This window comes from Klebsiella sp. CN_Kp066 (assembly GCF_040065135.1).
Classification (GTDB): domain Bacteria; phylum Pseudomonadota; class Gammaproteobacteria; order Enterobacterales; family Enterobacteriaceae; genus Klebsiella; species Klebsiella oxytoca.
In genome coordinates, this window is sequence record NZ_JBEAIU010000042.1 from 1 (window position 1) to 53,528 (window position 53,528).

The following is a 53,528-nucleotide window of genomic DNA, read 5'->3' on the forward strand; positions in this document are numbered from 1 at the left end:
AGCTGCTGTGTCTGAAGAACAGCCCGCTGAAGGCGCTGGTGGCGGACCGGCAGGCAGCGTTCCCGGCGTCGGGGGAAATAAACCGCAAGCTGGAGAACGCGGCGGCGGCAATAGCGCGCATCCGTGAGCGCTATGAACCGGATGCCGTCAACGTGGACACCACAGACGGCATCAGTATTGAATATCCGGAGTGGCGTTTTAACCTGCGCAGCTCGAACACCGAGCCGGTAGTGCGTCTCAACGTGGAGTCAAAAGCAGCGCCTGCGCTGATGAAAGAAAAAACAGCAGAGTTGTTACACCTGTTAAGCGGGGAATAAGGTGAGAGAATTGTTCACGACGATTTATCGTTATCGGGGATTTATCTGGAGCAGCGTTAAGCGCGATTTTCAGGCGCGCTACCAAACCAGTATGCTGGGCGCGCTGTGGCTGGTTTTACAGCCGCTCTCAATGATTCTGGTTTACACCCTGGTTTTTTCTGAAGTCATGAAAGCCAGAATGCCGGATAACACCGGTCCGTTTGCCTACAGTATCTATCTCTGTTCGGGCGTACTGACCTGGGGACTTTTTACGGAAATGCTGGATAAAGGGCAGAGCGTTTTTATTAACAACGCGAACCTGATTAAAAAGCTAAGCTTTCCGAAAATCTGCCTGCCGATTATTGTCACTCTGTCGGCGATCCTGAATTTCGCGATTATCTTTAGCTTGTTCCTGATCTTTATTATCGTCACCGGTAATTTCCCTGGCTGGCTGTTTTTCTCGGTAATTCCGGTTCTTCTGTTGCAGGTGCTGTTTGCCGGCGGCCTGGGCATGATTTTGGGCGTCATGAACGTCTTTTTCCGCGATGTTGGCCAACTGGTGGGCGTTGCGCTCCAGTTCTGGTTCTGGTTTACGCCAATCGTCTATGTCCTCAATTCATTGCCGGGCTGGGCGAAAAATCTGCTGCTGTATAACCCAATGACGCGCGTCATGCAGTCTTATCAGTCGATATTCGCCTATCACCAGGCGCCGAACTGGTATTCGCTATGGCCAGTTCTGGCTCTTGCCGTTATTTTCTGCGTCATCGGTTTCAGGATGTTCCGCAAGCATGCGGCGGATATGGTGGATGAATTATAATGAGCTATATCAGAGTAAATAATGTCGGCAAGGCCTATCGTCAGTATCACTCAAAAACTGGCCGACTGATCGAATGGTTATCCCCCTTTAATACTAAGCGCCACAATCTGAAATGGATCCTTAGCGACATCAACTTTGAAGTCGCGCCCGGCGAGGCGGTTGGCATCATCGGCATAAACGGCGCGGGCAAAAGTACCTTGCTGAAGCTGATTACCGGAACCTCAAGGCCGACGACCGGAGGCATAGAAATCTCCGGGCGTGTGGCTGCGTTACTTGAGCTGGGCATGGGATTCCACTCCGATTTTACCGGTCGCCAAAACGTCTATATGTCAGGACAGCTGCTGGGGCTGTCTTCCGACAAAATCACCGAGCTGATGCCTGAGATCGAAGAGTTTGCCGAAATTGGCGACTATATCGACCAGCCGGTACGCGTCTATTCAAGCGGTATGCAGGTGCGTCTGGCCTTTAGCGTGGCCACGGCGATTCGCCCGGATGTGCTGATCATCGATGAGGCGCTCTCCGTTGGCGATGCTTATTTCCAGCATAAAAGTTTCGAGCGTATTCGCAAATTCCGCCAGGAAGGAACAACGCTGCTGTTGGTATCCCATGATAAGCAGGCGATCCAAAGCATCTGCGATCGCGCCATTTTGCTGAATAAGGGCCGCATTGAAATGGAAGGCGAGCCGGAAGCCGTCATGGATTACTACAATGCGCTGCTGGCTGATAAGCAAAATCAGTCTATTAAACAGGTCGAACACAACGGCAAAACGCAAACTGTTTCCGGCACCGGTGAGGTAACCATTGCTGAAGTGAACCTGCTGGATGAACAGCGTAATGTGACCGAGTTTGCTGCAGTAGGGGAGCGCGTTCACTTGCAGGTCAATGTTCAGGTTAAGGAAGATATTCCTGAACTGGTGGTGGGTTACATGATCAAGGATCGCCTGGGACAGCCTGTCTTTGGAACCAATACGCATCACCTGAATCAGGCGCTCACCTCCCTGAAAAAAGGAGAAAAGCGCTCATTCATGTTCTCTTTCGACGCTAACCTGGGCGTAGGTTCTTATTCCGTTGCTGTCGCGTTACATACTTCAAGTACCCATCTGGGCAAAAACTATGAATGGCGCGATCTGGCGGTAGTATTCAACGTCGTGAATACGGATCAAAAAGAGTTTGTCGGTGTGTCCTGGCTGCCGCCTGAACTGGAGATTTCTTAATGGGTTCGTCGTTTTACCGTTCATTTGAAGAACGACACAGGGGTACGGTCGAAGATATTAAAGGCCGCCTGAGTTTTTATTTACCTTTTCTGGCGCGCTTAAAAGCACGTTATCCGGATGGGGTGATTGCCGATATCGGTTGCGGCCGCGGAGAGTGGCTGGAAATCCTGAATGAAAACGGCATCGCTAACATCGGCGTTGACCTTGATGACGGTATGCTGGCCCGCGCCCGGGAAGCTGGGCTGAACGTGCAGAAAATGGACTGCCTGAAGTTTCTCGAGCAGCAGGAAGACGAAAGCCTTATCGCGCTGACCGGATTCCATATTGCTGAACACCTGCCTTTCGAGGTCTTACAGCAGCTCGTCAAGCATACCCTGCGCGTGTTGAAACCGGGCGGTTTGTTGATACTTGAGACGCCGAACCCGGAGAACCTGAGCGTTGGAGCCTGTTCATTCTATATGGACCCCACTCATCATCATCCGCTGCCGCCGCCGTTGCTGGAATTTTTACCCATCCACTATGGATTCACTCGCGCGATCACTGTACGTCTGCAGGAAAAGGATGCCCTGAAAGCCGCTGATGCGGCGATTAAACTGGTTGATGTTCTGAAAGGCGTCAGCCCCGATTACAGTATTATTGCGCAGAAAGACGCGCTGCCAGAAGTTCTCGCCAGCTTCGAGCCTCTTTTCACTCAGCAGTACGGCCTGACGTTGGATGCCTTAAGCGAGCGATACGACGCAATTCTGCAAGAACAGCAGGCGGATTCAGCCGCCCGGCTGGCGGCGCTCGATAAATCCTACGCCCGGAAAATGGGTGAAATGGCACAGAGTATTCAGCTACTGCAGGGCCAGGTTGGCGAATTAAACCAGTTGGTCGCGCATAATCACCAGCTTCAACAGCAGGTAGCCGATCTGCATAATAGCCGCTCATGGCGAGTCACACAGCCGCTGCGCTGGCTCTCTTTCCAGCGCCAGCTGTTGCGTCAGGAAGGGGCTAAAGTTCGCTGCCGGCGTGCGGCAAGAAAAATATTGCGCAAAGGGATGGCGCTCTCGCTGGTCTTTTTCCATCGCTATCCTAAATCAAAGGTGTATCTGTTTAAGATCCTCAGGAAAACCGGCAGTTATCAACTGTTCCAGCGCCTGTTCCAGCGCGTGATGCTGGTGTCGACGGATCCAATGATGATGGCGAGGTCCAGAAGATACGATGTGGGCACTGAAGAGATGACAAGTCGCGCGTTGAGTATTTATAACGAATTAAAAAATAAAAATACGGAGAAATAACGATGCGTATTGTCATTGATTTACAAGGCGCGCAGACGGAAAGCCGCTTTCGTGGCATCGGTCGTTATAGTGTTTCTATTGCCAGGGCGATTATCAGGAATAATAGCCAGCACGAAGTTTTCATCGCTTTATCCGCCATGCTGGGGGAATCCATCGCTGACGTGAAAGCGCAGTTTGCCGATCTGCTGCCGGCAGAAAATATCGTCATCTGGCACGCTGCGGGTCCGGTGCGGGCGATGGACAGAGGCAATGAATGGCGTCGGGAAAGCGCTGAGCTGATGCGTGAAGCCTTCCTTGAGGGGCTACGCCCGGATGTCGTTTTCATCACCAGCCTGTTTGAAGGGCACGTCGATGATGCCGTCACATCTGTGCATAAGTTTAGCCGCAGCTACAAAGTGGCGGTTCTGCACCACGATCTGATTCCGCTGGTGCAGGCGGAAACCTATCTGCTGGACGACGTTTATAAGCCCTATTACCTGCAGAAAGTTGAATGGTTAAAGAATGCCGATCTTCTGCTGACTAACTCCGCTTATACCGCCCAGGAGGCGATTGAACACCTGCATCTGCAGGGCGACCATGTGCGTAATATCGCCGCCGCGGCGGACCCGCAGTTTTGCATGGCAGAAGTTAGCGCAAGCGAAAAAGAGACGGTTCTTGGCCACTATAGCATTCAGCGCGATTTTGTCCTCTATGCGCCGGGTGGGTTCGATTCGCGTAAAAACTTTAAACGTCTGATTGAGGCCTATTCCGGGCTCAGTGATGAATTACGTCGCGCACATCAGTTGGTGATCGTCAGTAAGCTTTCCATTGGCGATCGTCAGTATCTCGAATCCCTGGCCTCTGCGAATGGCCTGCAGCAGGGGGAGTTCGTGCTGACCGGCTATGTGCCGGAAAACGAACTGATTCAGCTTTACCGGCTATGTAAGCTCTTTATCTTTGCCTCGTTACATGAAGGTTTTGGCCTGCCTGTGCTGGAGGCAATGTCGTGCGGCGCGCCAGCTATTGGCTCGAACGTCACCAGCATTCCTGAAGTTATCGGTAATCCTGATGCCCTGTTTGACCCGTATTCCGTCTCCTCTATTCGGGAAAAAATGACCCAATGCCTGACGGATGCGCATTTCCTGGCGCGTCTGAAAGAGATGGCGCAGCAGCAGGCGCGAAATTTCTCATGGGATAAGGCCGCTGTTACGGCGCTGGAAGCGTTTGAAAACATCGCAGTGCAGGGAAAAAGCGCAGCACACGCTTCGCCAGCGGCGCTGGTTCAGCGCATCCTCGCCATTTCTCAAGGGCAGCCTGAAGATCGCGATTTACGTTTATGCGCGACGGCCATGGATTTCAACCTGAAAACGGCTGAGCTCTATCAGCTTGAAGACGATGCCCTAAACTGGCGCGTAGAAGGGCCTTTCGATAGTTCATACAGCCTGGCGCTTGTGAATCGTGAATTTGCCCGCGCGCTGGCGGGGGATGGCGTCGATGTGCTGCTGCACTCAACGGAAGGGCCGGGGGATTTTGCCCCTGATGCGGCATTTATGGCGCAGGCCGAAAATAGCGATCTGCTTAATTTTTACAATAAATGCCGGTCAATTGAGGCGGGCAAAAAGGTTGATATCCTCAGCCGTAATATCTACCCTCCGCGCGTGGCGGATATGAATGCCCGGGTTAAATTGCTTCACTGCTATGCCTGGGAAGAAACCGGCTTCCCGCAGCCCTGGATACATGAATTCAATCGTGAACTGGATGGCGTCCTGTGTACATCTGAACACGTTCGTAAGGTCTTGATCGACAACGGGCTGAGCGTACCGGCGTTTGTCGTGGGTAACGGCTGCGATCATTGGCTGAACACCCCGGCAAAACCCCTGAACCGCGCCGCAGAGGGGATGTTCCGTTTCCTGCATGTCTCTTCCTGCTTTCCGCGCAAGGGCGTTCAGGCGATGCTGCAGGCCTGGGGCAGGGCGTTTACCCGCCGTGACAATGTCTCGTTGACCATTAAAACCTTTAATAATCCGCATAACGAAATAGACGCCTGGCTTGCGCAAGCGCAAAGCGAGTTTGCAGACTATCCGTTGGTCGAGGTGATTAAAGCGGATATGTCGGCCGAGGAGCTGAAAGGCCTCTATGAAAGCTGTGACGTGCTGGTTGCGCCAGGATGCGCGGAGGGGTTTGGTCTGCCTATCGCTGAAGCAATGCTTAGCGGACTCCCGGCGATTGTCACCAACTGGAGTGGTCAGCTTGATTTTGTGAATTCACAAAATTCATGGTTGGTGGATTATCAGTTCACTCGAGTAAAAACCCACTTTGGTCTGTTTGCATCCACCTGGGCCAGCGTGGATATCGATAATTTAACGGAAGCCCTGCAGCAAGCTGCATCGACGGATAAATCCGCACTGCGGGAAATGGCGGATGCCGGGCGTCAGCGCATTCTATCGCAATTTACCTGGGCGGCAGTCGCCGAGCGCTCTCAGCAGGCTGTTAAGACGTTGCGGGCGCACATTGATATCGCTCAACACCGGGCGCGCATCGGCTGGTTGACGACCTGGAACACTAAGTGCGGTATTGCTACCTATTCTCAGCATTTAGTGGAAAGCGCGCCGCATGGCGCGGATGTGATATTTGCTCCGCAGGTCAGCGCGGAAGATTTAGTTAATCCTGATGAAGATTTTGTTCTGCGTAACTGGATAGTCGGTAAAGAGAACAACTATCTGGAAAATCTTCAGCAGCAAATCGATGCGCTACGTCTTGACGTATTAGTGATTCAGTTTAACTACGGTTTCTTCAATCATCGTGAACTGGCGGCGTTCATTCGCCATCAGCATGATGCCGGACGCGTGGTTGTAATGGCGATGCATTCGACGGTGGATCCGCAAAAAGAGCCGGAATGGAACTTCCGCCTTGCCGAAATGGTGGATGCGCTGGCGCTTTGCGATCGATTGCTGGTACATTCCATTGCCGATATGAATCGTCTGAAAGGGCTGGGTCTCACCGACAATGTTGCCTTGTTCCCCCATGGGGTAATTAATTATTCTGCACCGTCGCCGCGCAATAATCCGCAGGCATTACCCTTAATCGCCAGCTACGGTTTTTGTTTGCCGCATAAGGGATTGATGGAACTTGTTGAGTCCGTCCATCGTCTTAAGCAGGCCGGCAAGCCGGTTCGTCTGCGTCTGGTGAATGCGGAATATCCGGTGGGTGAATCGCGCGATCTGGTTGCGGAACTTAAAGCCGCTTCTCAACGTCTGGGCGTAACCGATCTGGTTGAAATGCATAACGATTTTCTGCCGGATGATGAAAGTCTGCGCTTACTTTCCGAAGCCGATCTGCTGATTTTTGCCTATCAGAATACCGGCGAGTCGGCGAGCGGGGCGGTGCGTTACGGTATGGCGACGCAGAAGCCTGTTGCCGTTACGCCGCTGGCAATATTTGATGACCTGGATGATGCAGTCTTTAAATTTGATGGATGCAGCGTGGATGATATTAGCCAGGGCATCGATCGGATTTTACATTCCATTCGTCAGCAGGATTCATGGGCCAGCGCTACTCAGAAACGAGCCGATGCCTGGCGGGAGCAGCATGATTATCAGGCCGTATCCCGTCGCCTGGTTAATATGTGTCAAGGCTTAGCTAAAGCTAAATATTTTAAATAAAATAGTCCCCTGCATTTTTTGCCTTTTAATGCAGGGGATGCCAGCTTAATGATGTGCCATTCATTATGAAAATTATATTTGCAACTGAGCCAATCAAATATCCATTAACGGGTATCGGTCGTTATTCCCTCGAACTGGTAAAACGATTGGCGGTGGCCAGCGAAATTGAAGAGCTAAAATTATTTCACGGCTCTTCATTTATTGACAGCATTCCCCAGATTGAAAATAAAGCGGATGCCCGAGCCAGCAATCACGGTAAACTGACGGCTTTTTTACGCCGTCAGCCGTTATTGATTGAAGCCTATCGCGTGTTGCATCCGCGTCGCCAGGCGTGGGCGCTGCGCGATTATAAAGATTATATCTATCATGGGCCTAACTTTTATCTGCCGCATCGTCTGGAACGTGCCGTAACCACATTTCATGATATCTCCATATTCACCTGTCCGGAATTTCATCCAAAGGACCGGGTGCGTTATATGGAAAAGTCACTGCGCGAAAGTCTGGACACGGCAAAGCTTATTTTGACGGTATCTGACTTTTCCCGCAGCGAAATTATCCGGCTGTTTAACTATCCTGCCGATCGGATCGTGACGACCCATCTTGCCTGCAGCGGCGACTATATTCCGCGCAGCCCGGATGAATGTCTGCCGGTTCTGCAGAAATATCAGCTGGAGTGGCAGCGCTACGCGCTTTACATCGGCACGATGGAGCCGCGGAAAAATATTCGAGGCCTGTTGCAGGCGTACCAGCTTCTGCCGATGGAGACGCGCGTGCGCTACCCGCTGATTCTCAGCGGTTACCGTGGGTGGGAAGACGATGCGCTGTGGCAGATCGTTGAACGCGGGACTCGTGAAGGATGGATCCGTTATCTGGGTTATGTCCCGGATGGCGATCTTCCGTATTTATATGCGGCAGCCAGAACCTTTATTTATCCTTCGTTTTATGAAGGATTCGGATTACCTATTCTTGAAGCAATGTCTTGCGGTATTCCAGTAGTATGCTCCAATGTCACATCATTACCTGAAGTGGCAGGGGATGCGGGGTTGTTATCCGACCCTAACGATGTAGACGCGATAAGCGCTCATATATTGCAAAGTCTGCAGGATGAATACTGGCGGGAGATAGCAGTAGCGCGCGGTTTTATTCAGGCACAACAGTTTTCGTGGGAAACCTGTACGGCCCAGACGATCGATGCCTATAAATTACTCTAAGGGTGCAAGTTGAGAGTTTTACACGTCTATAAGACCTATTATCCGAATACCTACGGTGGTATTGAACAGGTCATTTATCAGTTGTGCCAGGGCTGCGCTCGTCGGGGGATCGCGGCCGACGTCTTCACCTTTTCCCCGGATAAAAATACCGGGCCAGTGGCTTACGAACAGCATCAGGTTATCTATAATAAGCAATTAATTGAAATCGCCTCGACGCCATTCTCACTCGGCGCGTTAAAGCGATTTAATAAAATTAAAGATAACTACGATATTATTAACTATCATTTCCCGTTTCCCTTTATGGATATGCTACATCTGATGGCGCATCCTAAAGCGAAAACCGTTGTCACCTATCATTCCGATATTGTGAAACAAAAGCGGCTAATGAAATTATATCAACCGCTGCAGGAGCAATTTCTTTCCAGCGTTGACTGCATTGTGGCCTCATCGCCAAACTACGTAGCCTCCAGCCAGACGCTGCAAAAATACCTCGATAAAACGGTGGTCATTCCCTTCGGCCTCGAGCAAAAGGATGTGCAGCATAATCCGCAGCGCCTGGCTTACTGGCGAGAGAAAGTCGGCGAGCGCTTTTTCCTTTTTGTCGGCGCATTTCGTTACTATAAGGGATTGCATATTCTGCTGGATGCCGCAGAGCGCAGTCGACTGCCGATCGTTATTGTCGGCGGCGGCCCGCTGGAAGCGGAAGTTCGCCGTGAGGCTGAACAGCGCGGCCTGAATAACGTGATATTCACCGGCATGCTGAATGATGAGGATAAATATATTCTCTTTCATCTGTGCCGCGGGGTGGTCTTTCCCTCGCACCTGCGCTCAGAGGCGTTTGGCATTACCTTACTGGAAGGAGCGCGGTTCGCCCGGCCGCTGATCTCGTGTGAAATTGGCACCGGAACCTCGTTTATCAACCAGGATAAGGTCAATGGTTGCGTGATCCCGCCGGATAACAGCGCAGCGTTGGTCGAAGCGATGAACGAACTGTGGCACAGTGATGAAACGGCAGCGCGCTATGGCGCAAATTCTCGTCGCCGCTTTGAGGAGATGTTTACCGCCGAACATATGATTGATGCCTACGTGAATCTCTACAGCACGCTGCTGGAGCAGAAACCCTGATAGGCCGCAAATCGCCCCCGCCAGCGCGGGGGCGAAAGGCATCAGTGACGGCTCTTAAGATTGTTAATCACGTCCGTTAAATTCAGCCCCTGATCCTGCAGCAGCACCAGCAGGTGATACATCAAATCCGACGCTTCATTCTTCAGCTCGAACTGGTCATGCACCGTGGCGGCCAGGGCGGTCTCAACGCCTTCTTCTCCCACCTTCTGGGCAATGCGCTTGGTGCCGCTAGCGTACAGCTTCGCGGTGTAAGAGCTCTCCGGGTCAGCATGCTTGCGTTCGGCCAACAGTTGCTCCAGCTGGTAGAGAAACAGCCACTGGTGGCCGGTTTCACCGAAGCAGCTCGATGTGCCTTTATGGCAGGTTGGGCCAATCGGATTTACCAGCGCCAGCAGGGTGTCGTTATCGCAATCCGGGGTGATGCTCACCACGTTGAGAAAATTACCCGACGTTTCCCCCTTGGTCCACAGACGCTGTTTGGTCCGTGAATAAAAGGTCACTTTACCGGTCTCTTCGGTTTTCGCCAGCGCATCCTGATTCATATAGCCCAGCATCAGCACCTCCCCGGAAACGGCGTGCTGCACGATGACCGGCATCAGACCGTCGGTTTTTTGCCAATCCAGCTGTTCACTTAACATACCCTAATCTCCACGCCCTGTGCTGCCAGGTACGTTTTCAGTTCACCAATATTGATAATTTGCTTGTGGAACACTGAGGCGGCCAGCGCGCCGTCGACGTTGGCGTCGCGGAAGGCTTCCAGGAAGTGCTCCATAGTCCCGGCACCGCCGGATGCAATCAGCGGCACGTGGCACACGGCGCGTACCTTGCTTAACTGCTGCAGATCGTAGCCGTTACGCACGCCGTCCTGATTCATCATATTGAGGACGATCTCGCCGGCCCCGCGCTTTTGTACTTCCTGCACCCAGTCCAGCGTTTCCCACTGCGTCACCCGCGTACGGCTCTCATCGCCGGTATATTGATTGACGTGATACTTCCCGCTTTCGGCGTCAAACCAGGTATCGATACCCACGACAATACACTGCACCCCGAACCGATCGGCCAGGCGAGTAATCAGCGTCGGGTCCGCCAGGGCAGGGGAGTTGATGGAGATTTTATCCGCGCCAAAGGAGAGGATTTGCGCCGCCTCTTCCAGCGACTTAATGCCGCCGGCGACGCAGAAGGGAATGTCGATCACTTCCGCAACGCGCGATACCCAGCTTTTATCCACCACGCGACCGTCGCTCGAGGCGGTGATATCGTAGAACACCAGCTCATCCGCGCCTTCGTCGGCATAGCGTTTTGCCAGCGGGACAATATCGCCGATGATTTCGTGATTACGGAACTGCACGCCTTTCACTACCTGGCCGTCGCGAACGTCAAGACAGGGGATTATCCGTTTTGCCAGCATTGAATGGCCTCCGTTACGTTAAATTTACCTTCCAGCAGCGCCCGGCCGACAATCACCCCGCGCACCCCGGTTCCGCGCAGCGCGGCGATATCATGCAGATCGCCAATGCCGCCGGAGGACTGAAACGCCACCTGCGGATAGCGGGCGCAGACTTCTTCATACAGCGAGACGTTAGACCCGGCCAGCGTCCCGTCGCGGGAAATATCGGTACATAGCACGTGCTGCAGGCCGACGGACTGATAGCTCTCCACCAGCTCCTCCAGGGTTACGCCGGAATTCTCCTGCCAGCCGCTAACGGCCACCTGCTTGCTGCCTTGCGCATCGATCCGTACGTCCAGCGCCAGCACCAGATGCTGCGGGCCAAAACGCTTAAACCAGCCTTTCACCACTTCCGGCGACTTCACCGCCGTCGAGCCCACCACCACGCGCGCCACGCCCGCGTCAAGCAGGGCGGCCACGTCTTCTTCCGTGCGCACGCCGCCGCCGACCTGCACCGGCACGTTCACGCCGGCAACCAGCGTTTTCAGCAGCGTGATCTGGCGCTTCGCCGGATCTTTCGCCCCGGTCAGATCGACGAGATGCAGCACTTCGGCCCCTTGCGCGGCATAGGATTGCAGGCGCGGCAGCGGATCGTTGCCGTAGTCGCGCTGCTGGCCATAATCGCCCTGATGGAGACGGACGACCGTACCGTCAATTAAATCTAAAGCAGGAATGATCATCACATCTCCAGGAAGTTTTTCAGCAGCTGCGCCCCGGCGCTGCCGGAGCGTTCAGGGTGGAACTGGACGCCAAAAAAGTTATCTTTCTGCACCGCCGCGGTGAAGGCCTCGCCGTAGCTGCACTGAGCGATGGTGTTAACGTTGACCGGCATCGCGTAGCTGTGGACGAAGTAAAAATACGCCCCGTCTTCAATGCCGCGAAACAGACGATCGCCCGCTTTAGCATATACCCGGTTCCAGCCCATATGCGGCAGCGGCAGGCCGTGGTCGGTCATTTTTGGCACGTCCTGGTCGATAATACCCAGCAGGTCGACGCCGTTATTCTCTTCGCTGCGTTTTCCCAGCAGCTGCATACCGAGACAAATGCCCAGCACCGGTTGGGTGCAGGCTTTAATCAGATCGATTAAATCCCGTTCGCGCAGCTGGTCCATTGCCGCCTGAGCCGTCCCTACACCCGGCAGAAACAGCTTATCGGCGCGCAGCACCACGTCCGGGTCACGGCTGACCTGCGGCTCGTAGCCGTGGCGGCTCACCGCAGATTTCACCGAATTGAGGTTGGCGCAGCCGGTATCGAGGATCACCACGTTCATCAGAGTACCCCTTTCGAAGATGGCAGCGTGTCGCCCTGGACGCGGATGGCCTGGCGTAGCGTGCGACCGAAGGCCTTAAACAGGCTCTCAACGCGGTGGTGGTCGTTTTTGCCCTTGGTTTTCAGGTGCAGAGTGACCGCCATGGTATAGGAGAGCGAGCGGAAGAAGTGCTCGACCATCTCGGTGCTCAGATCGCCAACGCGCTGATAGGTAAAATCAGCTTTGTATTCAAGGTGCGGGCGGCCAGAAATATCCAGCGCGCAGCGGGCCAGGCATTCGTCCATCGGCAGCACAAAGCCGAAACGGGCGATGCCGCGCTTGTCGCCGAGCGCCAGCTTCAGCGCTTCGCCCAGCGCAAGGCCGGTGTCTTCCACGGTGTGGTGATCGTCAATATAGAGGTCGCCGCCGACCTTGACCTCCAGACGGAAGCCGCCGTGGGTGGCAATTTGGTCAAGCATATGATCGAAGAAGCCGACGCCGGTGGAGATTTTGCTGCCGCCTTCGCGATCGAGCCACACTTTGACATCCACCTGGGTCTCTTTAGTGATGCGCTCAACGTGGGCGTAGCGGTCGCGACGGGTCAGCTGTTCGCAAATGGTCGGCCAGTCAAGCGTTTCGCGATCGTAGCGCAGTCCGGTAATGCCCATGTTATCCGCCAGCTGAATGTCGGTGGCCCGGTCGCCAATCACGTAGCTATTGGCGGTGTCCATCACCCCTTGCTCCAGCCACGGCAGCACCAGCCTGGTTTTCGGCTTGCGGCAGTCGCAATTATCCGCCGGGAGATGCGGGCAAATCAGCACCTCGTCAAAGTTGACGCCCTGTGAGGAGAAGATCTGCATCATCAGGTTGTGCGGGCCGTCGAACTCGTCCTGCGGCAGGCTGGCGGTTCCCAGTCCGTCCTGATTGGTGATCATCACCAGCTTATACCCTTCCTGCTGCAGCTTGAGCAGGGCCGGGATCACCTGCGGCTCAAACGCCAGCTTATCGAAGCGGTCTACCTGAAAATCAACCGGTGGCTCGGAAATCAGCGTACCGTCACGGTCAATAAAGAGAAACTTCTGGGTCATACATTCTCCGCAGTCAAAGCGTCAATGACGCGCTGGCTCTCTGCACGGGTACCGATAGTGATACGCAAACAGCCGCTTAATGAAGGTTGTTTATTCTGGTCACGTAAGATAATGCCCTGATCCCACAAAGATTTAAACACCGCGCTGGACGCGGTGATCCGCGCCAGTACGTAGTTGGTCTCGGAAGCGAACACCTCTTCCACGCAGGCAATGCTGCGCAGCTGGCTGACCAGATAATCGCGTTCGTTGAGGATCTGCGCCACGCGCTCGCGCATAGCGGCAATCCCTTCCGCACTCAGCGCCTGAGCGGCAATATCGGCGACCGGCGTCGAGAGCGGATAGGGCGCGATAACTTTCAGCAGTACGTTAATGACCTCGACGTTGGCGAGGGTAAAGCCGCAGCGCAGTCCAGCCAGGGCAAACGCCTTGGACAGCGTGCGCAGAACCACCAGATGCGGATACTCGTTCAGCCAGGTTGCCAGCGTCGCCTGCGGGCAGAACTCAATATAGGCTTCATCCGCGACCACGATGGCTTTACCGCGCGCCATCTCCAGCAGGGTGCGGAAATCTTTCGGGTTGATAATCTGTCCGGTCGGGTTATTCGGGCTGCAGACGAAAATCACTTTCACGCCGTCAAGATTGGCTGCGATGCCCGGCAGATCCAGCTGCCAGTCGGCGAGCGTCGGCACCGTACGACAGGTCACGCCGATGGTTTCGGCGCTGACGCTGTACATGCCGTAGGTCGGCGGGCAGTAGAGCACCGCGTCCTGGCCCGGCTCGCAGAAGGTGCGGATCAGTAGTTCAATGCCTTCGTCGGCGCCGCGGCTGACCAGCACCTGCTCCGGCTTAACGCCAGCATACTGCGCATAGCGTTCAATGACGGCTTTCGGCTGCGGTTCCGGATAGCGGTTCAGCGTCTGTTCGGTCAGCTGGAACGCAACCGCGGTGGGGAATTCATTGGCGTTCAGCCAGACGTCGCCCTTACCGCCCAGACGGCGAGCAGACTGATACGGCGTCAGCGCGCGGACGTTGGCGCGGGCTAAATCTTCGATGCTCATGCTTGCTCCTTAAGGGCTGCAACGCGCAGCGTAACGGCGTTTTTGTGGGCGTCCAGGCGCTCGGCGGCGGCCAGTATCTCAATGGTGGAAGCGAGGGCGGCGAACCCGTCGCGGGACAGCTCCTGCACGGTCATGCGTTTCTGAAAGTCCGCCAGGCCGAGGCTGGAGCAGGTCGCGGTGTAGCCGTAGGTCGGCAGCACGTGGTTGGTTCCGGAGGCATAATCCCCGGCGGATTCCGGCGACCAGTCGCCGAGGAACACCGAGCCGGCGCTGGTGATGCCATCGACCAGTTCGCGGGCGTTGCGGGTCTGAATAATCAGGTGTTCAGGGCCGTACTGGTTGGATATTTCCACGCACTGGGCGATATCGCGGGCCACGATGATCCGGCTGGCGGAGAGCGCCTCACGGGCGGTTTCCGCACGCGGCAGCGCGGACAGCTGGCGCTCAACGGCTTCGGCGACGCGGGTGGCCATCGCGCTATCCGGCGTCAGCAGGATCACCTGCGAATCCGGGCCGTGCTCCGCCTGGGAAAGCAGGTCAGAGGCGACGAAATCAGGGGTTGCGCCGCTGTCGGCGATCACCAGCACTTCCGATGGCCCGGCGGGCATATCGATAGCCGCGCCGTCAAGACGCTGGCTCACCTGGCGCTTGGCTTCGGTAACGAAGGCGTTGCCCGGGCCAAAGATTTTATCGACTTTCGTCACCGACTCCGTGCCGAAGGCGAGGGCGGCAATTGCCTGCGCGCCGCCGACGTTAAAGATATTGCGCACGCCGCATAGCTGGGCGGCATAGAGAATTTCATCGGCAATCGGCGGCGGCGAGCACAGCACTACCTGCTGGCAGCCCGCGATGCGCGCCGGCGTGGCGAGCATCAGGACCGTTGAGAACAGCGGCGCCGAGCCGCCGGGAATATATAAGCCAACGGAGGCGATAGGGCGGGTCACCTGCTGGCAGCGCACGCCCGGCAGGGTTTCCACATCTACGGCCTGCAGCCGCTGCGCGTTGTGAAAGGTTTCGATATTTCTAACCGCTACGGCCATCGCCTGCTTGAGCTCGTCGCTCAGGCGCGCACCGGCGGCGGCAATCTCTTCTTCGCTAACTTTCAGCGCTGTGACCTCGGTTTTGTCGAACTTTGCGCCGTATTCACGCAGGGCCGCATCGCCGTTGTCTTTAACATTATTCAGGATCTCCGCCACCGTTTTGCTGATGCTCTCGGAGGCGGAAATGGCCGGACGCATTAAAAGTTGTTGCTGTTGTTCTGCGCCACAGCCGTTCCAGTCGATAATTGTGTTGAAGCTCATGATTGTTTCCCCTGTTTGTCCCGTGACCGACCCGCCGGATTACTCCATCATCTTCTCAATCGGCAGAACCAGAATGGAGCTGGCGCCCAGCGCTTTCAGTTTTTCCATGGTTTCCCAGAACAGGGTTTCGCTGCTGACCATGTGCATGGCGACGCGCTGCTTGTCCCCCGCCAGCGGCAGGATGGTCGGACGCTCGGCGCCGGGCAGCAGGGCGACAACCTCTTCCAGGCGCTCGGTGGGCGCGTGCATCATGATGTATTTCGATTCGCGGGCCTGAATCACCCCCTGAATACGGGTCAGCAGGCGGTCGATCAGCTGCTGTTTGCTATCCGCCATCTCACCGTCGCGCTGGATCAGGCAGGCTTTGGAGCGGAACATGACTTCCACTTCGCGCAGGCCGTTCGCTTCGAGAGTCGCGCCGGTAGAGACCAGGTCGCAAATCGCGTCGGCCAGGCCAGCGCGCGGGGCCACTTCAACCGAGCCGTTCAGCAGGCAGGATTTAAAGGAGATACCTTTCTGGTCAAGGTAGCGCTTCAGCAGGTGCGGGTAAGAGGTCGCGATGCGTTTGCCGTCCAGTGCCGCAGGGCCGTCCCAGGGTTCATCCGCCGGGGTCGCCAGCGACAGGCGGCAGCCGCCGAAGTCGAGGCGGCGCAGGGTAAAGTAGCGCGGATCTTCGCCCTGGGCGCGGCGGCTCAGCAGCTCTTCTTCCAGCACGTTTTCACCGATAATCCCCAAATCGACCACGCCGTCCATGATAAGGCCAGGAATATCGTCATCACGCACGCGCAGAATATCGATCGGCATATTTTCCGCCATCGCGATCAGGCGCTGGGTGTGCAGATTCACTTTGATGCCGCAGCGGCTGAGTAATTCGCGTGAATCTTCGCTTAAACGCCCTGATTTCTGAATAGCTATGCGTAAACGACTATTGTCTAACATTGTTATTTTCCTCTGTAACCCTGTCTGAATCTGTCCGAATGCGGTCCAAAAAAAAGCCCCCGGAAGTGAATCTTCCGGGGGCTTTTTTTGCGTTCATGCACCACTGGAAGATCCAAATGTCTTCCAGCACACATCGCCTGAAAGACTAGTCAGGATGATGGTGATGATGGTGGTTTTTAAATTGAACGCTGTTCATAAAATTCTCTGTGAATGACTATGCATTTGATGCCTTTTAACCTAAACCACTTCACTCGCATAAAGCAAGGGCTTTTTTCTATCATTAATTCATTTCATATTGACCGAAGAAATTGTCAGTTGCCGCCGGCTGGCGTAGCCTTAAGTCAGCACAGCGAAAATTCAGGAGCAAGGGGATGAAGAAGGTCGCAATTGTAGGATTAGGATGGCTGGGTATGCCGCTTGCGCTGTCGTTGATGTCGCGGGGATGGCAGGTCACCGGCAGTAAGACCACCCAGGATGGCGTGGAGGCGGCGCGGATGTGCGGTATCGACAGCTACCCGCTGCGTCTGGAGCCGCAGCTGGTCTGCGACGCTGAGGACCTGGATGCATTAATGAACGTCGACGCGCTGGTGATTACCCTGCCGGCGCGCCGGACCGGGCCGGGAGACGACTTCTATCGTCAGGCGGTACAGGAAATCGTTGATACCGCGCTCGCGCATCACGTGCCGCGCATCCTGTTTACCAGCTCAACTTCCGTCTACGGCAACGCCAGCGGCACGCTGAAAGAGAGCTCGCCCCGTAATCCGCAAACCGCCAGCGGACAAGTGCTGAAAGAGCTGGAGGACTGGCTGCACAATCTTCCTGGCACCTCGGTGGACATTCTGCGCCTTTCCGGGCTGGTGGGGCCGTCTCGTCACCCGGGGCGCTTCTTTGCCGGAAAATCCGCGCCGGACGGCCAGCACGGCGTGAACCTGGTGCATCTCCAGGATGCGATCGCCGCGATCGAGCTGTTATTGCAGTCCCCGAAAGGCGGACGCATCTATAATATATGTGCGCCTAAGCATCCCGCGCGCGGCATCTTTTATCCGCTGATGGCCCGCGAGCTTGGGCTTCCCGTTCCCGTCTTCTCTGATAACCCGGAAAACGGTAGCGGCAAGATCGTGGATGGCAGCCGTATTTGCAACGAACTGGGGTTTGAATACCAATATCCCGACCCGCTGGTGATGCCGATGGAGTGATCCGCCAGCGGTGAATCGCGTACCGTAAGGGGGTAGCGATGAAACCACTGCTGGATGTGCTCGTCATTCTTGATGCCCTCGACAAAGAGGGCAGTTTTGCCGCCGCCTCGGCAAAGCTCTATAAAACACCCTCCGCGCTGAGCTATACCATTCATAAGCTGGAAAGCGACCTCAATATTCAACTACTCGATCGCAGCGGCCACCGGGCGCGCTTTACCCGTACCGGTCAGATGCTGCTGGAAAAAGGGCGCGACGTGCTGCATACCGCCCGCGAGCTGGAAAAGCAGGCTGTCAGGCTGCATCAGGGCTGGGAAGACAGGCTGGTGCTGAACGTTGATAGCGGTTTCCCGTTTCACCTGTTGGCGCCGCTGATAACGGCGTTTTATCGCCAGCATCACGCCACCCGTCTGGAATTTCGCCGCGATACCCTCGCAGCAGACTGGCAGACCCTGGCGGAAGGGCGGGCGGATCTGCTGCTCGGGGTTCAGAGCGACCCGCCGGCGCTAAGCGGCTACGGTTGTCTGCTTCTCGGTGAACTGACGCAGGTATTTGTCGTTTCGCCCCAGCATCCGCTGGCGCAAATTACCGAACCGCTGAGCTGGCGCACGTTGCGCCGTTATCGCGCGATTGCCAACTGCGGCTCGTTGCCGCAGGCAGAAAATCAGGACAGCCTGACGGTATTCGATCTTTCCGGCCAGCTGACGCTGCTTTGCGCCGGGCTGGGGTGGGGCTATTTGCCGCTATTTCAGGTGCAGCCTTTATTAGCGCGCGGCGAGCTGCGAATAATTCAAACCAGGATGGTTGCGCCGGTAAATCGCGCGTGGATTGGCTGGCATGAAGAGGGCGGTGGTCTGGCGGGCGAGTGGTGGCGAGCAGAGATATTAGCAAATAGTGCTATCCATCAGGTCTATAATACTAAAATCGTATGAATATTAATCTGTTAGAGATTAGCCGTAATTATTAAGCCTTGCAACATCTTGTCATCGTGCCAGTAGTTGTTGCAAAATACGCGTCCTGAAAATCAGAAACTGGCCGACGCTTTTTTAAAGTGTCGGTTATTTTTTTGGTTGAAAGACACATCATTCAATACCAAGAGGCCGGGCTTCGTACCGGATAGATATTTACTAAAAACCGACAGTGGTTGTCGCTGAGGAATACAAAGAAATGGGGCAATTTTTTGCTTACGCGCTGGCGTTCACCGTAAAAGGGGATAACTATGTCGCATAACGCTACTCCAAAAACCTCTCGCGTGGAATTACGTAAAACGCTTACGTTGATTCCGGTTGTAATGATGGGCCTTGCCTATATGCAGCCAATGACGCTGTTCGATACGTTTGGTATCGTCTCTGGATTGACTGATGGTCACGTTGCGACGGCTTACGCCTTCGCGCTGATCGCCATTCTCTTCACGGCGCTGAGCTACGGTAAACTGGTTCGCCGTTTTCCGTCGGCGGGTTCCGCTTATACCTACGCACAGAAATCCATTAGCCCGGCCGTTGGCTTTATGGTTGGCTGGTCATCGCTGCTGGACTATCTGTTCATGCCGATGATCAACATTCTGCTGGCAAAAATTTACTTTGAAGCGCTGGTGCCTTCCATTCCGTCGTGGATCTTTGTTGTTGCGCTGGTGGCCTTTATGACCATCTCCAACCTGCGCAGCATTAAGACCGTGGCGAACTTCAACACCCTGATCGTTATCCTGCAGATGGGTATCGTAGCGGTGATTGTTGGCCTGATTATCTACGGCGTTATGCACGGCGAAGGCGCGGGCACGCTGACCAGCACCCGTCCGTTCTGGTCTGAAGGCGCGCACGTGGTGCCGATGATTACCGGTGCGACCATTCTCTGCTTCTCGTTCCTCGGCTTCGACGGTATCTCTTCGCTGTCTGAAGAAACCAAAGACGCAGAGCGCGTGATCCCGAAGGCTATCTTCCTGACGGCGCTGATTGGCGGCCTGATCTTTATTGGGGCTTCCTACTTCCTGCAGCTGTACTTCCCGGATATCTCGCGCTTTAAGGATCCGGACGCATCGCAGCCTGAAATCATGCTGTACGTTGCGGGCAAAACCTTCCAGTGGGGCGTGCTGATTTTCTCCAGCGTCACCGTACTGGCGTCCGGCATGGCTGCGCACGCGGGCGTTTCCCGTCTGATGTACGTGATGGGCCGCGACGGCGTGTTCCCGACGCGTTTCTTTGGTTACGTGCATCCGAAATGGCGGACTCCGGCGTGGAACGTACTGCTGGTTGGCGCGATTGCGCTGCTGGCGATTAAATTCGACCTCGTGACGGCAACGGCGCTGATTAACTTCGGTGCGCTGGTGGCGTTCACCTTCGTTAACCTGTCGGTGATCTCACAGTTCTGGATCCGTGAAAAACGCAACAAGACGCTGAAAGACCACTTCAACTATCTGGTTCTGCCGGTGTGCGGCGCGCTGACCGTCGGCGCGCTGTGGATCAACCTGGAAGAGAGCTCCATGGTTCTCGGCCTGATCTGGGGCGGTATTGGTCTGGTCTACCTGGCCTGCGTGACCAAAAGCTTCCGCAACCCGGTACCGCAGTACGAAGACGTTGCCTGATCGCGTTTGGTGATGAGAAAGCCGGAGGGAAACCTCCGGCTTTTTTGTTTCTGGCGGATGTCGATCTTTCCGACTCGCGCTACGCTTAGCCGGACTACAGATTCACCGCTGCCCACGGTCTGGTAGCCCGGGTAAGGCGTGTACGCCGCAACCCGGGATTCCCGGGCACGAGTTCGTGTGGTTTTGCGGGGTGGTTGCCCGGATAGAGGCGCAGCATCGCCTCCGGCAGATTCGGCAGAAATGTGGGCGATTTACTTCTCCTGCTGCATCACCTTAAGCAGCGTATCCAGCAGGCCGGGAAAGCGCGCGTCTAAATCTTCCCGGCGCAGCGAAATCAAATTCTCCCGCCCCTGAGGCCGCTGCCAGATCACCCCGCTGTCGCGCAAGACGCGCCAGTGGTGAGTCATGGTCGACTTCGCCACATCTTCATGACGCAGGGCGTTACAGCTCTGCTCGCTGCCGTCGGCAAGGATCCGGATAATCTCCAGCCGGAGCGGGTTACCGAGGGCGAAAAGCACATTTTCGAGGCGAATTTGTTCACGTTCGGGGTGATTGGCGATCATAATATTCCTGTGTCGGCGGCGGCGCAGATCCGCGAGCAGCAGCCGTTATCGGCGGCTGGCCGGTAATATACCCAAACTCTTTTTCTAAAGCCACGCGCGTCGTCGCAGCTATACCAATCGTAACTATAGCAAAAATAGTTCGAATATACTCGTACAGTTGTACTATGATGAAAGCCGTTTAATGAACGGCGGCTCATTCCGGCCGCTGACTGACAGTCAAAATGACTAAGGACGCATCATGCCCCGACCCATCCCCCTCGAACGTTATCGCAACATCGGTATCTCCGCGCATATCGATGCCGGCAAAACCACCACCACCGAGCGCATCCTGTTTTACACCGGGATGAGCCACAAGCTGGGGGAAGTACACGATGGCGCGGCAACTACCGACTGGATGGCGCAGGAGCAGGAGCGTGGGATCACCATTACGTCCGCGGCGGTGAGCTGCTTCTGGCCCGGTATGGACCGCAGCTTTGAGCCACACCGGATTAATATCATCGATACCCCCGGGCACGTGGATTTCACCATTGAAGTCGAGCGCTCTATGCGCGTACTGGACGGTGCGGTCATGGTTTACGACTCCGTGGGCGGCGTGCAGCCGCAGTCGGAAACCGTCTGGCGCCAGGCGAACAAATACCACGTCCCGCGGCTGGCCTTCGTCAACAAGATGGACCGCCCCGGCGCGGATTTTTTCCGCGTGGTGCAGATGATGACCGATCGCCTGAAGGCGAACCCGGTACCGATTGTGATCCCGGTGGGCGCCGAAGAGCACTTCACCGGCGTGGTGGACCTCATCAAAATGCGCGCTATTTTGTGGGATGACGCTACCCAGGGAATGACCTTCAGCTATGCGCCGGTGCCCGACGAACTGCTGGAAACCGCCCGGTTGTGGCGGGAAAAAATGGTTTCGGCGGCGGCGGAAGCCAGCGACGAACTGATGGATAACTATCTTGAAACCGGCGAGTTGAGCGAGGCGGAAATCGTCGCCGGACTGCGTCAGCGCACGGTGAAGGGGGAAATCCAGGCAGTGCTGTGCGGCAGCGCGTTTAAAAACAAAGGCGTGCAGCGGATGCTTGATGCGGTGGTTGAGCTGATGCCGTCGCCGCTGGATATTCCGGCGATTCAGGGCGTGGATGAGAAAGGGCAGCCCGCTGAACGTCACCCGAGCGACGACGAACCGTTCTCGGCGCTGGCATTTAAACTGATGACCGACCCCTACGTCGGCCAATTGACCTTTATCCGCGTCTATTCCGGGACACTGAAAAAAGGCGATGCGGTGTGGAATCCGGTGAAAGGCAAGAAAGAGCGCATCGGCCGCATCGTGCTGATGCAGGCCAACGATCGCCATGAAGTGGACGAACTGCACGCCGGAGATATTGCCGCCTGCGTCGGCCTGAAGGATGTCGCCACCGGCGACACGCTGTGCGACCCGGATGCGGTGATTACCCTTGAACGGATGGAGTTCCCGGAGCCGGTGATTTCGCTGGCGATTGAACCGAAAACCAAAGCCGATCAGGAGAAAATGGGTATCGCCCTGCAGCGATTGGCGGCGGAAGATCCGTCGTTTCGTCTGCATACTGACGAGGAGTCCGGCCAGACGATCATTTCCGGGATGGGTGAACTGCATCTGGAGATTATCGTTGACCGCATGAAGCGCGAGTTTGGCGTCGAGGCGAATATCGGGCGTCCGCAGGTGACCTATCGCGAGACGATCCGCAAAACGGTCAAAGAGGTGGAAGGCAAGTTTGTTCGCCAGTCCGGCGGTAAAGGGCAGTACGGTCACGTGGTGCTGACCCTTGAACCGCTGGCGCCGGGAAGCGGTTTCGTGTTTGAGGACGCGACCAAAGGCGGCGTGGTGCCGCGCGAGTATATCCCTTCAGTCGAAAAAGGGCTGCGCGAAGCGATGGGCACCGGCGTGCTGGCGGGATATCCGGTGGTGGATATTAAGGCGGTCCTGACGTTTGGTTCGTATCACGACGTTGACTCCTCGGAGATGGCTTTCCGGATGGCGGCGATATTCGGCTTCAAGGAGGGGGCGCGCAGGGCCGACCCGGTTATTCTTGAACCGGTGATGCACGTGGAAGTGGAGACCCCGGAAGAGTACGCCGGCAATATTATGGGCGATCTCTCTTCCCGGCGCGGGATGGTGCAGGGAATGGAGGAGCGGTTCGGCAGCCAGATTATTCGCGCCGACGTGCCGCTGGCCGAGATGTTTGGCTATTCCACCACGCTGCGTTCAATGTCCCAGGGCCGGGCGACCTACAGCATGGAATTCCACCACTACGCGGAAGCCCCGCGCAACGTGGCTGAGGCGATTATCGCCAGCCGCGCCAAAGGCTAAACTACGTTCCCGGGTGCGACGCGAGGGTCTTACCCGGGATACGAGTCCTGCCACCGTTTGTAGCCCGGGTAAGGCGTTAGCCGCAACCCGGGAATTTCTTCCAGTCAAACAATATCCTGCGCGTACTGCCACAGCGCCTTCAACTGCGCCAGCTTCTCTTTATCATCCGCATATTGCTGATACAGTATCTGTAGCTCATCGGCGTAGGCCTGCAAAAACTCTGGCGTAAACACCTGGCGACGGTGCTCCAACCAGCGCTGCTGCTCGGCTTCATCCAGCGTGCCCGGGTAATTGCGCGCGCGATAGTTGAACAGTAGACGCTCAATACGCTTGTCGGCAAAGGTAATGTCCAGCGCCGGCAGATTGCGCGGCTCCGTCTCGAGTACGATTTTCATCGCCGCGCGGTCGGCATCGCTGAAAAAGCCGTTATACAGCTGTGCATCGACGTTATCGGACGGCACAAACGGCTCCGCTTCGGCATAAATCGCCACCACTTTCTCGCGCACCTGTGGATTAGCCCGCAGCCGCTGGGCGTTCTCCAGACAGCGCTGGATATTGATGCCCAATCGGTCAGCATCCTGCGGGCGCAGGGTATTTTGCTGCGCCAGCACCGGACACTTATTGAGGTGGACCAGCTTGATCGGCACCGCAGCCAGATCGCCCAACTCGCTTTTCGGCGTATACAGCCGTTCGCGCAGGGCATCGGCATCCAGATCCAGCAGAGGGGCGATATCACCGGCCAGGTCGACCATAATCACCGCGTTACGGTTATCCGGGTGCCACGCCAGCGGGGCGACCAGGCTGGTGTTGCCGCGCGCCGCGCCGAACATACCGGAAACATGCACCAGAGGCTTGATCTGCGGCACGTCAATCAGCGTCGCCAGCTTGCGCTTGTTGCGGTGGGCGTAAAGATAGTCGAACAGGCGCGGCTGCTGAGTCTTCACCAGCTTTGCCATCGCGATAGTGGCGTAAACGTCGGCCATCGCGTCGTGGGCGTTGCTGTGTTCGATGCCGTTAGCGACGGTCAGATGCTCCAGCCGGAAGCTCGGTAAGCCCTCATCATTTTCCGGCCAGTTGATCCCCTCGGGGCGCAGCGCATAGCAGGCGCGCATCACGTCCAGTAGATCCCAGCGGGAGTTGTCATGCTGCCAGCTCCAGGCGTAAGGATCGTAAAAATTGCGATAGAAGATATTGCGCGTGACTTCATCATCGAAGCGCACGTTGTTGTAGCCGACGATGCAGGTTTTCGGCACCGTGAACAGATCGTGAACGCGGCGGGCAAACGCGGCTTCGTTGTCGCCTTTGGCATTGGCCTCCTGCGGCGTTATCCCGGTGACCATTACCGCCTGCGGCTGCGGCAGATAGTCGTCGGCGAGCCTGCAGTAGAACACTTCAGGTTCGCCGACGACATTCAGGTCTTCATCGGTACGGATGGCGGCAAACTGCGACGGCCGGTCGAGCGAAGGGCTGGTGCCGAAGGTCTCGTAATCGTGAAACAAAAATCCGGGCTGGTTGGCGCTATCTTGCATAATCTGTTCATTATCCCTGGTGGCGAGCAGCCATCATGGTAAACGATTTGCCGGGCCATCAGAAGGGTATCGGCTTTACCTGACACCGCCAGTGTCATATTTTCTTGCAATTAAACCCTGATATGAAACGAGAAGTTCCGTAAAAAGGACGGCGAATCTGTCAATTTAGAGGATATGCCGTTGAAAGGCCGTTTGTTTATTGCTGTATCTTTGCTCGCTGCGAGCGTTTCTTGCGCATTTGCCGCCAATGATTTTCCCGTCAACGTGACGCCGCCTTCCATTCAGGCCGGTTCCTGGGTGCTGATGGATTACACCACCGGCCAGGTCCTTACCGCCGGTAACGAGCATCAGCAGCGCAATCCCGCCAGCCTGACCAAACTGATGACCGGCTATGTGGTCGATCGCGCCATCGACAGCCACCGCATCACCTTTGACGACATCGTCACCGTCGGTAAAGACGCCTGGGCGCAGGGCAATCCGGTCTTTAAGGGATCTTCCCTGATGTTTCTTAAGCCTGGCGATCGGGTTAGCGTACGCGACTTGAGCCGCGGGCTCATCGTTGACTCCGGCAACGATGCCTGCGTGGCGCTGGCGGATTATGTTGCCGGCGGCCAGCCGCAGTTTGTCGCGCTGATGAACAGCTATGTGGACAAACTGCATTTACAGGATACTCATTTTGAAACCGTTCACGGCCTCGACGCGCCGGGGCAGCACAGCTCAGCCTACGATCTGGCGGTACTCTCGCGGGCGATTATTCACGGCGAGCCGGACGTTTATCATATGTACAGCCAGAAGAGTCTGACGTGGAACGGCATTACCCAGCAGAACCGCAATGGTCTGCTGTGGGATAAAACTATGAACGTTGATGGTCTGAAAACCGGCCATACCTCCGGCGCCGGCTTCAATCTGATTGCCTCCGCGGTGGACGGCCAGCGCCGGCTGATTGCGGTAGTCATGGGGGCCGACAGCCCGAAAGGGCGTGAACAGCAGGCGGCGAAGCTGCTGCACTGGGGTCAGCAAAACTTCGATACCGTCCAGGTCCTGCAGGACGGCAAGCAGGTCGGCGTTGAGCGTATCTGGTATGGCGATAAAGAGCAGATTAGGCTGGGGACCGATCAGGACTTCTGGTTAGCGCTGCCGAAATCGGAAGTCTCGCGCATTAAGGCGAAATATGTGCTGGATAAAAAAGTGCTGGAAGCGCCGATTGCCGCCCACCAGCGGGTCGGTGAAATCTCGCTTTATGATGGCGATAAAGTCGTTGCCCACTGGCCGCTGGTGACGCTGGAAAGCGTCGGCAAGGGCGGCATGCTGTCGCGCTTTAGCGATTATCTGTATCAAAAACTGTAACTTCTCCGCCGCTCCGCCCGGAGCGGCATCTCGTAGCTGTTTGATTATTATGCTGCTTCGGTTGGCGCTTTGTTTAGTGTCCATCCCTTACCTTACCCGGTCACCATTCAGGAAATCCCCTGGCGCTTGTGCGCCCAAAATGGAGCTGGGAAGATGAAATACTTTGCGCGTAGTGCGCTTTCTCTGGGACTTTTCGCCGTTTTTAGCACCTCTGGTTTTGCCTCTGGCCTCGTTCTGGCCGATAACGAATTCCGCAATGATTTAGCCTGGTTATCCGACCGCGGAACCCTCTCTTTAAGTTTGTCCACCTGGCCTTTGAGCGAAGAAGAGATTAACCGTGCGCTGGCCAATGCCCATCCGACAACATCCGCAGAGCGGGTGGTTCTGAGTCGGGTAAATCAGCGTTTAAGGGCGCTCAAAGCCGACGTGCGCGTTACCGGTTACAGTTCCACTGATAAGCCGGGAACTCCGCAGGGGTTTGCCCAGTCTTATCCCGCTGACCAGTCGCTTTCTCTCGCCCTGAACAACAGCGGTGAATGGTGGGATCTGCATCTACAGGGCAATGTTGAAGGCGACAAACGCATCGACAACGGCTCCAGTGTAAACGCCAACGGCGCATACGGCGCGGTAAAACTGTGGAACCAGTGGCTGGCGTTCGGGCAAATCCCGCAGTGGTGGGGACCGGGTTATGAAGGGAGTTTGATTCGCTCCGATGCCGCGCGTCCCATGACCGGTTTTCTGCTGCAGCGTGCAGAACAGCGGGCGCCGGAAACCTCATGGCTAAGCTGGATTGGCCCCTGGCAGTATCAACTTTCCGCCAGCCAGATGAACCAGTACGCCGCCGTACCGCATACCAAAATCTTCGGCGGTCGCCTGACGTTTTCGCCCATCTCCTCGCTGGAACTGGGCGCTTCGCGCGTTATGCAGTGGGGCGGCGAAGGGCGACCTTCATCATTCAGCAGCTTCTGGGACGGCCTGACCGGCAATGATAACACCGGTGAATCGGCCGACGATCCCGGCAATCAGCTGGCCGGTTTTGATTTCAAGCTGAAGCTGGCGCCAACCTTGGGCTGGCCGGTGAGCATTTACGGCCAGATGATCGGCGAGGATGAAGCCGGATACTTGCCCTCGGCGCACCTCTACCTTGGCGGCGTAGAAGGGCACCATCAGTGGAACAGCAATGCGGTTAACTGGTATCTGGAAGCCCACGATACCCGCTCGAATATGGGACGCACCAACTATATCTATAACCACTTTATCTATAAAGATGGCTACTATCAGCAGGGCTACCCGCTGGGCGATGCGATGGGCGGCGATGGACGCCTGTATGCCGGTAAGGTGGAGCTGGTCACCGAAGAAAATCAGCGCTGGAGCGCGCGCCTGGTCTACGCGGAAGTCAATCCGAAGAACCAACGAATCAATAAAGCCTTCCCGCACGCCGACACGCTGAAGGGCGTACAGCTGGGCTGGAGCGGCGATGTCATGCCGACGGTTCGCCTGAATACCTCCATGTGGTACACCGATGCAAACCACAGCGCCAGCGACGATGTTGGGGCCAGCATTGGCATTGAACTGCCGTTCAGTTTATAACCCGCTGGTGGCGTTTTTTTAATCTTCTTGCCGCGCGGATTTGTGAATTGCCGCACATACTATGGGTGATTGTACTGTTAGATTGTATGTATATACATACAGTATTTTATCAACAGTGGAGGCAACATGGACTATAACGTTAAATCCGTAGGCAAGAAGAAAATTGCCGGTTTTCATCTGGTCGGCCCCTGGGAACAGACGGTTAAACAGGGGTTTGAACAGCTGATGATGTGGGTCGACAACAGCCAGGTTCCGGCGCAGGAGTGGGTGGCCGTTTACTACGACAATCCAGACGAAGTCCCGGCGGAAAAGCTGCGCTGCGACACCGCCGTCACGGTGGCGGAAGACTATCAGATCCCTGAAGGAAGTGAAGGCGTGATGATGACCGAAATCGCCGGCGGCGAGTATGCCGTTGCCCGCGCCAGAGTCGAGAATTTCGATTTTGCGACTCCGTGGTATCAGTTCTTCGAAAGTCTGATGCAAAGCACAGAGCATCAGATGGCGATGAAGCCCTGTTTTGAAGTCTACCTTAACGATGGTAACCAGGACGGCTACTGGGACATTGATATGTATATCGCGGTTGAACCCGTAGTGAAGTGAACTTATCCCTTTAATTGACAAGGTTTCTTACATTCGCGTGATGCTTGCGGCGAAAAAGCAGTTACAATTGCCCTTTTCGTTGTGTCGGAGTCGGTTGTGCGCGCGGATAAATCACTTAAGCCATTTGAAATTCGGCTGTATCGCCATTACCGCATCGTCCATGGCGTGCGAATAGCATTGGCCTTTGTGCTCACCTTTGTGCTGGTGCGCCTGCTTAACGTGCCGGAAGGTACCTGGCCTCTCATCACCCTGGTGGTGGTGATGGGGCCTATCTCCTTCTGGGGAAACGTCGTCCCGCGCGCGTTTGAGCGTATCGGCGGCACGATCCTCGGCTCGGCGCTCGGGCTGGTGGCGCTCAAGCTGGAACTTATCTCTCTGCCCATTATGCTGCTGTGGTGCGCGGTGGCGATGTTCCTCTGCGGCTGGCTGGCGTTGGGTAAAAAGCCCTACCAGGCGCTGTTGATCGGCATCACGCTGGCGGTGGTGGTCGGCGCGCCGCCGGGCGATATGACGACCGCGCTATGGCGAAGCGGCGACGTTATCTTTGGTTCCCTGCTGGCTATGCTGTTTACCGGTATCTGGCCGCAGCGGGCTTTCCTGCACTGGCGCATCCAGATGGCCAGCTACGTCACCGCCTTCAACCGTCTGTATCAGGCGGGCTTCTCGCCGAACCTCGTCGAGCGTCCGCGTCTGGAAAAGCATATGCAGAAGGTGCTTAACGATGTGGTCAAAATGCGCGGATTAATTACGCCTGCCAGCAAAGAGACGCATATCCAGAAGGCCATCTTTGAAGCGATCCAGACCGTTAGCCGTAATCTGGTGTGCATGCTGGAGCTGCAAATCAACGCCTACTGGGCATCGCGTCCCGGCCATTTTGTTATGCTGAATGCCCATACGCTGCGCGAAACGCAGCAAATGACCCAGCAGACGTTGCTGACTATCGCCCATGCATTGTATGAGGGCAATCCACAGCCGATTCTTGCTAACAATGAAAAGCTCAACGAAATTGTGGCCGAGCTGCGCCAGCTCATCAAAGAGCAGCAGGACGACAATTTCTCTGAAACGCCAATCCATGGTTATGTCTGGCTAACCATCGAACTGGCGCGGCAGCTTGAGCTGCTGTCGCATTTAATCTGCCGGGCGTTGCGTAAATAAAGACCAGATACGCGCGGTTTGCCCATCGCTTGCTTCGATTCAGCAGCGTTTAGGGTTATGATAAAGGCAAAGGAAAAAACATTGTCATCAGCGGCTGCTAACAGTTATGTTAGCCCTATGTAGCAGTCGCTTTAGCGAATCCGAATCTCAAATATTAGGGGTGTAAAAATGGAAACAACTAAGCCTTCTTTCCAGGACGTACTGGAGTTTGTTCGCCTGTATCGTCGCAAGAATAAACTGCAGCGTGAAATTCAGGACGTTGAGAAAAAGATCCGTGATAACCAGAAGCGCGTACTGCTGCTGGACAACCTGAGCGACTACATCAAGCCGGGCATGAGCGTTGAAGCTATCCAGGGCATCATTGCCAGCATGAAGAGCGATTACGAAGATCGCGTTGACGACTACATCATTAAAAACGCCGAGATCTCCAAAGAACGTCGCGATATCTCTAAAAAGCTGAAAGCAATGGGCGAAGCGAAAGTAGAAGATAAATCTGCCGAGTAATCCCGTTTGCGTGCTCCGGCGGCTCTCGCTGCCGGAGTGATTCCTCCTCTTGCGTCATCTCGCATTCCTTAGCAAAACAGCCTCTGTAACGCTGAACCTTTCCCCAGGAATTTGGTATACTTCCGCCGTAAACATATTGATATCGGAAGGTTTTATCTCATGCTGTCCCTGCAACAGGTGCCGCCGCGATGATACTGATGATCGGCGACGCGCTTAGCGGCCTACGCCGTGATGCCCAATCTCTACTCAACTCTTTCGTTTCGGCGATCTATATCGCTACCTCCCGGATATCCGATAACCAAATAGCTGCACGCATTCAACATCACCGCGATACCCGGCTGGCTCACTGGCGGCTGGAAGAGCGTCCACGCAGCAGCTACGCAGATAAGTCAGGTTACGGTCGGCGGCGGCGGTGAATAACCGCTGGTCGCAAGGTTTAACGACAGGAGTCATCTTTCCATGATTAAGTCATTTTTTGCCGCATTATCGTTTATCAGCCGCTTGCCGGTCCCGGCGCGTTTGTCTCAGGGGCTAGAAATTGAACAATATCAACGTAGTATCGTTACTTTCCCCTTTGTTGGCCTGCTGCTGGGGGCGATCGCGGGGGTTGTCGTGATATTGCTCCAGCCCTGGTGCGGCGGCCCGCTTGCCGCGCTGCTCGGCGTGCTGGCGCTGGCGCTGTTGACCGGCGGCTTCCATCTGGATGGGCTGGCGGATACCTGTGATGGCATTTTCTCTGCCCGCCGCCGCGAGCGGATGCTGGAGATTATGCGCGACAGTCGGTTGGGCACTCACGGCGGGCTGGCGCTGATTTTTGTGCTGATTGCAAAAGTGCTGGTGGTCAGCGAGGTCACGCTGCGCGGTACGTCTGCGGTTGCCGCCCTGGCGGCCGCCTGCGCCGTGGCCCGTGGTATGGCGGTGCTGCTGATGTACCGTCAGCGCTACGCCCGCGAAGAGGGGCTGGGCAATCTGTTTATCGGTAAAATCTCGCTGCAACAGACGCTGATCGCCATGGGGATCGCTCTGGCGCTGGCGACGCTGCTGCTCGGCGTTAACGGTCTGCGCGCAGCGCTTATCACGCTGGTGCTGGTCTGGGCGCTAGGCCAGGCGCTGAAGCGTACTCTGGGCGGGCAAACCGGCGACACCTTAGGCGCGGCGATTGAGCTCGGTGAAGTCATATTTTTGCTGGCCCTGCTGTAAGTTTGCTTTCTTCCCGGTGGCGCTGCGCTGACCGGGCTACGGGTTAACAGCAGTCTGCGGACCGGTAACCCGGACAAGGCGCATCGCGCCGCCTGCGGGGGATGTGCTGAGGTGAGGGATCGGCATGATTTCTTCCCGGCTCGCGCTGCGCTTAGCCGGGCTACAGGTTAACAGCAGTCTGCGGACCGGTAGCCCGGACAGGCGCAGCGCGCCGCCTCCGGGAAAATTACTCAGCGCATGTGCTTAGAGCGCTTTTTGCCATACGCTTTGCGGCAGCAGATAAACGTCTGCCGGCGCCGTCATGCCGTCGGTTACAATATGCTGGATGCCGCTGGCCATCACCGCCAGGGTGACGTCAAAGGCGTTCAGGCTATCGCCAAAACCCGCGGTCAGGTTGAGCATTGAACCGTTCGCCATCAGATAGATCGTTTTCTGGCCCATCCGGTAAGCGTTGATATAGGGCATGACCTCTTCATGGCTGAACTGGCGCAGGTACTCGCAATCAATCTCTTCCGCCACGTGACCCACGTTGAGGATAAACACTCCATCTTTGCATTTATCAAGCGCCTGGCTGTTAACGACTTTTTTGCCGCCGGTAGCCGTGGCCACCACGTCCGCCGAAGCTATCGCCTCCTGTAATTCAACAACGTGCCAGCCGTCGTAGGCAGCCTGTAATCTTCGTGCCGGGTCGATTTCCGCCACCATGACCTGGCCGCCGAAGGCCTTCGCCGCCGCCGCAACCCCCTGGCCGACCAGACCATAGCCGATGACCAGTACTTTTTTCTCATGCAGGGTCAGGTGGGTCGTCTGGAAGAAGGTATGCCACGCGGTCAGGCCGACCATATGACGGTTATGCAGACCTTCCTTAACCGGCAAATCATCCCAGTTAAAAATCGGATAGCCGGGCCGAATATCGCCGAGGCGGCTAACGCCAGAGCCTGTCGCTTCAAGCCCGGCGACAACATTGCCGAACTCCCCACGCTGATGCAGTAGGGTTGTTATATCCGCGCCCATTTCGCACAGATGCGTCGGCTGCCAGGCAATCGCTTTTTCCCACGATTGCTGCCAGTCGGCATCGCTCATATCACGCCATGCGCAAGCCTCAGCGCCGCGCTCCACCAGCCAGGCGACCACATCATCCTGCACCGTGGTTGGGTTACAGGTGGTCAGGAAAACCTTCGCCCCTTTTTCCAGAATTCCCTGCACCAGTGGGATCATTTTCATATCCAGGTGCATACAGCAGGCCAGACGAACCTGGCTGAGGTCGGGCAGGGCGGCGACCTGGCGCAGCGTACGCGGCATATTCTGGCTGGCCCATGCGATTTCTTTCTCTAATTTTATCTTGTTATTCAACGTATTTGACCTTCAATCCATAGAGTACTGATACCCAAACGTGAGGGCGATTTTAGCGTAGCGCGCGCCTTTTTTACATTCACAAAATGAATAACGAAAAGCCACGATAAAGGCGTGGTTGTTAAAACAAGGTTAAAAAAAGAAAATGAAACATAAGTTCTTATTATGACGTAAGCGAGCTGCACGATGTTAAGCGTTTTACCCGGATCGCTCTTTTCACGGATCCGCATTTTCCTTGGCCGCCTTAAGCCGCACGCGTTACCGGTCGCCAGAAAACATATCGTTCTGGCGTCAATAGGCGCCGGGACGGGGCTGGCGGTCACCAGTATGTTTAGCCACTGGCTATTAGGCGAGGTCAATATCTGGTTTATCGCCCCGATGGGCGCGTCGGCGGTGCTGCTGTTTGGCGTGCCGAGCAGTCCACTGGCCCAGCCGTGGTCGATAGTCGGCGGTAATGTCCTTTCAGCGCTGATTGGCGTGACCGTGGGAATCGCCATCCCGAACCTGGCCCTGGCCTGCGGCGTGGCGGCAGGGTTGGCGATCGCCGGCATGTATTTCCTGCGCTGCCTGCATCCGCCGGGCGGAGCGGTGGCGTTAACGGCGATCCTCGGCGGGGCGGGGATACAGAGCGAAGGCTATCACTTTGTTCTGACCCCGGTGTTACTCAACTCACTGATGCTGGCGATGCTGGCCATTGTTTTTAATAACCTGGTCGGACGGCGCTACCCGCATCCGCTGGCGGCGGAGGAAGTGAAGGCGAAAGCGGAGGCGGTGCCGCTGGGCATATCCGTGACGCGCGAAGATATTCATGCAGCCCTGCTGGACGGTCAGTTTCTCGACATTGATGAAGACGACGTGCAGGAGCTGCTGGAAAATATTGAACAAAAAGCCAGACAGCGTATCGCCAGCGCCCAGCGATCCTGACGTCCCTGGCTCTCTGGGGAACGCGGATTAATCCACGGGTTCCCCTTCGTATAGCCTTCCTCCCCAGCCATTAGCCTGAACCACGCATTTTGCTCCCCCCGAAAGCGACAAGCTCTGCGGATCGTGACTGCGATCGACAAAATTGGCCATTCAATGAGCAAAAAGTTGACGCCCTTAACGAAATGAATATTTCAAAATAACTTGTTATGGATTTTTTAATCCGTGAGAGTATAACAAGTTGTTAAATAATGCACCCGGGTGCAAAAAGGTGCAAATGTATTCCTGATGCCAGAACCTGCCGTATCTGGATCGGCAATGTGATCTTTTTATTCATAAAAACAAAACGATAGAACGCTCATCCCTGACAGGACAACAAAATGACCGATCATGTGATAACTGAAAGTCGTAAAACAGATAATGATAAGAAAATCAAATTAATCACCCTCGTCTCAACCATTGGTGGGCTGTGCTTTGGCTATGACACCGGGGTTATTTCCGGCGCACTGATTTTCATGAAGAACGATCTTGGCCTCACTCCTCTGCAGGAAGGGCTGGTGACATCGTTTTTATTATTCGGCGCGGCAATCGGCTCCGTTGGCGGCGGCTGGCTGTCCGACCGCCAGGGGCGGCGGAAAAATATTCTGTGGGTAGCGGTGATTTTTATCTTTGGCGCCCTCGGTACCGCCGTCGCGTGGGATATGTCGTCGATGATAATCGCCCGCTTTATCCTCGGCCTGGCGGTTGGTTGTGCGTCAGTTACGGTGCCGATTTATATTTCAGAGCTGGCGCGGCCCGCGCAGCGTGAACGGCTGGTGACGGTCAACGAACTGATGATCGTCACCGGGCAGTTTCTCGCTTACTCCGTCAACGCTTCCATCGTCAATTTCTATCCCGACATGTCGCACAACTGGCGGCTGATGCTGGCTATTCCGGCGCTGCCCGGCGCGCTGCTGTGGATTGGAATGCTGGTAATGCCGGAGTCTCCGCGCTTCTTCGTGCGTAAGGGGCAAATAGACAAAGCGGTTGCGGTGCTGAAAACGATTCGTCGGCCTGAAGAGGTGGAGCAGGAGATCCGCGATATCCAGCAGGTGAGTCAGATTGGCATCAACCATGGCCGATTTGTTGACGAGCTGAAGAAAAAATGGGTGCTGCAGCTGATTTTGATCGGGCTGATGATTGTGCTGGCAACGCGCGTAACCGGCGTGAATACCATTATGTACTACGCGCCGACGGTGCTGAAAGCCACCGGACTTGGCGATGCGGCGGCGGTGACCGGCGCCGTGGCTAATGGCGTCGTGTCTATTCTGGCCACGCTACTAGGGATGCTGTTAATTGGCAGGCATTCCCGACGGAAAATGTTCTTTACCGGACAGATCGGCGTCACCCTTAGCCTGGTGTTGATTGGTCTCTCGTTCAAGCTCTTCTTCCATATGGAAACCGTTGATGGCGTCAGCGGCTTGCACGCCAACTTTACCGGCGCCAGCTACATCATCCTTGCCCTGATGCTGATGTTTCTGACCTTTATGCAGGGTTGGATCGCACCGGTGTTCTGGCTGATGCTCGCGGAAATTTACCCGCTGCGGATGCGCGGTCTGGGTATGGGTTTTGCGGTATTCGGATTATGGATATTTGACTTCATCATTCAGTCTATTTTCCCGATTTTACTCAACAGCTACGGCGGCGGAATGACCTTCGGTTTCTTCGCGGTAACCAACGTCATAATGCTGATTCTGCTGGTGAAGTTCCTGCCGGAAACCCGTGGCTTAACCCTTGAACAAATTGAACAAAAATTCAGATTCTGATTTAGCGACATGGAGGAATATATGACAGTTAATATCGGTTTAATTGGTTTAGGTATGATTGGGCGCGATCATCTCCAGCGTTTTCAGACGGTGATTCAGAACGCCAGGGTCAGCGCCGTCTGCGATATCAATCGTAATGTTACCGACACTATTGCCCGCGAATATGGCGCTCAACCCTATTACGATGCGGTCGAAATGATTCAATCGGACGACGTGGATGCGATCTTTATTTGCTCTATTGGTCCGGTCCATAAAGAACAAATTCTGGCCGCCATCAAGGCAGGTAAACCGGTGTTTTGCGAAAAGCCGCTGACCCCAACCGCGGATGAAGCCAAAGCGATTATTGATGCTGAAGTGGCCTACGGCAAACGTATGCTGCAGCTGGGTTTTATGCGCCGTTTCGACCCAGGGTACAACCAGCTTAAAGCGACTCTGGATAGCGGTGAACTGGGGGAAATATTGCTCATCCATTGCGCACATCGCAACGCCTCCGTGCCAGAAAGCTACACCCTGGAGATGGCGATTAACGATTCGGCGACCCACGAGATCGATATTATCCGCTATCTGCTTAACGAAAATATCGTTTCGGTACGCGTCGATAAACCACAGAAGAAAACGCGCAGAGCCTGCGCGCATCTGCAGGATCCGTTGATTGTGATTTTTGAAACCGAATCCGGCGTACGTATTGATGATGAGCTGTTTGTTAACTGCGATTATGGTTACGACATTCGCTGTGAAGTGATTGGCGAAAATGCCATTAGCGCATTGACCGAACAGGCTCTCACCACCGTCCGTTCGGCACAGGGTTATAGCCGCGCTATCCCCAAAACCTGTATGGAACGTTTCGCCTCCGCCTACGATCGCGAGGTGCAGAATTTCGTTGACCGGGTAAACCTGGGGGCGGAGATGAGAGGGCCATCATCGTGGGACGGATTTGTCGTGGCGATGGTATGCGATGCTGGCCTGGCATCGCTGAAGGATGGCGAAAAGCACGCGGTCTCTCTGCCGGAGTGTCCGGCGCTCTACCGCTGACCCATTAACGAAGGGAGAGGCGCATGTTAACGCTGAAACCAGAAGATATTTTTATTGGCTGTCGGGCGAATTCAAAGAAAAAGGCGCTGCGTATTGCCGCGGATTCCCTGCAGGCCAGCGGCTACGTCAGCGAGGGTTTTTTTGAATCGATGGTGGATCGCGAAAAGGCGCTCTCTACCTGGCTCGGGGCGGGAGTGGCGATGCCCCACTGTAGCAAAGAGGGGATCGACCTGGTGCGGCAAACCGGTTTCCAGCTGTTTCAGTTCCCGGATGGCGTGGGCTGGGGGGAGGGGAAAGTGGCTTTCCTTGTGGTCGCCGTGGCGGCAAAAAATAATGAACACATTGATGTTATAGCGGATCTGGCAGACCTGCTTGATGACGAAGTGAAAACCACGCTGCTGGCCAGCGCCGACAGCAAAGACGCGTTTATGCAGATCCTCGAAGGACACTCATTTAAGAAGGATAGAATATGAAACTGGCACTCTGTACCGATGTTCTCGCCGGCCTGGCGTTCCCGGAAATGCTCGATCGCGTCAAGCAGTACGGCATTACGGGCGTGGAAATGACCGCAGGCGGTTGGTCGCCTTGTCCACATGTTAAAACTGAAGAACTGCTGGCTTCTTCGGCAGCGCTGGCGGCGTTTCGCGGAGAACTGGAAAAGCGCGGAATGGAGATCGTTGCGCTGAACTGTTCGGGTAACCCGCTGGCCCCCGGCGCGCTGGGCGAGAAGCATACCGCCAGCAGCTATCGTACCGTCGAGCTGGCGGCAAAGCTGGGGGTGAAAAAGATTGTCATGATGAGCGGCCTGCCGGGCGGCGGGCCGGACGATAAAATCCCTAACTGGATCACCTCGACGGTTTCCTGGCCGGACTATATGCCAGGCGTGATCGATTACCAGTGGAACGAGGTTGCTATTCCCTGGTGGCAGGCTTTTACCCGCCATGCGGCTGAACACGGCATCGAACAGATTGCTCTCGAGGAATTCCCCAGCCAGCTGGTTTACAACCCGAGCACGCTGCTGCGCCTGCGTGAGGCGGTTGGCGACATAATCGGCATGAATCTCGATCCGTCGCATCTGATCGCCATGGGTGCAGACCCGATTGCAGCAGCCCGTAAGCTTGAAGGGGTGATTTATCACGTCCACGGTAAAGACGCGCGTATTGAACGCGGGCTGGCGGATGTCGACGGCTTACTGGAATACCAGCCGGTCACGCAGACCAAAACCCGCACCTGGAACTACGTGGCGGTTGGCTGTGGACAGGATTTGAAGTGGTGGAAAGAGTTCTTCTCGGTGCTGCGCATGACCGGATATAACGGTTATGTGTCGCTGGAGATGGAGGACCTGACGATGAGCGTTGAAGCAGGGCTACGGACGTCGATTGATGCCCTCAACGCCACATTAAGTCAGTGACAACGGGCCGCGTTTTCCCTCCGGGGGGCGGGAGAACGCGGCGCGTTTTTTGTTGAGCGGATTCTATCTTGCTGTATTTTACGTTCTATTGGATGTTTTTTATCAGGAACGTTAAAACCGAGTATGAGCGCCCCAAAACGACAAAAAGCGACCGCCAGCGACGTTGCGTTACTGGCTGGCGTCTCCAAATGGACGGTTTCCCGGGCATTTACCCCCGGGGCCTCCATCCAGCCCAAAACCCGGGAAGAGGTGATGAAAGCCGCTAATATTCTGGGATATCGACCAAATTTACTGGCGCGTAGCCTGACGCAAAAGCAAACGCATATTATTGGCGTGGCGGTCGACGAGTTACGCAATCCCAACATGGTGCTGCTGCTTAACGAAGTGACTCGCCAGCTGCAGAATCGCGGCTACATGGCGCTGGTGATTAACGTCACCGACGAAGAAAACACCCGCACGGCGATGGAGCTGGCTTACCAGCTCCAGGTTGACGGTATCTTATTTATGGCAACGGTGCTGACACCGGAACTTATCGCGATTGCCACTGAAATTCATCGCGTTCCGCTGGTGCAGATTGGCCGTAATACCGATCATTCGGAAATCCAGGTGGTCAATATCGATGGTCGGCTTGCCGGAAAGCAGCTTGCTGAACTGCTACTGGCGCAGGGGCATCGCACTTTTGGCTATATGAAGGGTCCGGATACCGCTTCCCACCATTTAATGAGGATGGAAGGATACGAAGCGGCGCTGGAGCAGGCAGGCTGCCGGCTTGATACTCTGCTGGTTGCCGGCCAGTATTTACGTACCCGGGGATATGCGGCGATGAGTGACTATCTGGACGCGACGCCCGCAGGCGAAAGAGTAGATGCCCTGTTTTGTGAAAACGATATTCTGGCGATAGGCGCGCTTCAGGCGCTGCGCGAGCGCGATTTAACGATGGGTATTGTCGGTTTCGATAATATCGATGAGGCGGCGGCGCCGGAATGGCAGCTAACGACCTACGATCAGCGACGGGAGCGGCTGGTGGAAGAGGCGTTGAATCGGCTCATTGATGCTGCTGAAGGGCCGACGGCGACGTGGCGCACCGGGGAACCCATCGTGCGCCAGTCGCATCGTCGGCAGAGCTAAAGGTCGCCGGTAATATACTGCGCTACGCCGTGAGCAAAACTCCAGTCCCCTTTGTGGTTGCTGATTACCGAGATCATGAGATCCTCGCCGCTCAGACCGCAGTGCTCTTCAAGCTCAGCCTGCAGAGTGGCATAAAAAAGCTGCTTCTGCGCTTCGCTGCGCGGGCTGGTATAAACCCTCACCACCACTATGTCCCGGCTTCGCGTCAGCCCCAGCCCGGTATCCTCAATAATCATATGGTGAGCTTTGTTTTCGTGAACAATCTGGTAGCGGTCACGCTCTGGCACCTTGAACGCCTGCACAACGGCGCGATGTGCCGCATCCAGCAGGGTTTTGATCTCGTTTTCGCTGCGTCCTTCAATGATATCAAACGTCAGTAATGGCATAGCAGATGGTCCTTATTGTCGGATTTACCTCGGTGAAAGAGATGCTACCTCGTGCTGAAGTCGGTAAAAACCGCTATATTTGAACTCATTGTTTTTCTCTGTGAACAATCATGATGAGCGAAATCCGCCCGGACATTTACTGGACCCACCTGTACTGGCTGACGGTACTGGAGGAGCAAAAAAGCTATACTCGCGCCGCGGAAAAGCTGGCGGTCAGCAAGTCCGCCATTAGCCAGAAAATAAGCGAACTGGAGCGGGTCACCGGCAAGACGCTGGTGCACCGCACCACCCGCAGCGTGACCCTAAGCGAAGATGGCCAGCGGCTGGTGGCGGAACTAAACGAACCGTTTGGGCAGATCCGCGAGATTTTTACCGGCACCTGCGACGATGAGGGCGGCCCGCTGCGCGGAACGCTGCGCCTTACCGCGCCGGTGGCGTTCTCTCGACAGCAGCTGGTTCCGGCCATCACGCCTTTTCTGCATCAGCACCCGCAGCTTCATCTGCAGCTGGAGGTGACCGATCGGCTGGTGTCGCTCGCCAGCGAAGGGTTTGATATTGCCATTCGCCACTGTCGTCGCGAGCTGCTGCCGGAGACCCACGTAGCCTGGCCGCTGTGCCGTACGGCAACCCTGGTGGTCGCCTCGGCGGACTATATTCGCCGCTTTGGTCGCCCCGATTCGCCTGACGCGTTGCGTCAGCATCAATGCCTGACCTACCCGCGCGGGCCGCAAAGCCCGCACTGGACCTTCGAGCGCAACGATGAGCGGGTGAGCGTGAAGGTGCAGGGACCCTTCGCCACCAATAACAGCGAATCCCTGCGCGATGCGGTGCTGGCGGGGCTGGGAATTGCCTTACTGCCGGATTTTAGCGCCAGGGAGGCGATTGGCCGCGGGCTGGTACAGGAGCTCTTGCCGGAATGGCGGCCGGTGGATGTGTTTGCGGAAAGTCTCTACGTTATTCGCCCCTATGCGCCGCGCGTATCGCGGGCAGTAGAGACCTTTAGCCGCTATCTGAAGACGACCTTCAGCTAATATTCTGTAACTCCTGCACCAGCGCCTCGCGAAAGCGGGGGAGCAAATCGGCTGGTTGTGTCACAAGTTCGGCAAGCGTCACGGTTTTCTCGGCTCGGTATACCCGTCCGCTGCCGAGCCGGGCTTCGAAATCATTGGCCGCCCGATGGGCAGCCTGCAGCTCGACGTCCAGCAGGATCACCGCGTGCGCGAGGACCACATGGCCCCGTCCTGCCGGCATGGGGCGCCAGTACTGAGCCGTGCCGGCTATTTTTCGCACCTGCCCGCCTTCGCCGCAGGCCAGATTATAGCGTCCATCGCAAAATGAACCGCTGACCGCCTGAAAGTGGCTGGCTACGCCAAAGGTTGAAAGCGTACGCTGCAACAGGCCGCAGAGGAAAAGATAAATCGGCTCTGCGGCTTCGCCCAGCGAGTGATAAACCGGCCAGGCCAGGCTGAGATTGACAATTCCCGGCCCCTGCGGGACCAGGCCGCCGCCGGAGCGGCGCTGCCAGACCGGCCATCCCCGGCTGGCAAACTGCTCGCTTACCGCCGGGAGTTCGGCAAATTTGCGATAGCTTCCCGGCACCACAAATCCCTGCGGGGCCTGCCAGAGCTGGGCCACCGCTTCCCCGTCGCGTGCCCGGTCAAACAGCGGCTGCTCGGCAAGCGTCGGATCGGCGCAGTAGTGAAGCGGCAGCTGCTGGTGATGAAAGCGCTGCGGCCAGCAGGGCTCCTGAATCATGGTAACTCCTTAAAGCGGTTCATCGCCGTGGCGACAAGGTTTGATCAGCATCGCCGTAAGGGCAGATAGCAGGCAACCTACGGTCAAATAGATCGCAACGCTATGCCAGGAGCCTCCGGATAGGGTGACCAGAGCGGCGGCAATAAACGGCGTAAAACCGCCGCCGACGACGCTGGCGACCTGATATCCCACTCCGGCCCCGCTGTAGCGATAGCTGGCACCGAACATTTCGGTAAACATCGGCTGCTGGACGCAAACCACCATATCGTGCGCAATATTCGCCAGCATGAGCGCGAAAAACAGGATCCAGAAGTATGACTGGCTTTCGAGCGCCATAAAGAACGGGAAGCCGCTGAGGGTGCCGATCAGCGCCCCGGTGATATAGACGCGGCGTCGGCCAAAGCGGTCCGCCAGCCAGGCGAAGCAGGGGATCGTCAGACAGCTGATAGCCCCGACAAGCAGGCCAATGTTAAGAAACAACTCGCGCGGCAGGCCGAGATTCTGCGTGGAGTAGTTAAGCGCGAAGGCGGTGACGATATACATTGTCAGCAGTTCGCACAGGCGCAGACCGATAATCATTAAGAACGCGCCCGGATGGCGGAACAGCGCTTCTACTACCGGCAGACGCTTTTTCTGCGGCTGTTGCTGCTGTTCGCGCTGCTGCTGTTCAAATTCGGCAGATTCCGCCATGCCGTTGCGGATCCAGAGCGCCGCCAGCACCAGCACGACGCTAAACAAGAACGGCAGACGCCAGCCCCAGCTAAGGAACTGCGCATCGGTGGTACAGGCGCTTATCAGCGACACCAGCCCCGTTGAGAGCAGCAATCCGACGCCATAACCCACCTGCACGCCACTGCTGTAGAACGCTTTCTTATTTTTCGGCGCGCTCTCAACCGCCAGCAGCGCCGCGCCGCCCCACTCTCCGCCCACCGCAAAACCCTGTACGGCGCGCAGCAGAACCAGCAGAACTGGCGCCCACCAGCCTATCTGGTTGAACGAGGGCAGGAGACCGATGCAGGCGGTAGCGATCCCCATCATCCACACCGTCATCATCAGCATGCGTTTGCGCCCGAGGCGATCGCCGAAATGACCGAAGATAATGCCGCCCAGCGGGCGAAAGAGGAAACCGACGCCGAAGGTGGCAAACGCGGCGAGGGTACCCATTGCCGGGCTGATTTGCGGGAAAAACTCCCGGTTAAATACCAGCGCGGCGGTGATGCCATAGAGAAGAAAGTCGTACCAGTCGACCACGGCCCCGGCGAAGCTGCCCCAGGCCGCTCTGCGGGCGCGGTTGAGAGAACATGCCTCCTTGCCGGAGCCCTGAGAAATTAACGTTGATTCCATACCTGTCCTGTCTGTTGCTAAGTTTCTAATTATTGGAATGAGACGCTTTCCGAATTCGCGCCTGTCCTGAGACTACCGCGCAGAAGGGCAAGTGAAAAGATTTTTACCTGCTCTGCGTGTTTAAAGGCATTAAGCGTTTGCCTGACCGGCCGGGTGCAGCCCGGCTGGGCCGTTCGGAATGCGAGCTTAGGACTTGGCTTATTGTGTTTAATTTAAATTTTTGTACCCGCTGAGGACACCTTTTAAGAAATGACTTAAATGGTTTACAATTAACAAGTCTCCAATTTCGGAAGGGTGAGTTAAATGCGTTTAATTTTTGCAGCTTTATTTTGTGTCATGGTTTTGCCTTCCGCTTTTGCAGAAAAACTGCCGGCGCCCGTGGGTAAACCCGTTTTAACTATTTCCGGCCTGATTACTAATACGAATGAGGGCGATACCGCCGTTTTTGATGTGGCGGCACTGGAAAAACTGGGCATGGAAACGATCGTAACAACCACCCCGTGGTATTCGGGAAAGGTTCGCTTTGACGGCGTTTCCCTCAGTAAACTCATGGATTTAGTCGGTGCCAAAGGCAAGTCGGCGCGGGTGCTGGCGCTGAATGATTACACCACCATTGTTCCCATCGATGACTTTCATAAATTTCCAGTAATTTTGGCTTTAAAAATGAACGGCGAATATATGCGCATTCGTGATAAAGGGCCTTTATTTATTGTTTATCCCTACGACAGTAGCCCGGAATTGCAGAATCAGATTTATTATTCCCGTTCGGCATGGCAGGTTTCGAAGATTATAATTGAGTAAGGGTTTGATCTTGAATCGAATACTCACTGCCATTATTTTGTCGCTCTTCATTGTGACCGGTTACATTACTTATCTGGTCCATGAGCGGCAAAGTGAGCTGCAAAAATTAACCCGTTATACTGATTCGTGGTCCGTTTCCCAGATAGTCTCCGAGTACATGCGTCTTGAGGCGCGACTGAGTGCGATGGGGCTGGAGGTAAAGGGAAGCGACCACGATGAGGTGCGCCTGCGTCTGGAAATCATGATGAGCCAGATTGCGCTGCTGCAGCAGGGTGATTTGGGAAAGTTTATCGGCAAAGATCCTCATCGTAAGGCGATAGTTGACAGCCTGATTACTCTTCTGGACCGGCTGGATAAGCAGCTGGATACCATGACGACAGCACAGCTGAAGCTGATGTTACAAGAGATGAGCACCCTGGACGGGCCGTTGACCTCGCTCGCGTCCACCTCTCTCGCCCAGGATTTTAATCTGGTTAATCTCACCCACGATAAAATACAGAACCTCTATTACATCTATTCGGCCATTTCTATTCTGCTGATTATTCTCTGTATCACGCTCGGGATGTTGATGCTGAAGCAGAATAACACCCTGCGTCGCGCTCACGTGCGGATGAAATTACTGGCTACCGATCTGCAGGCTTCCAAAGAAAAGCTACAGGTGCAAAACCGTCGGCTGCAGTACGATGCCTATCATGATTCGCTGACCGGGATGCCCAACCGGCTCTCTTTCTGGCAACGCCTGCAGGAGGTGGTTAATCAGGTGCGGCCCTATCACGGCTCGGCGGTGGTTATGTTGTTCGATCTGGATAATTTCAAGGACGTCAACGACACGCAGGGTCATGACGCCGGAGATAAGCTATTGCAGGATTTGGCCAGCCGTCTCTCATTTTTTCGTAAAACGTCAGAAACGCTGTACCGGCTGGGGGGAGACGAATTTGCTCTGGTGACCCACGATCTTAGCGAAGAGATGGCGCTGGAGCGGGCAACGGTGATCCGGGAAAAGATTAGCCAGCCGTATCAGATTTACGACTCGCAGATTCAGATCGGCGCCTGTATCGGGATTGTCATCTCTGACGGAGAAAGCCGCACCGACTATTTATACAAATGCGCCGACCTGGCGCTGTATGAAGCGAAAAAAGAGGGCTCCGGTTACGTCCAGATATTCCGCCCCGGTATGCTTCAGCGCCAGCAGGAGAATAAATCTTTCGAAGATGACCTGATGCAGGCGCTCGAGAGAGGGGAGTTCAGGGTTTACTATCAGCCGATTGCCGATGCCATGAATGGTGAAATCTACGGCTATGAAGCGCTGGTTCGATGGTTTCATCCGCTACGCGGCAGCGTTCCGCCGACGGAATTTATCCCGGTGGCGGAGAAAATCGGCCTGATTAATGCGTTAGGCGAGTGGGTATTGAAAACCGCCTGTGAAGCGGCCGCCAGCTGGTCGTCGCCGCTCAAGGTGTCGGTTAACGTGTCGCCGGTTCAGTTAATGAACAGTTCACTGACCGATACCGTGGTAACTATCTTAAGAACAACCGGGCTGGATCCGTATCGGCTGGATTTGGAAATTACCGAGTCTGACGTATTTAATGAAAATACCCGCTCGTTAGAGATCCTGAGTCAGCTGCGTGAGCTTGGCGTGCAGATCTCTATTGACGACTTTGGTACCGGCTATTCGTCGCTCTCGCGTTTAAGCTATTTCCCGTTTGATAAGATAAAAATCGATCGATCATTTGTTATTAATATACCCCATCAGCAAGACGATCTGGATATCGTGCGCCTGATCATCAGCATGGGTAAAAGCCTGCATATGCGAATTGTGGCAGAAGGCGTCGAAACGGAAGAACAGCTGAAGTCGTTACGAAAATTAGGTTGTGATCTGGTTCAGGGCTATTTGATCGGTAAACCGGGGCCGCTTACTTCAGCAGGGAAATAAGTCATTTGTGTTTATTTGCGGGCGACTTTAGCGTAGCTGAATTCGCCCGTATTTATTTTAGTAAGTGGTCTAATCCCTAATGGGTAGAAATAGAGGGGGGAAACGATTTTGATAAAAAATAATACCCTCAGTGATTAAAAGGGGTATATGATATGCAACCTATTTTCCTGTTTTCGGCCCCGTGCCGCGGGCGTAAAGAGAGGCAGAATCATGCAGCGAATCATCATCCCGACCCACTATGTGCATACCCGTAGCACCCCGCTGTGGACAAAAGAGACGGCGCCAGCGTCGATCTGGAAGCGGCATCTGGACGCGGGCACCCGGCAGGGCGTCTACCCACGACTGTCGGTGATGCGCGGCGCGATACGCTATCTGGGCTACGCTGATGAGACCAGCCCGGATCCGGTCGAAACCCTGACCATTGCTGAAGGGGAGTTTGGCGTTTTCCCACCCGAAAAATGGCACTGCATTGAGGCGTTAACGGAAGACACCGTATTTAATGTCGACTTTTACGTTGATCCTAAAATTCTTATCGAGGGATAATATGAACAGTGAAAATAAAGGTTATACGTTAGCGGTAATCAACGGCAATAATAAAGATAAAAAAGAAAAAGTGTATCTTAAGCCCATGGCCCTGTACGTGCCTGATATCGCAGCGCAGGCCATCGCTGAGCTTATTTCCGATCTCTCAGTCGATAACGCCGGGGATAAGGGATTTATCGTAACGGTAACCAACAATAATAATGGCGTGTCGGTCGACAGTGAATTTGCAACTTTGGCTGAATTGCAGGATCCGCAGACGGCTGCCGATGCGGTAAAAGATCTGATTAATATCGTGCGCGGCTACGAGTCCGACGAAGAGACTAACGTCTGCGGCTGGTAAGCGTAACGGAGCCGAACCGCCAGCTGCCGCTTCGCAACCTTGCCGCAGACCTGCTGGCGGGCATCACGGCTGAGAGACGCGCCGCTGGAGAAGCCGGAACCCCGGCCTTAACTATCCTTCAACGGCGAGTGATATGTTTTACATTGTATTTATTGGTATTTTGGTAAATATCGGATAAATCGACGATGAGATTATTCTGCGCATAGCTGATCGATTGCACGCGTAGCAGCAGGCTGTTTTGCGCAACCTGCAGGAGTTCCGCTTGTTCGCGGGTGGCCAGAACCGGGGAATAGCTACGGTGGCTTTCCAGAATGGTGATGTTGCACTCCTTCTTAAAGTAGTTAAATTTTGACCTTTCCAGATTTCCGATGCTAAGCCATGGGAAAATTGCTACCGGTATATAGCTGTTTTCTATCAGAATGGGCACGTCATCAATCATCCGAATGCGCCTGACATAATAGACTTTTTCTCCGGGCTCAATTTTTAATTGTTGTGCGATGGCCAGAGGCGCATCGAGCATAGTGAACTCGATGACCTTGTTGCGATAGTTAGTCTCGCCAACGATATGCATCTGATAGTTGAACCCATCAAGCTCCCCGCCGTGATAATTGCTCTTTCGCGCAACGTATGAACCGCTGCCGTGGCGTTTGACGATCAATTTTTCCCTTTCCAGCAGCGTTAGCGCTTTGCGGATGGTCATCACTGATACCTGTAGCTCGCTGGCTAACGCTTTCTCGCTCGGTAACGCATCTCCGACTTCAAACTCATCGCTGTTGATGCGATTTTTCAGCCGTTCGGCAATGGATTTGTATATCACTTATAGATGTCTCATGGCGAAGTGAATTGTTGGCGAATAAATGTAACTATATGATTTTTAGATTAAATATTTTCATTCGCAAGGTGTTCATAAACTGGTCATCTAGTTATTTGTTTTTATTTATATATCTATTACTTCCGAAGATATATGACTTTCATCACAAATGACACTTTATCTCCTCTGATTAATCCCCTCTGGCGCATAGGCTGATTCGCAAGTTCTGAGCGCTGGCAGTCGATAAGCAGGAGAGGGGAAGAGGATGATCGGGGTAAAAAAATTACAAGATTTTTCCAGGGCGATGATTGGGCCGGTTTTATATCTGCCGGTTGTGGGTCTGTTGATTGCGTTGCTCAGTATGACCACCAATAAATTATGGGTGGCAGAAGACAGCTCGCTTTTCCTGCTGGGGAAATATGCTTCCAGTATGCTCTGGGCAATCATGAACAATCTTGGCTTCTTCTTTTGCCTCGGTCTGGCGAGCGGGCTGGCAAAAACTCGCAAAGCGGAAGCCGCGTTTGTCGCCGCAATGACCTGGTTTATGTACCTGGCGGCCAACAATAGCTGGCTTACTCTGACCGGGCGGCTTGTTGAGGGGAGCAGCAACGCGCAGCTTTACGGCAGCGGGCAAACCTTTATTTTCGGTTTCCAGGTCATCGATATGGGCGTGTTTCTTGGCATCATTCTGGGCTGCGCGGTGGCTTTCATTCATAACCGCTTTGTCGATATCGAGTTTCGCGGCGCATTCTCAATTTATGGCAACAGTAAGCTGGTTCTGATCGTAATGATCCCGCTGGTCGGCGTGTTTGCCATCGCCACGGTCTATTTCTGGCCAATTGTTGAACACGGTATATCGGCGCTGACCGGCGTCATGAAAACTTTCGGCGCCGCCGGCGTTTTTCTGTATGGTTTTCTCAATCGTTTTCTTATCCCGACCGGTTTACATCATCTCATTTGGTCACCCTTCGTTTTTACCTCTATTGGCGGACAGCTGTTAATTGATGGGCAGACGATAGTCGGGGCAAAGCCCATTTTTCTCGCTGAAATTGCCGGTAACACCGGGGGAGCGTTAAGCGACTCGGCGCGATTCCTGACCTATGGAATGGTCAAAATTTTTGGCACGGCCGGAATGGCCCTGGCCTTTTATAAGACGGCGAAACCTGAAAATAAACAAAAGTTGAAAGTCACGCTTATCCCGCTGATTGTGACCTCCTTCCTCGTCGGGATAACCGAACCTTTTGAGTTTTTATTTATCTTCACCGCACCGGTGTTATGGCTGGTTTATTCGTTAGTGGATGGCTTTTTCCAGATGCTGGCGTGGCTGCTCGATGTTCGGGTCTGCGCAACCAACGGCATTATCGATTTTATTGTTTATAACATACCGGCGGGAGCCCATCTGACGCGCTGGCCTGTTTTTGTCGCCCTGGGGTTAGCGGAAACAGCGGCGATGTATTTTATCGGTAAATTCCTGATTCTGCGTTTCAGGATGCGCACGCCAGGCCAGGAACAACAGGATGAGGCGCTAAGCCGAGCGGCGAGCGCAAGCGTCCCAGCTAAGGCTTCCGGTGAACAGGTCATTCTGGGGCTTGGCGGGAAAGACAATGTGTGTTCTGTCGGCAATTGTTTTACCCGACTTCGGGTTGACGTGCGGGACCCGGCATTAATTCAGGAACATATTCTGAAAACCAGCGGCGGTACCAGCGTCATTATCAAAGGTAATCACGTTCAGGTTATTTATGGTTTAGGGGTGAATAAAATCCGTAATGCTGTGGATCGCTATTTAGATGTACATGAATAATGAGGTGGAAGATGCAAAATAAATTTGTTGTTACGATAGCTGGCGGCGGCAGTACCTATACTCCAGGGATTATTATGATGCTGCTGGAAAATATGAACAGATTTCCGCTGAGCGAAATTCGTCTCTATGATAATCATCACGATCGCCAGCGCGTGATCGGTGAAGCCTGCGCGATTCTGGTGGCTGAACGTTATCCGCAAGTGGCTTTTAGCTACACCACCGATCCGCAGGAAGCTTTTACCGGCGTTGATTTTGTGATGGCCCATATTCGCGTCGGCCTCTATGAGATGCGCGAAAAGGACGAGAAAATACCGCTTAAGCATGGCGTGATTGGCCAGGAAACCTGTGGCCCTGGCGGTATCGCTTATGGTATGCGTTCCATTGCCGGGGTACTTGAACTGGTTGACTATATGGAAACGTACTCCCCCGGCGCGTGGATGCTCAACTATTCCAATCCGGCGGCGATCGTTGCCGAGGCCACTCGTCGATTACGGCCAGCGGCTAAAATTATTAATATCTGCGATATGCCGGTGGCAATTGAAGGATTATTCGCCGATATCCTTGGTCTGAAATCACGTAAAGAGATGAACGTGCGTTATTTCGGCCTCAACCATTTCGGCTGGTGGACCAGCATTACCGATAAGGCCGGTAATGATTTAATGCCGACGTTAAAAAAGCATGTGTCTGAGCTGGGGTATTGCAGTCCGAAAGAGGATTTTCAGCACAAAGCGCCAAGCTGGATTGAGACCTTCAAAAAGGTGAAGGACGTCTTTGCGCTGGATACCGACACGTTGCCCAATACCTACCTAAAATACTATTTTTATGCCGACTACGAGGTAGCCCACTCGGACCCGAACTTTACGCGCGCGAATGAGGTGATGGCCGGGAGAGAGAAAGAGGTATTCGATATGGCGAAAGACATTGTCGCCCGGCGGAGCGCCAAAGCGGCGCATTTCCATGCCGGGGCGCATGCCACCTTTATTGTCGATCTCGCCTGCGCCATCGCCTTTAATACACAGGAAAGAATGCTGTTGATTGTAGAGAACAACGGCGCTATCGCGAATTTTGACGAGACCGCGATGGTTGAAGTGCCTTGCCTGGTCGGCGTTAACGGTCCCGAACCGCTGGCGATGGGGAAAATACCGCTGTTTCAAAAGGGGCTGATGGAGCAGCAGGTCGCGGTGGAAAAACTGGTTGTCGACGCCTGGGTTGAAGGAAGCTACCAAAAGCTCTGGCAGGCGTTGACCTTGTCCAAAACGGTTCCGAGCGCGTCGGTTGCGAAAGCTATTCTCGATGAACTGATCGAGGCCAATCGTGGTTACTGGCCGGAGTTGAGCTAAAGTGCCGCTAACGCCCGATGTATTTCATCGGGCGTTACCTACACTGCGATGCCGGACGGATACTCCGCTTCGCCGGAGAGTTGCTGTATAATCTCCGCCACGTTTTCTCTGCCAACCGGCGCCGAGATGGCGTTTCCCTGAAAATGGTCGACTCCCAGCGCTTTCAGTTTGTTGAATTTCTCCAGGCTATCTACGCCTTCGGCAATACAGCGGCTGCCGATCAGCCGGCAGTAGTAGATGAGGCTTTTAATCAGCGCCAGGGCGTGCGCATCGCGCTGCATATCATTGATGATGCCCATATCCAGCTTGTAGGCGTTGAACGTCAACGCCCGCACTGGGAACAGCACGCTGCTTTGCGAGAAGCAGTCATCAAGCATAATTCGGAAGCCGCGCTGCTGTAGCCGAGCCATATTTCCGGCTATTTTCCCGTGGCGGCTGAGGTCGGCATTTTCGGCAAGCTCCAGCACCAGCCGCGGCGATATTTGCGGCTGACGCAGCTGCTGGCGCGCGGTTTCCATCATGCGAATCAGGTTTTCATTGCTGGCGACAGCTGCGGGAATATTCACCGCGAAATAAAATTCACCACTGTACAGATTGATATTCTGCACGGCTTCCTGCAGCACAAACGCGGTGAGCACCAGCCACGCATATTCCGAGCGTAGCTGCGGTAAAAAATCAGCGGGAAACAAAACGCTGCCGTTCCGGCGCCAGCGGACAAGGATCTCCATCCCCCTTAGCTGACGATGTTCATCGGTTATGGGCTGGAAAACCGGGAAAATTTGTCGGCTATGGATTGCATGGACAAATTCACGCTCGAAAGCGCAAAGGGCGGCGATGGGCTCGCTTTTCTGTTCTCTTATCTGACTGCCGGGAAAGCGGGCGGCCATCTGCGGGTGGTGTTCCACCATTTTTTTCAATCCTGCGGTTCTTTGATTGTAGAGCGTCTTGTGGCTGATGCCGCGGCGTTTGGCCTGATCGCTGGCGCGGTATCCGCAGAGCAAACCGAGGATGGCGTTCAGCTCCGGTCGGGTTAGCCCGGCAGGGCGCTTACCCAATGCCCGCGCTTCTTCATCTGCCAGCTGTTCAAGGGAAGGATATCCCTCGGGTATGACGTCGCGCAGTAGCGCCGCCAGACAGGGGACCGGGAGGTCGGAGGCGGCCGCCCGCACCGCGGAAAGCTGACGCCGCTCTGCGACCTGGTGTAGCAGGGTGGACCATAGCCAACTGGCCGGGCTGCGGCTGAGAAACAGCATCGGTAGCGGCGTTGCGGACTGTTCCAGCAGCATAGCGGCCCGCTTCAGGGTTGAGAGTAGCCGAACAGGAGATTCAGGGAGAAACACCACCAGACGGCGTACGTCAGGGGGCAGCGTCGGTGACGCTGAAGTTAACACCACGGGCCGGGCGCCCCCGTCTTCCATCAACCGCACCAGGCCCTCTGTGACCAGCGAACAGGGCGACAGGATGCCGTCATTCTCCGGGAGGTTATTCGTAAACAAAAGTCACCCCGATAATTGACTGCACGTTACCCGCGGTCACCTGTCCGCTGGTGCGCGCATAGTTGGCGGTTAAGCCAAGGCTGACCGCCGAGGTTCCCACGTTGCCTAACGACACCGTGGTATTCGCGGGAACGACGCTGCCGTTGCGCGTCAGCTGAACGCCAACCCCCAGGGCCGGAGAGGCCGATGCGGTATTGGTAAATATCGAATTGGCCGCGTTCTCCGTAGTACCGGAGAGGTAGTAGCCCAGGTTCTGGTTTTGCGCGCAGTAAACCGTTAGCGGAATGGCGGCCGAAGCGGGATATTCCGGCAGCGTCACCGTCACATCGCGAGCAGAAACGTCGCAGCCGCCGGTTGGCACCACGACATCGTTGTTGGCGTATATGTTCCACACGAACTGGAAGTCGTCGTTATCCTTGTTATTGGTCTGGCGCAGGATCAGGACAGCGATTAGCGAACCGGCGGAAATGGCGACCCCACCTGCGCTGCTGACGGGCGTCAGATAGAGAACGGTAGGCCAGGGTCTATCGACTATCGAGTTGTAGGTCATCCGCGCCGTTTCGCTGGTGGTGGGGAACGGGTAGCTGGTGCCGTTATACCTGACGGTACCGGAAAAGCTCGACAGCACGCCGCCATAGGCCGATCCGCGCTGGAGCGTCACGTAATCGGTCATGGTTTCCGGAAAATCGTTATGACAAAAAATCTGTGTCGAAAGATCCACGACCAGGTTCTGCCCGACGCTGACCGCCGGCGCAAGGTTTACGTACACGTTCGCCGAGCCGCCGCCGATGGGAATGGTCACGCCCGCCGCGGTTTTACAGGCGAAAGACCAGGCGTTAAACGACCAGCCTGCCAGCAGCAGCGTCATCAGCAGGGGGATTATCTTTTTCATTGCTCTGTTCTCCTGGCTCAGGCGTAGGTATAGGTGACGTTAATCACCGCCTGAATCGTTCCCTGGGTAGCGCCGCCGTTGACCGTTAGCGCTCTGACCTGTAGCGGGAAGCTGGCGGACTGGGTGGCGTCATCCACCTGGACCTCTTTTCTCGCGCCGGTGTTCAGCGTGGTGCCGCCATTGTCCTGCAGCTCAAGCTGGATGTTGCCGGCGGTACCCTGGTTTTTGTAGTAGCCGGTGGCGTCCGCCGTGCCGCTAAAGCTGGCGGTGACCCGCGAGGTGCCGACCGGACAGTTGCTGAGGTTAAGCGCCACGCTGTGCCAGGGTGAGGAAGAGCCGGCGGAGACCAGGCTAAAGGTATAAAGATCGCCGAGATCGACGGTGGCGTTAGCGGTGGAGACCGTGCAGGGTTTAGCCACCACTTTACCGTTAACGGTAATAGTCACGTCGGCGGCGCGGGGGGCGCTGGCGAAGGCCATCATTACCGCCAGCAGCCAGGGTGCATGAGTCCATTTCATTTCAGCCTCCGGTTACTGAAATTCAAGCGTGAAGGTCGCGGTTGCATTAACGTGCCCGGCGGTGACCGGTAGCTGGGTGGCCATTAGCCGGGCATAAAAGTTCAGGGTGTTGGGCTGGCTGGGCGTCAGCGTGGTCCAGGCAATGGCCGATGAGGCTGCGTTGAGCGGCAGCATCGTCTGCTGCGCGTCAAGGATCTGCACGCCCATCCCCGCCGCCGCCGAAGCCCCGCCGTCGAGCTTTAATAGATCGCTATTGATGCTGTCGGCAACGCCAACAAAGCCGACCTTCACCGCGGTAACCGAGCTACCGCAGGGCGACAGCACAATACGAAAGGGGACCAGCGGCGTGGTTGCCCCAACCGCATGGAATTGCTTTGCGGCGTTATCCATCAGATCGACGGTAAAATCTTTTGATTCACCCGCCACGGCGCAGGCGTTATCGCGAACGTAGCCGCTGATAGTAATGGTACTGTCCGCCGCGCCGGCGTTGCTGGCCGCCAGCGAGACGAGGGCGCTCAACAGATACAGGGTTTTTCTCATCATCATGGTTTCCTTAGCGGCACTCCGTGGAGAGCTGGCTCAGCGTCTGGTTCTGATTTTCCGGCGGCAGGCTGTAGCTGGCCTCACAGCTGGCGTTCGGACCTTCGCCCCA

The 53,528-nt window shown here is 55.3% G+C and carries 50 protein-coding genes, 1 pseudogene and 1 other annotated feature; of the genes and pseudogenes, 31 read left to right on the forward strand and 20 right to left on the reverse strand.

Annotation, left to right across the window (positions count from 1 at the left end):
* The 7 genes and pseudogenes from ABLV75_RS17625 to ABLV75_RS17655 form a co-directional block, all read left to right on the forward strand.
* Positions 1-317: pseudogene (locus ABLV75_RS17625) on the forward strand (phosphomannomutase CpsG); the annotation flags it as partial.
* 1 nt (position 318) lies between these two features.
* Complete coding sequence (wzm, locus tag ABLV75_RS17630) at positions 319-1,113, forward strand: O8 family O-antigen export ABC transporter permease subunit (RefSeq protein WP_026055979.1); 795 nt, start codon at positions 319-321, stop codon at positions 1,111-1,113.
* Positions 1,113-2,327: an O8 family O-antigen export ABC transporter ATP-binding subunit gene (gene wzt, locus ABLV75_RS17635; protein ID WP_032745105.1), complete on the forward strand. Its 1,215-nt coding sequence runs from the start codon at positions 1,113-1,115 to the stop codon at positions 2,325-2,327. Before wzm ends, wzt begins: the two co-directional genes overlap by 1 nt.
* Entirely contained in the window at positions 2,327-3,607 is a 1,281-nt protein-coding gene (locus tag ABLV75_RS17640) for a class I SAM-dependent methyltransferase (RefSeq protein ID WP_196090385.1), read from the forward strand. Before wzt ends, ABLV75_RS17640 begins: the two co-directional genes overlap by 1 nt.
* Before the next feature lie 2 nt (positions 3,608-3,609).
* Positions 3,610-7,248: a glycosyltransferase gene (locus ABLV75_RS17645; RefSeq protein ID WP_224227024.1), complete on the forward strand. Its 3,639-nt coding sequence runs from the start codon at positions 3,610-3,612 to the stop codon at positions 7,246-7,248.
* A gap of 65 nt (positions 7,249-7,313) precedes the next feature.
* The gene (locus tag ABLV75_RS17650; protein ID WP_196090447.1) at positions 7,314-8,459 is read left to right on the forward strand and encodes a glycosyltransferase family 1 protein; all 1,146 of its coding nucleotides are present in this window, start codon (positions 7,314-7,316) and stop codon (positions 8,457-8,459) included.
* Between the two features lie 9 nt (positions 8,460-8,468).
* The gene (locus tag ABLV75_RS17655) at positions 8,469-9,584 is read left to right on the forward strand and encodes a glycosyltransferase family 4 protein (protein ID WP_004103657.1); all 1,116 of its coding nucleotides are present in this window, start codon (positions 8,469-8,471) and stop codon (positions 9,582-9,584) included.
* A gap of 41 nt (positions 9,585-9,625) precedes the next feature.
* Here ABLV75_RS17655 and hisIE read toward each other — a convergent pair whose 3' ends face one another.
* From hisIE to hisL, 9 genes are all read right to left on the reverse strand, one after another.
* Positions 9,626-10,222, reverse strand: coding sequence for a bifunctional phosphoribosyl-AMP cyclohydrolase/phosphoribosyl-ATP diphosphatase HisIE (gene hisIE / locus ABLV75_RS17660; protein ID WP_004103655.1), 597 nt, complete (start codon positions 10,220-10,222; stop codon positions 9,626-9,628).
* A complete protein-coding gene (hisF, locus tag ABLV75_RS17665) occupies positions 10,216-10,992 on the reverse strand; it encodes an imidazole glycerol phosphate synthase subunit HisF (RefSeq protein ID WP_004113932.1) in 777 nt (258 codons plus the stop codon). Before hisF ends, hisIE begins: the two co-directional genes overlap by 7 nt.
* The gene (gene hisA / locus ABLV75_RS17670; RefSeq protein ID WP_196090446.1) at positions 10,974-11,711 is read right to left on the reverse strand and encodes a 1-(5-phosphoribosyl)-5-[(5-phosphoribosylamino)methylideneamino]imidazole-4-carboxamide isomerase; all 738 of its coding nucleotides are present in this window, start codon (positions 11,709-11,711) and stop codon (positions 10,974-10,976) included. The genes hisF and hisA overlap by 19 nt, the downstream gene beginning before the upstream one ends.
* Positions 11,711-12,301: an imidazole glycerol phosphate synthase subunit HisH gene (gene hisH / locus ABLV75_RS17675; protein WP_004103646.1), complete on the reverse strand. Its 591-nt coding sequence runs from the start codon at positions 12,299-12,301 to the stop codon at positions 11,711-11,713. The genes hisA and hisH overlap by 1 nt, the downstream gene beginning before the upstream one ends.
* Complete coding sequence (hisB, locus tag ABLV75_RS17680; RefSeq protein WP_004103644.1) at positions 12,301-13,368, reverse strand: bifunctional histidinol-phosphatase/imidazoleglycerol-phosphate dehydratase HisB; 1,068 nt, start codon at positions 13,366-13,368, stop codon at positions 12,301-12,303. The genes hisH and hisB overlap by 1 nt, the downstream gene beginning before the upstream one ends.
* Complete coding sequence (hisC, locus tag ABLV75_RS17685) at positions 13,365-14,426, reverse strand: histidinol-phosphate transaminase (RefSeq protein WP_135800782.1); 1,062 nt, start codon at positions 14,424-14,426, stop codon at positions 13,365-13,367. Before hisC ends, hisB begins: the two co-directional genes overlap by 4 nt.
* Positions 14,423-15,727 carry a histidinol dehydrogenase gene (hisD, locus tag ABLV75_RS17690; RefSeq protein WP_004103640.1) on the reverse strand — a complete coding sequence of 435 codons (1,305 nt, stop codon included), beginning with the start codon at positions 15,725-15,727 and terminating at the stop codon, positions 14,423-14,425. The genes hisC and hisD overlap by 4 nt, the downstream gene beginning before the upstream one ends.
* Positions 15,728-15,766: 39 nt before the next feature.
* Positions 15,767-16,666, reverse strand: coding sequence for an ATP phosphoribosyltransferase (hisG, locus tag ABLV75_RS17695; protein WP_004113925.1), 900 nt, complete (start codon positions 16,664-16,666; stop codon positions 15,767-15,769).
* 47 nt (positions 16,667-16,713) lie between these two features.
* Positions 16,714-16,836 (reverse strand) — a sequence feature (His leader region).
* Positions 16,812-16,862 carry a his operon leader peptide gene (hisL, locus tag ABLV75_RS17700; RefSeq protein ID WP_009654477.1) on the reverse strand — a complete coding sequence of 17 codons (51 nt, stop codon included), beginning with the start codon at positions 16,860-16,862 and terminating at the stop codon, positions 16,812-16,814. It overlaps the preceding feature by 25 nt.
* Before the next feature lie 175 nt (positions 16,863-17,037).
* Here hisL and ABLV75_RS17705 point away from each other — a divergent pair, with 175 nt between their 5' ends.
* The 3 genes from ABLV75_RS17705 (at position 17,038) to ABLV75_RS17715 (ending at position 20,437) form a co-directional block, all read left to right on the forward strand.
* Positions 17,038-17,862, forward strand: a complete 825-nt coding sequence (locus ABLV75_RS17705; RefSeq protein WP_135800783.1) for an SDR family oxidoreductase — start codon at positions 17,038-17,040, stop codon at positions 17,860-17,862.
* Positions 17,863-17,900: 38 nt separating this feature from the next.
* A complete protein-coding gene (locus ABLV75_RS17710; RefSeq protein WP_104876723.1) occupies positions 17,901-18,791 on the forward strand; it encodes a LysR substrate-binding domain-containing protein in 891 nt (296 codons plus the stop codon).
* Positions 18,792-19,078: 287 nt separating this feature from the next.
* Entirely contained in the window at positions 19,079-20,437 is a 1,359-nt protein-coding gene (locus ABLV75_RS17715; protein ID WP_004103635.1) for an APC family permease, read from the forward strand.
* 251 nt (positions 20,438-20,688) lie between these two features.
* On the opposite strand, the gene ABLV75_RS17720 is transcribed toward ABLV75_RS17715, so the two are convergent.
* Positions 20,689-21,000: a helix-turn-helix domain-containing protein gene (locus ABLV75_RS17720; RefSeq protein ID WP_004103633.1), complete on the reverse strand. Its 312-nt coding sequence runs from the start codon at positions 20,998-21,000 to the stop codon at positions 20,689-20,691.
* Positions 21,001-21,238: 238 nt separating this feature from the next.
* Between ABLV75_RS17720 and fusA the strand changes: the two genes are divergently transcribed.
* On the forward strand, positions 21,239-23,341 hold the full coding sequence (gene fusA / locus ABLV75_RS17725; protein ID WP_348855052.1) for an elongation factor G: 2,103 nt from the start codon (positions 21,239-21,241) through the stop codon (positions 23,339-23,341).
* Positions 23,342-23,445: 104 nt separating this feature from the next.
* On the opposite strand, the gene sbcB is transcribed toward fusA, so the two are convergent.
* Complete coding sequence (sbcB, locus tag ABLV75_RS17730) at positions 23,446-24,870, reverse strand: exodeoxyribonuclease I (RefSeq protein WP_163471014.1); 1,425 nt, start codon at positions 24,868-24,870, stop codon at positions 23,446-23,448.
* A 180-nt stretch (positions 24,871-25,050) separates the two neighbouring features.
* Here sbcB and dacD point away from each other — a divergent pair, with 180 nt between their 5' ends.
* The 7 genes from dacD to cobS all read left to right on the forward strand — a co-directional run bounded on the left by dacD (position 25,051) and on the right by cobS (position 31,266).
* Entirely contained in the window at positions 25,051-26,217 is a 1,167-nt protein-coding gene (dacD, locus tag ABLV75_RS17735) for a serine-type D-Ala-D-Ala carboxypeptidase DacD (protein WP_004103630.1), read from the forward strand.
* A gap of 153 nt (positions 26,218-26,370) precedes the next feature.
* Positions 26,371-27,807, forward strand: coding sequence for a capsule assembly Wzi family protein (locus ABLV75_RS17740; protein WP_004103629.1), 1,437 nt, complete (start codon positions 26,371-26,373; stop codon positions 27,805-27,807).
* A 126-nt stretch (positions 27,808-27,933) separates the two neighbouring features.
* On the forward strand, positions 27,934-28,407 hold the full coding sequence (gene sbmC, locus ABLV75_RS17745; RefSeq protein ID WP_023321266.1) for a DNA gyrase inhibitor SbmC: 474 nt from the start codon (positions 27,934-27,936) through the stop codon (positions 28,405-28,407).
* Between the two features lie 96 nt (positions 28,408-28,503).
* Positions 28,504-29,562 carry an FUSC family protein gene (locus tag ABLV75_RS17750; RefSeq protein WP_004103626.1) on the forward strand — a complete coding sequence of 353 codons (1,059 nt, stop codon included), beginning with the start codon at positions 28,504-28,506 and terminating at the stop codon, positions 29,560-29,562.
* A 168-nt stretch (positions 29,563-29,730) separates the two neighbouring features.
* Entirely contained in the window at positions 29,731-30,066 is a 336-nt protein-coding gene (locus ABLV75_RS17755; RefSeq protein ID WP_004103624.1) for a DUF496 family protein, read from the forward strand.
* 188 nt (positions 30,067-30,254) lie between these two features.
* Positions 30,255-30,482 (forward strand): bifunctional adenosylcobinamide kinase/adenosylcobinamide-phosphate guanylyltransferase, encoded by a 228-nt coding sequence (locus tag ABLV75_RS17760; protein WP_348855053.1) that lies wholly within the window; start codon positions 30,255-30,257, stop codon positions 30,480-30,482.
* Between the two features lie 43 nt (positions 30,483-30,525).
* Complete coding sequence (gene cobS, locus ABLV75_RS17765; RefSeq protein ID WP_016809180.1) at positions 30,526-31,266, forward strand: adenosylcobinamide-GDP ribazoletransferase; 741 nt, start codon at positions 30,526-30,528, stop codon at positions 31,264-31,266.
* 243 nt (positions 31,267-31,509) lie between these two features.
* On the opposite strand, the gene ABLV75_RS17770 is transcribed toward cobS, so the two are convergent.
* Positions 31,510-32,619, reverse strand: coding sequence for an adenosylhomocysteinase (locus ABLV75_RS17770; protein ID WP_004103619.1), 1,110 nt, complete (start codon positions 32,617-32,619; stop codon positions 31,510-31,512).
* A gap of 186 nt (positions 32,620-32,805) precedes the next feature.
* On the opposite strand from ABLV75_RS17770, the gene ABLV75_RS17775 reads away from it, so the two are divergent.
* The 6 genes from ABLV75_RS17775 to ABLV75_RS17800 all read left to right on the forward strand — a co-directional run bounded on the left by ABLV75_RS17775 (position 32,806) and on the right by ABLV75_RS17800 (position 38,916).
* Positions 32,806-33,543: an HPP family protein gene (locus tag ABLV75_RS17775; protein ID WP_004103617.1), complete on the forward strand. Its 738-nt coding sequence runs from the start codon at positions 32,806-32,808 to the stop codon at positions 33,541-33,543.
* Positions 33,544-33,920: 377 nt separating this feature from the next.
* On the forward strand, positions 33,921-35,345 hold the full coding sequence (locus ABLV75_RS17780) for a sugar porter family MFS transporter (RefSeq protein ID WP_004103615.1): 1,425 nt from the start codon (positions 33,921-33,923) through the stop codon (positions 35,343-35,345).
* Between the two features lie 21 nt (positions 35,346-35,366).
* Positions 35,367-36,377, forward strand: a complete 1,011-nt coding sequence (locus ABLV75_RS17785; RefSeq protein ID WP_004103612.1) for a Gfo/Idh/MocA family oxidoreductase — start codon at positions 35,367-35,369, stop codon at positions 36,375-36,377.
* A gap of 23 nt (positions 36,378-36,400) precedes the next feature.
* Entirely contained in the window at positions 36,401-36,850 is a 450-nt protein-coding gene (locus ABLV75_RS17790; RefSeq protein ID WP_004103610.1) for a PTS sugar transporter subunit IIA, read from the forward strand.
* Positions 36,847-37,788, forward strand: a complete 942-nt coding sequence (locus ABLV75_RS17795) for a sugar phosphate isomerase/epimerase (RefSeq protein WP_004103608.1) — start codon at positions 36,847-36,849, stop codon at positions 37,786-37,788. Before ABLV75_RS17790 ends, ABLV75_RS17795 begins: the two co-directional genes overlap by 4 nt.
* Positions 37,789-37,911: 123 nt before the next feature.
* Positions 37,912-38,916 (forward strand): LacI family DNA-binding transcriptional regulator, encoded by a 1,005-nt coding sequence (locus ABLV75_RS17800; protein WP_348855054.1) that lies wholly within the window; start codon positions 37,912-37,914, stop codon positions 38,914-38,916.
* On the opposite strand, the gene ABLV75_RS17805 is transcribed toward ABLV75_RS17800, so the two are convergent.
* Positions 38,913-39,302, reverse strand: a complete 390-nt coding sequence (locus ABLV75_RS17805; RefSeq protein WP_004103606.1) for a tautomerase family protein — start codon at positions 39,300-39,302, stop codon at positions 38,913-38,915. The two genes, ABLV75_RS17800 and ABLV75_RS17805, sit on opposite strands and share 4 nt — an antisense overlap.
* 113 nt (positions 39,303-39,415) lie before the next feature.
* Here ABLV75_RS17805 and ABLV75_RS17810 point away from each other — a divergent pair, with 113 nt between their 5' ends.
* A complete protein-coding gene (locus tag ABLV75_RS17810) occupies positions 39,416-40,333 on the forward strand; it encodes a LysR family transcriptional regulator (protein WP_016809173.1) in 918 nt (305 codons plus the stop codon).
* On the opposite strand, the gene ABLV75_RS17815 is transcribed toward ABLV75_RS17810, so the two are convergent.
* The gene (locus tag ABLV75_RS17815) at positions 40,326-41,057 is read right to left on the reverse strand and encodes a hypothetical protein (RefSeq protein ID WP_004103604.1); all 732 of its coding nucleotides are present in this window, start codon (positions 41,055-41,057) and stop codon (positions 40,326-40,328) included. The genes ABLV75_RS17810 and ABLV75_RS17815 overlap by 8 nt on opposite strands.
* A gap of 9 nt (positions 41,058-41,066) precedes the next feature.
* Positions 41,067-42,401 carry a shikimate transporter gene (gene shiA, locus ABLV75_RS17820; protein WP_004103603.1) on the reverse strand — a complete coding sequence of 445 codons (1,335 nt, stop codon included), beginning with the start codon at positions 42,399-42,401 and terminating at the stop codon, positions 41,067-41,069.
* A 303-nt stretch (positions 42,402-42,704) separates the two neighbouring features.
* On the opposite strand from shiA, the gene ABLV75_RS17825 reads away from it, so the two are divergent.
* The 4 genes from ABLV75_RS17825 (at position 42,705) to ABLV75_RS17840 (ending at position 46,018) form a co-directional block, all read left to right on the forward strand.
* A complete protein-coding gene (locus ABLV75_RS17825; protein WP_004103602.1) occupies positions 42,705-43,202 on the forward strand; it encodes a molybdopterin-dependent oxidoreductase in 498 nt (165 codons plus the stop codon).
* Between the two features lie 10 nt (positions 43,203-43,212).
* A complete protein-coding gene (locus tag ABLV75_RS17830; RefSeq protein ID WP_004103601.1) occupies positions 43,213-45,135 on the forward strand; it encodes an EAL domain-containing protein in 1,923 nt (640 codons plus the stop codon).
* Positions 45,136-45,345: 210 nt separating this feature from the next.
* Complete coding sequence (locus ABLV75_RS17835; protein ID WP_004103600.1) at positions 45,346-45,678, forward strand: DUF1971 domain-containing protein; 333 nt, start codon at positions 45,346-45,348, stop codon at positions 45,676-45,678.
* A gap of 1 nt (position 45,679) precedes the next feature.
* The gene (locus tag ABLV75_RS17840; RefSeq protein ID WP_004103599.1) at positions 45,680-46,018 is read left to right on the forward strand and encodes a DUF1869 domain-containing protein; all 339 of its coding nucleotides are present in this window, start codon (positions 45,680-45,682) and stop codon (positions 46,016-46,018) included.
* Between the two features lie 118 nt (positions 46,019-46,136).
* Here the strand turns inward: ABLV75_RS17840 and ABLV75_RS17845 are convergent, their stop codons facing one another.
* Positions 46,137-46,835 (reverse strand): GntR family transcriptional regulator, encoded by a 699-nt coding sequence (locus ABLV75_RS17845; protein WP_004103597.1) that lies wholly within the window; start codon positions 46,833-46,835, stop codon positions 46,137-46,139.
* A 259-nt stretch (positions 46,836-47,094) separates the two neighbouring features.
* Here ABLV75_RS17845 and ABLV75_RS17850 point away from each other — a divergent pair, with 259 nt between their 5' ends.
* Together ABLV75_RS17850 and ABLV75_RS17855 are read left to right on the forward strand one after the other, a co-directional pair.
* Positions 47,095-48,630, forward strand: a complete 1,536-nt coding sequence (locus tag ABLV75_RS17850) for a PTS transporter subunit EIIC (RefSeq protein ID WP_004103595.1) — start codon at positions 47,095-47,097, stop codon at positions 48,628-48,630.
* An 11-nt stretch (positions 48,631-48,641) separates the two neighbouring features.
* On the forward strand, positions 48,642-49,970 hold the full coding sequence (locus ABLV75_RS17855) for a 6-phospho-alpha-glucosidase (protein WP_004103593.1): 1,329 nt from the start codon (positions 48,642-48,644) through the stop codon (positions 49,968-49,970).
* Positions 49,971-50,008: 38 nt separating this feature from the next.
* Here ABLV75_RS17855 and ABLV75_RS17860 read toward each other — a convergent pair whose 3' ends face one another.
* The 4 genes from ABLV75_RS17860 to ABLV75_RS17875 form a co-directional block, all read right to left on the reverse strand.
* Entirely contained in the window at positions 50,009-51,388 is a 1,380-nt protein-coding gene (locus ABLV75_RS17860; RefSeq protein WP_227545625.1) for an EAL domain-containing protein, read from the reverse strand.
* A 64-nt stretch (positions 51,389-51,452) separates the two neighbouring features.
* Positions 51,453-52,358 (reverse strand): fimbrial protein, encoded by a 906-nt coding sequence (locus ABLV75_RS17865; RefSeq protein ID WP_004103588.1) that lies wholly within the window; start codon positions 52,356-52,358, stop codon positions 51,453-51,455.
* A gap of 17 nt (positions 52,359-52,375) precedes the next feature.
* Complete coding sequence (locus ABLV75_RS17870; protein ID WP_004103586.1) at positions 52,376-52,876, reverse strand: fimbrial protein; 501 nt, start codon at positions 52,874-52,876, stop codon at positions 52,376-52,378.
* A 12-nt stretch (positions 52,877-52,888) separates the two neighbouring features.
* Positions 52,889-53,416 carry a fimbrial protein gene (locus ABLV75_RS17875; RefSeq protein WP_024274432.1) on the reverse strand — a complete coding sequence of 176 codons (528 nt, stop codon included), beginning with the start codon at positions 53,414-53,416 and terminating at the stop codon, positions 52,889-52,891.
* Between the last annotated feature and the right edge of the window lie 112 nt (positions 53,417-53,528).

Bases quoted from the DNA above. Each gene is read 5' to 3' on its own strand.
- wzt (WP_032745105.1), top strand. From the start codon at position 1,113: ATGAGCTATATCAGAGTAAATAATGTCGGCAAGGCCTATCGTCAGTAT.
- ABLV75_RS17640 (WP_196090385.1), top strand. From the start codon at position 2,327: ATGGGTTCGTCGTTTTACCGTTCATTTGAAGAACGACACAGGGGTACG.
- ABLV75_RS17645 (WP_224227024.1), top strand. From the start codon at position 3,610: ATGCGTATTGTCATTGATTTACAAGGCGCGCAGACGGAAAGCCGCTTT.
- ABLV75_RS17650 (WP_196090447.1), top strand. From the start codon at position 7,314: ATGAAAATTATATTTGCAACTGAGCCAATCAAATATCCATTAACGGGT.
- hisIE (WP_004103655.1), bottom strand. From the start codon at position 10,222: ATGTTAAGTGAACAGCTGGATTGGCAAAAAACCGACGGTCTGATGCCG.
- hisF (WP_004113932.1), bottom strand. From the start codon at position 10,992: ATGCTGGCAAAACGGATAATCCCCTGTCTTGACGTTCGCGACGGCCAG.
- hisA (WP_196090446.1), bottom strand. From the start codon at position 11,711: ATGATCATTCCTGCTTTAGATTTAATTGACGGTACGGTCGTCCGTCTC.
- hisH (WP_004103646.1), bottom strand. From the start codon at position 12,301: ATGAACGTGGTGATCCTCGATACCGGCTGCGCCAACCTCAATTCGGTG.
- hisB (WP_004103644.1), bottom strand. From the start codon at position 13,368: ATGACCCAGAAGTTTCTCTTTATTGACCGTGACGGTACGCTGATTTCC.
- hisC (WP_135800782.1), bottom strand. From the start codon at position 14,426: ATGAGCATCGAAGATTTAGCCCGCGCCAACGTCCGCGCGCTGACGCCG.
- hisD (WP_004103640.1), bottom strand. From the start codon at position 15,727: ATGAGCTTCAACACAATTATCGACTGGAACGGCTGTGGCGCAGAACAA.
- hisG (WP_004113925.1), bottom strand. From the start codon at position 16,666: ATGTTAGACAATAGTCGTTTACGCATAGCTATTCAGAAATCAGGGCGT.
- ABLV75_RS17705 (WP_135800783.1), top strand. From the start codon at position 17,038: ATGAAGAAGGTCGCAATTGTAGGATTAGGATGGCTGGGTATGCCGCTT.
- ABLV75_RS17710 (WP_104876723.1), top strand. From the start codon at position 17,901: ATGAAACCACTGCTGGATGTGCTCGTCATTCTTGATGCCCTCGACAAA.
- ABLV75_RS17715 (WP_004103635.1), top strand. From the start codon at position 19,079: ATGTCGCATAACGCTACTCCAAAAACCTCTCGCGTGGAATTACGTAAA.
- ABLV75_RS17720 (WP_004103633.1), bottom strand. From the start codon at position 21,000: ATGATCGCCAATCACCCCGAACGTGAACAAATTCGCCTCGAAAATGTG.
- fusA (WP_348855052.1), top strand. From the start codon at position 21,239: ATGCCCCGACCCATCCCCCTCGAACGTTATCGCAACATCGGTATCTCC.
- sbcB (WP_163471014.1), bottom strand. From the start codon at position 24,870: ATGCAAGATAGCGCCAACCAGCCCGGATTTTTGTTTCACGATTACGAG.
- ABLV75_RS17740 (WP_004103629.1), top strand. From the start codon at position 26,371: ATGAAATACTTTGCGCGTAGTGCGCTTTCTCTGGGACTTTTCGCCGTT.
- sbmC (WP_023321266.1), top strand. From the start codon at position 27,934: ATGGACTATAACGTTAAATCCGTAGGCAAGAAGAAAATTGCCGGTTTT.
- ABLV75_RS17755 (WP_004103624.1), top strand. From the start codon at position 29,731: ATGGAAACAACTAAGCCTTCTTTCCAGGACGTACTGGAGTTTGTTCGC.
- ABLV75_RS17760 (WP_348855053.1), top strand. From the start codon at position 30,255: ATGATACTGATGATCGGCGACGCGCTTAGCGGCCTACGCCGTGATGCC.
- cobS (WP_016809180.1), top strand. From the start codon at position 30,526: ATGATTAAGTCATTTTTTGCCGCATTATCGTTTATCAGCCGCTTGCCG.
- ABLV75_RS17775 (WP_004103617.1), top strand. From the start codon at position 32,806: ATGTTAAGCGTTTTACCCGGATCGCTCTTTTCACGGATCCGCATTTTC.
- ABLV75_RS17780 (WP_004103615.1), top strand. From the start codon at position 33,921: ATGACCGATCATGTGATAACTGAAAGTCGTAAAACAGATAATGATAAG.
- ABLV75_RS17785 (WP_004103612.1), top strand. From the start codon at position 35,367: ATGACAGTTAATATCGGTTTAATTGGTTTAGGTATGATTGGGCGCGAT.
- ABLV75_RS17790 (WP_004103610.1), top strand. From the start codon at position 36,401: ATGTTAACGCTGAAACCAGAAGATATTTTTATTGGCTGTCGGGCGAAT.
- ABLV75_RS17795 (WP_004103608.1), top strand. From the start codon at position 36,847: ATGAAACTGGCACTCTGTACCGATGTTCTCGCCGGCCTGGCGTTCCCG.
- ABLV75_RS17800 (WP_348855054.1), top strand. From the start codon at position 37,912: ATGAGCGCCCCAAAACGACAAAAAGCGACCGCCAGCGACGTTGCGTTA.
- ABLV75_RS17805 (WP_004103606.1), bottom strand. From the start codon at position 39,302: ATGCCATTACTGACGTTTGATATCATTGAAGGACGCAGCGAAAACGAG.
- ABLV75_RS17810 (WP_016809173.1), top strand. From the start codon at position 39,416: ATGAGCGAAATCCGCCCGGACATTTACTGGACCCACCTGTACTGGCTG.
- ABLV75_RS17815 (WP_004103604.1), bottom strand. From the start codon at position 41,057: ATGATTCAGGAGCCCTGCTGGCCGCAGCGCTTTCATCACCAGCAGCTG.
- shiA (WP_004103603.1), bottom strand. From the start codon at position 42,401: ATGGAATCAACGTTAATTTCTCAGGGCTCCGGCAAGGAGGCATGTTCT.
- ABLV75_RS17825 (WP_004103602.1), top strand. From the start codon at position 42,705: ATGCGTTTAATTTTTGCAGCTTTATTTTGTGTCATGGTTTTGCCTTCC.
- ABLV75_RS17835 (WP_004103600.1), top strand. From the start codon at position 45,346: ATGCAGCGAATCATCATCCCGACCCACTATGTGCATACCCGTAGCACC.
- ABLV75_RS17840 (WP_004103599.1), top strand. From the start codon at position 45,680: ATGAACAGTGAAAATAAAGGTTATACGTTAGCGGTAATCAACGGCAAT.
- ABLV75_RS17850 (WP_004103595.1), top strand. From the start codon at position 47,095: ATGATCGGGGTAAAAAAATTACAAGATTTTTCCAGGGCGATGATTGGG.
- ABLV75_RS17855 (WP_004103593.1), top strand. From the start codon at position 48,642: ATGCAAAATAAATTTGTTGTTACGATAGCTGGCGGCGGCAGTACCTAT.
- ABLV75_RS17860 (WP_227545625.1), bottom strand. From the start codon at position 51,388: ATGGAAGACGGGGGCGCCCGGCCCGTGGTGTTAACTTCAGCGTCACCG.
- ABLV75_RS17865 (WP_004103588.1), bottom strand. From the start codon at position 52,358: ATGAAAAAGATAATCCCCCTGCTGATGACGCTGCTGCTGGCAGGCTGG.
- ABLV75_RS17870 (WP_004103586.1), bottom strand. From the start codon at position 52,876: ATGAAATGGACTCATGCACCCTGGCTGCTGGCGGTAATGATGGCCTTC.
- ABLV75_RS17875 (WP_024274432.1), bottom strand. From the start codon at position 53,416: ATGAGAAAAACCCTGTATCTGTTGAGCGCCCTCGTCTCGCTGGCGGCC.